This window comes from Bacillus sp. FSL W7-1354, from assembly GCF_038002405.1.
Classification (GTDB): domain Bacteria; phylum Bacillota; class Bacilli; order Bacillales; family Bacillaceae; genus Bacillus; species Bacillus paralicheniformis.
Genome location: NZ_JBBOCL010000001.1, coordinates 2,285,001 through 2,341,686 on the forward strand (window position 1 = coordinate 2,285,001; position 56,686 = coordinate 2,341,686).

Sequence of the window (56,686 nt, forward strand, 5' to 3'; positions counted from 1 at the left end):
GTTTGCTGCAGCACTAAAGGGCGGAAACCCTCTAACACTTAGCACTCATCGTTTACGGCGTGGACTACCAGGGTATCTAATCCTGTTCGCTCCCCACGCTTTCGCGCCTCAGCGTCAGTTACAGACCAGAGAGTCGCCTTCGCCACTGGTGTTCCTCCACATCTCTACGCATTTCACCGCTACACGTGGAATTCCACTCTCCTCTTCTGCACTCAAGTTCCCCAGTTTCCAATGACCCTCCCCGGTTGAGCCGGGGGCTTTCACATCAGACTTAAGAAACCGCCTGCGCGCGCTTTACGCCCAATAATTCCGGACAACGCTTGCCACCTACGTATTACCGCGGCTGCTGGCACGTAGTTAGCCGTGGCTTTCTGGTTAGGTACCGTCAAGGTACCGCCCTATTCGAACGGTACTTGTTCTTCCCTAACAACAGAGTTTTACGATCCGAAAACCTTCATCACTCACGCGGCGTTGCTCCGTCAGACTTTCGTCCATTGCGGAAGATTCCCTACTGCTGCCTCCCGTAGGAGTCTGGGCCGTGTCTCAGTCCCAGTGTGGCCGATCACCCTCTCAGGTCGGCTACGCATCGTTGCCTTGGTGAGCCGTTACCTCACCAACTAGCTAATGCGCCGCGGGTCCATCTGTAAGTGGTAGCTAAAAGCCACCTTTTATAATTGAACCATGCGGTTCAATCAAGCATCCGGTATTAGCCCCGGTTTCCCGGAGTTATCCCAGTCTTACAGGCAGGTTACCCACGTGTTACTCACCCGTCCGCCGCTAACATCAGGGAGCAAGCTCCCATCTGTCCGCTCGACTTGCATGTATTAGGCACGCCGCCAGCGTTCGTCCTGAGCCAGGATCAAACTCTCCATGAAATAATGGAGCGCAGATTAAGTTCGTCACATCCTGTGACAACATCTGCATGACCTGCATCGTGCAGGCCCCTGACTACGCACATTCGCATGTACGATTTATTTAATGAATTAACAGGTACGTTTTGTCTTGTTTAGTTTTCAAAGATCATTTCCGCCTCTCGAAGAAGCGACTTTACTAATATAACATTCTATCATCGTGAATGTCAACAACTTTTTTTAAAAGATTTTCGAAGTTGTTTTTATAAAGCCTCCTTTTTAGGGGCGGATACTAATATAACATCTATTTTCGTTTTGCACAATAGCTTTTTTAAAAAAATAATAATCAAATGATTTGGACTCAGATGATTCCTGATCATCTCGACCTCCGGCAGTTGACAGCATTTATTTCTTCTTACTGCTTTCTTCTATATAAAAGTATACAGCGGTCTTTAAAAATTGATTTGCTAAAGCTGCACATGGTCCAAAGCTTCGAGGATGACATTAAACTCTCCGTTATCAGCTTTTACTTGAATAAAAAGCTCCTCATTCCGGAGCTTTGTAACAGAATATATATTCTTCTCATTTTCATTCACGCTGGTTGGCGGATAAAGATTGTGCAGCCTACCTTTTCAGCTTGGCGGTCGAATGTCTGACAACCAGTTCAGGTTTGTAGACGGTGGAATGTTCAAGCTGATTCGTGTTGCGTCCCTCAACTTTGGCAATCATCCATTTTGCCGCCTCAATCCCCATCTGCATTTTCGGATGAGTGACTGACGTCAGCTTCACTTCAGATGCCTCGCTCAAATGTGAGTTGTCATATCCGACAATCGAAATGTCTTCCGGCACTTTCAAACCGAATTCCCTCACGACATCCAACACCAAAAGCGCTATCTCGTCATTATAGCAGAATATGGCAGTCGGACGGTCTGATGAAGAAAGCCGCTTCCTGGCTTCAGCTATCGTTTTTTGTTTTTTGTTCTCTGTTGTGTACGTCACGACCATTTCAGGGTAAAACGACAAGCCGTTTTCTCTGAAAGCACGGATAAATCCTTTCATCCGGTTGGCGCCCTGCATATCGTCCTGTTTAAAGAAACCGAACACTTTTTCATGGCCGAGTTTAATCAAATGCTCAGTGGCGATAAAGCCGCCGTGTTCATCATCCAAAATGAAATGGGGCGGATTTAGCTCCTGATAAAATTGGTTGATCATCAAGTACGGAATATGATGTTGTTCAAGCGTCAGATAGTAACTTAAATTCGGGTTAAAGCTTCCTGTTTTCGTCGGCTCCACGATCAACCCAGCAATTTTTTTATCGAGCATATTCACAAGGCATTGTTTTTCTTTTTCAATGTCATTATTGGTGCTCGCGACGACAAGGGTGTATCCTTCGCTGGACAGTGACGATTCGATTCCTCTTATAATAGAAGGAAAAATGTAATCCGAAAGGTAAGTCGTAATAACCCCGATCATCTTATTTCTTTCCCTTCCTTTTTCAGAAAGCTGAAGACGGTGAGAGCAATACGTCCCTGAGCCCTGCTCTCTGTATAAAAGCCCTTCATGAACAAGGTCGCCAATCGCTTGCCGGATCGTGTGCCTGCTTACATCAAATATTTTCATCAATTCGTTTTCCGAATGAATTTTTTCCCCCGGCTTCACTTTGCCTTCATATATCCACGATTTAATTTTATTTTTCACCATGCTGTATTTTGTAGGTTCACTCATCAGATCAACCCTTTACTGATCTTGTACGTACGAATACGTTCTATTATAAAGGAAAAGATGTTTGCATTGCTACATATTGGAGAAATTAAGCAAAATTTTTCGAAAAATCAGCTTGTCGTCCGTTTCTTTTTTTAGTATAGTAGAATATAACTAAATAACTTGATGACCACAAGGGGAGCCTCGAGGCTGAGAGTGAACGACCGTTCTGACCCTTTGAACCTGTTAGTTAACGCTGGCGTAGGGATGTGGCAAAGTCATTTCTAATTGCATCCAAAGCAGTGCGTGGAAAACTTTCCTACTCCTTCCCCGCATTGCTTTTTTTATTGGGAAAGAAGTCCAGTATCCCTTTGTTCATCAAAAGTGAGGGTTATGATGAATCAATCTAAACAACTTGTACAGCTGATTGAAATTGCGTTTATGACAGGAATAGCACTTATACTTGATATGGTGTCCGGAATGTTTTTAAAAATGCCTCAAGGCGGTTCAATCGCCGTCATGATGATTCCGATCTTCCTGATTTCCTTTAGATGGGGGCTGAAGGCAGGGCTGGCAACCGGGTTTTTAGCCGGATTGCTTCAGTTTGTCACTGGAGGATTTTACGTTTATCATCCTCTGCAGCTTCTTCTTGATTATTTTATCGCGCCTACGGCCGCGGGTATCGGCGGCTTTTTTGCCGGATCGATCAGAAACGCTTCAATCGAGAAACAAAAAGGAAAGATCATTTTCTATGTTACGCTGGCCGTCTTTCTCGGAAGCGGACTGAAATTTCTCGCTCATGTCATCAGCGGCGCTGTCTTTTTTGGAAACTATGCGCCTGAAGGCACTCCGGTATGGATTTATTCCTTGGTATATAATGGAACATATATGCTTCCGTCTTTCATTGTCTGCACAATTGTCCTTTGTTTACTGCTGCTAACCGCGCCAAAACTCTTGGAAAACAGATCAGACATGAGATAGCATAAAAAAACAGCGGACTCGCCTGAGATTCCGCTGTTTTTTATGATTTAATCAAATCCGCGACCAATATATACCGCTCCGGTGCTGAACCGATAAAGTCAAAAGGATAGCAGGTGGAAACCGTCAATGTTGCTCTCGGCTTTGGTACAATCACCGTCCGGTCATCCGCATCCACGATCCGCACCTTTTTCACTTTGTATGTAAAAGTTCCGTAGGAAGCTTCAACAATTAACTGATCGCCTTTCCCCACTCGGCCGAGTTTTCGGAAAACCGTATCCCGGTGGCCTGATAAAACCGAGTTGTCATCTTCTCCAGGCAGAACGGAACCAGCGAAATGGCCCACGCCTTTTTGCAGCTCGTCTTCATCTGTCCCGTGATATATAGGAATCCTTGCATTGATTTTCGGAATGACAAGATCACCGATTTTCTCCCCGGTTTTAAATGTTTGATCAATCACCGTTTTTTCTTTTTTCGCCGTCTGAATCGGAGGTTTTTCAGGCTTTTCTTCTTCTTTCATCTGCTGAAATGAAAAAAGAGCGTAGCCGTGCATTAACTTGAACACATTCGTTGTTGTAAAATAAGCGCCGCACACAACCATCACAATAGCTGCGAGCCAGATGATTTTTTTTCGATGTGCCTTAATTTCCTTTCACTCCTTATAAAAACTTCCCATTCTCTACATAATTAGAATGGGAAGTGACATGTTAAGCCGCTTTGCGAAGCCTTCTGATCATGAAGAATCCGCCAAACATCAGAACGGCGCCTAAGATCGACCATTCCGCGTAATGCCCGGCTGTCTTTGGAAGCTTTGCACCTTTAACCGTCTTTTTCACATGAGATGGCTTTGAATCATGTTTGACAGCCGTTTGGGTTTGCTTCACTTTTGACCCTGTATCATGAATTAAATCAGATCCGATCATGTCAGGCGTCAGCAATACATCCAAAATGAAGTTGCCTTGCAGATCGTATACTTCCACCAGAAGGCTTGCTCCCTTCAGATCTTCCGCGCTGACAAGCGTTGTCAAAGACACTTCTTTTTTCTTTCCGTCTTTAACAAGATAGTATTTTGTTTTCACTTCAAGCGTCTTCTGAAGATCGTTTAAAATGGATAGCATTTCAGCGATATCCTGAGCTGACAGCTCTGATACAGACTCGAAATCGGCTACCGCTTCAAGACGTTCTCCAAGAGCCATCAAATCATTTTCAAGGTTTGGATTTTTATCGCGCACCTTTCGGAGATGATTCACGAGCCTTTCCCACTCCTGATCATCCACACCTAATTCTTGAAACAGGTTCCCGATCTGAAAATCGTCTTCTTCATATGTCACAGTGAAAAGCGCATCGTCCAATTCGTATTCAAACATAAACACGTCGAGAATGTTTTGGCCGCTTTCCATATAGCCATTTTCAACAAAAAGGTCAGCCGCTTCTTTTTCGCTCAATCCGTATTCTTTTAAATAGGATGCCAAAAGTTGATTAGTCAGTCTTTCCCCTAAAAAATCTTTCAACTCTTCCACCGACTCAAAATCTTTTAAACTTTCATCATATGTATCCTGTAAATAAGCTTCCAATTCTTTTTCTGTCATTCCTATTTCTTCAAGATACTCTTGAAGCTCGGCCTGTTTCGGCGCGGCAAAAGCACCAGCTGCCGGCACTAAAACCAGGATGCAGACCAATAGTGACATCAGCCTTTTTTTCATTTCTTATGACCCCCTAAATTTATCTTTCATTTTGATTATAGTGGAAATATTTTTAAAAACATGTATTGTAATTGAAAATCTTTTCGTCTATAATATTTTGTTCTTTTTCCTGTTTAAACAGGCATAATCTTCGCCTCTATTGAATGTAATATAGTAAAGCGAATAGAGGAGGTATGCAAATGAACCCTTACTATATGATGTTCTTATGTTACGTCCTATCGATCATCCACTTTTTAATAGGCTACCGGGAAGCCCTGAAAATAAGCGGAGCTGACGGGCTGGTCAACGGAACCGCAATGATATCCTGTATTCCGCTTGGCGCGGTTTTCGCTTTTTTCGCGCACTTTTTTTGGAAAATGACGATTTAATTTCAGAAATGAACTTTTCACCGGCGAACTTGCATTTCAGCGTTATTCACAGACGGCAGCAGTTTATGCTATGATTAATAGAACTTCAATTTACAAAAAATTCACAAAGATTGGAGGGAAGAGAATGGCCAAAGCCGTGGCTTCACAAGAAGTCGCCAATATGCTCAACGACTGGTACATACTGATGAAAAAAAGAGACATTTCAGGCTCAATCGAAATGAAAGATGACATAGATAAAGCAATTGAAAAAATGGAAGAAGATCATGACGTTCTTCTCTATTATCAAATGCTCGATTTTCGCTTAAGGCTCCTTCTTGAAGATATCTCCCAATCTTCCACCGAAAAATTGGAGGCCATCAGTTTTCAAGACAAAGATCCAAAAAGTACGGACGACAAGCTGAATTATTATTTTTACCTGTTTAAAGGGATTTATGAGGACTACAAGCAAAACCATACAGAAGCGCTCAATTTTTTCAGAATAGCGGAAAAAAGACTGAGCGTCATTCAAAATGAAATTGAAAAAGCTGAATTTCATTATAAAATCGGTGTTTTGTATTACAACTTAAAAGCGACATGGCTGTCGATTCATCACATCAACATTGCCTCCGGCATCTTTCAAGGGTATGACGGGTATGCCAAGCGGGTCATCAACTGCAAAATGCTGATCGGGCTCAATTATATTGACCAATTTAAGTTCTCCGAAAGTGAAGTATTATTAAAAGAAGCGATCGAAAAAACCGAAAAAATCGGCGACCAATACCTTTTACCGTGTACCTACTATAATATGGGCTTTTTGAAGAGTAAGGAAGACAAGCAGGAGGAAGCGCTAAAGTATTACAATAAAGCTTTTGCAATCAAAGATTTTGAAACGAAAGCCAAGTATGCTTACCTTCTTTGCGTTTATGAAAACACAAGGTCTCTTTTCAAAACCAACGCACACAAACAAGCATTTAAATGGATCGAAGTAGGCTTTAAAAAATCCCGGGAAATGAACAGCGAAATTTTCGAATTGAAATTCAAAATTTTATATACATTATATTCTGATACACAGAATAAACTGGAAATAATCAAGGACTATGTTCACCAGTTAGAAAATGAAAAAGCCTGGGTAGATTTGGAGGAATTATTGATGGATGTAGCGAATTACTACAGGCGAGAAAAGTTATATGAAGAAGCCATATACTTTTACATTAAAACAGACAAGGCGAGCAAGCTCGCTGGAAGAGGAGGAGAATAAAATGAAAAAAGTATTATTAACAGCAGTTGTATTAGGCGCAGTTATCAGCTTTTCATTCGTAAACCATGCACCGGAAGCGGCTTCTCAAGGAGATCAGGTACTTCTGGCATCCCGGGGATCAGGAGCATAAAATATTTAAAAAAATACCCATTCAGACATCTTCTGAATGGGTATTTTGCACTTTATATTCATATTCAGGAGGGATCGATATGGGAAAGAAAGTACTGCTGACAGGTTTTGACCCCTTCGGGGGAGAAACGGTCAATCCGTCTTGGGAAGCTGTAAAACGGCTGAACGGAGAAAAAGTCGAAGGCGTCTCTATCGTGGCGGAGCAGATCCCGACCGTTTTTCATCATTCAGCGGCCGTTTTGGAAAAAGCGATCGAAAAGCACCATCCCGATATCGTCATTTGTGTAGGACAAGCAGGCGGCCGGGCTCACATTACTCCGGAACGCATCGCAATCAACATCGATGACGCCCGCATTCCGGATAATGAAAAACGGGAACCGATCGATGAACCGATCGCGGCAGACGGGCCTGCAGCTTACTGGTCCGCGCTTCCGATCAAACTCGTTGTGAAAGAGTTGAGAAAAAATGAAATCCCGGCCTCCGTCTCTAATTCAGCTGGAACATTCGTATGCAACCATCTTTTTTACCAGTTAATGCACCGTATAGACCGCACCTCGGCAAACATCCGCGGAGGGTTCATCCACATTCCGTATCTCCCCGAACAAACAGTCGATAAGCACGAGCCGAGCCTCAGCCTTGAAACGATCGTCGAAGGGCTGAGGATAGCCGCCGTCGTCTCTGCCCTTCACGAAAAAGACATTCGCGAAACCGGAGGCTCGCTCAGCTGAAACCGAAGCCGCCTCAAGGCGGCTCTCCGGATTCGCACACTTCCGGATTCTTGTACATCCCTGTGTGTTTTTCTTTTAAAAAAGTAAACACTATAAGAAAAACAGATAAAAGGGTGAACACGGATGCAGAAATCTTATGCCGTTTTCGGGCTCGGTCAGTTCGGCGGCAGTCTTGTCAAAGCCTTCCACGCAAAAGGGGCTGAAGTTTTAGGCATCGACAAATCCGAAGAAAAAGTAAACGAATATTCTGCTTATGCAACCTACACCATTTGCGCCAATGCCGTTGATGAAAATACATTGAAACAAATCGGAATACGCAACATCGATCACGCCTTTGTATCATTCGGCGATGACATTGAAGCAAGCATTCTGACTTCGCTTTTGCTGATTGAAATGGGCGTTCCCAAAGTATGGACGAAAGCGCAAAATGACTATCACCAAAAGGTTCTCCATAAAATCGGCGTCCATCGTATCATTCATCCTGAAAAAGATATGGCCAAGCGGATAGCCAGCCATATCACCTCGGAAAAGATGATCGATTTTGTTGAGCTGTCGCCAAATTACAGCATCGTCGAAATTGTGGCAACAAAAAAGCTGGACAAAAGAAGCCTGGGGGATATCGATGTACGCGCCAACTTCGGCTGCAACATCGTCGGCATAAAAAGAGACGGGCATTTCATCATCGCACCGAGCGCTGATGACTTGATATACGAAAACGATATTTTGATTGTGATCGGGCAAAACAAAGATATTGAGACCTTTGAAAAAAAGGGCGATTAACCGTGAAGTTTAAACAGATTCAATTAAGCCCGTCCCAACTGCTCGTGCTGGTGTTTTTATTTTTCATCATATTAGGAACTCTTTTATTGAAGACCCCGGCAGCGACGTCTAAACCCATAGGCTGGATTGATACGCTTTTTACATCGACATCGGCGATGACTGTTACCGGCCTAGCCGTCGTTGATACAGGCACGGATTATACGTTGTTCGGTCAGCTCATGATCCTCGTTCTCATCCAGATCGGGGGACTCGGCATCATGTCATTTGCAGTGCTCATTTTTATCATGCTCGGGAAAAAAATCGGCCTGAAAGAACGGCTGTTGATTCAACAGTCTCTCAATCAAACTTCTTTAGGCGGGATCATTAAGCTCATCAAGAGTTTGTTTATTTACTCCTTCGCAATTGAAATGCTGGCCATGGTCATACTGGCTGTCAAATGGGTTCCTGAATACGGTTTCGCACGCGGTGTCTACTACAGCCTGTTCCACGCGGTTTCCGCCTTTAACAATGCGGGATTTTCCATTTGGCCGGACAGTTTAATACGGTATAAAAGCGATCCGCTCGTCAACTTGGTGATCAGTTTTTTGTTTATCATCGGCGGGATAGGGTTTACCGTATTGTCTGATCTATGGCATAAGCGGAGCTTGAAAAAGTTAAGCCTTCATTCGAAATTGATGATATACGGTACGTTTATCATCAATTTGTCAGCCATGATCTTTATTTTTCTGCTTGAGTATCAAAATCAAAAAACGCTCGGCATGCTTCCGCCAGCTGAAAAACTTTGGGGCGCCTATTTTCAGGCCGTGACCCCGCGAACAGCCGGGTTTAACACGACAGATATCGGAAGCCTGCACGAAAGCACGATCACACTTTTGCTCCTTCTTATGTTTGTCGGAGCGGGGAGTGCATCCACCGGCGGAGGAATCAAGCTGACGACGTTTCTTGTCATTCTCCTGTCGGTTATCACTTTTTTAAAAGGCAAAAAACATATTTCGATAGCAAAAAAAACGCTGAAAGACCAATTGATCATTCGTTCGCTCGCTATTTCGACTATCAGTGTGCTGTTGATTTTAGCGGCTGTCTTTATTTTAAATATGACAGAACCTAAGCCGTTTTTGGCGATTTTGTTTGAAGTCGTATCAGCCTTCGGCACGGTCGGCCTGTCAATGGGGATTACGGCTGACCTGACCCCTGTCGGAAAGATACTGATTATTTTCATTATGTTTCTCGGAAAACTCGGACCGCTCACATTGGCGTTTTCCCTGGCCAGACCTGAACAGGAAAACATCCGCTATTCAAGCGAAGATATTTTGACCGGATAAGGTGCAAACTTTAAAGCGCCTTATGTGTTTTCCCTTTCACGGACGGGACGGTGTTTTTCCTCATGCTTTGCGAGGCCATGAACAAGATAATACCTGAAAAAATGACCGCTCCGCCGATCACCTGCGTCATCATGACGGATTCGTCTAAAATCCAATACGCCAGCGCAACCGCTCCGACAGGTTCAAATAAAATCGCCACAGAAATCATATTTGTGCTCAGCCATTTCAGCACCCAGTTAAACAGCGAGTGCCCGAGCAAAGTCGGAATGACGGCAAGCAGAAAGAAATACCCCCAATCTGACGCAGGATAAGAAAAAAAGGCGGCGCCCGAAAACAGACAGTACAGGCATAAAGTGATGGCGCTGATTCCATACACAATAAACGTGTAAACGGTCAAACTGTGGCGTTTTCTGACATGCTGGCCAAACAGCAAATATGCCGTCACAAGCGCACACGCCAATAGTGCAAGAATGTCGCCGTAGAGCGCCTGGCCGCTTACTTTGAAATCCCCCCAGCTGATGTACGCGCTTCCGCCGATCGCGAGAAGCGCACTGATGATTCCAGCGAACGACACTCTTTCTTTAAATAAAAAGTATGTACCGATAAAAGAAAAAATCGGCTGCAGCGTCACAAGAACAACCGAGCTCGCCACTGAGGTGTATTCAAGCGAACGAAACCATAAAATAAAATGAAATGCCAAAAAGAACCCCGCTGCCGCTGAAAACAGCCAGTCCTTTTTCGAAAAACTCAAGACTTCTTTTCTTTTTCCCCAGAAAAAAGGAAAGATCAGCAAAGCGGAAAAAAAGAGACGATAAAAAGCGATGATTCCAGCGTCAGCCGTTGACAGTCTGACAAAGATGGCGGAGGAAGACACAGCCAGCACCCCGACCACTAATGCGATATACGGGTACAATGTTGTTCTCAAATAAATCCTTCCTTCTATTCATTTTTCTTAAGCATATCCGATGGCGATGCGAAAATCGAGTGTTTTTTGGTTATTTTACCAGCCTGCGATATGGTACAGTAAAAACAGGAGGGGATATGATGAGCATTTTTAATGAAGCGAGAAAAGAACTTTGGAGCGAGATTCAAGGCCTGTCAGACGAAACGCTGAATAAAAGGCCCTCGGAGGACGAATGGAGCATTCAAGAAGTGATCGACCACCTGAAAAAAATCGACCTGATGGCACTTCAAATCCTAAAGGAACAAATCAAGCATGCACCGGTCAAAACAATCGAAGATAAACCGGTGCATCAGTCGGAAGACAGAAGCTCCAAACGAAAGGCGCCCCCATATGCAGAGCCTGAAAGAAAAACGGCGGATGCTTTAACCCTCAAAGCTGAGCTCGACAATGTCAGAACACAATTAACTTCAGTCATCGCCGCCTTTCATGATGAAGATTTTCAAAGGGTGCTGCCGCATCCGGTTTTCGAAGAGCTTACGGTCAGACAGTGGCTCGACTTCATCGGCCATCATGAAAGAAGACATATTAAACAGATCAAGGAAATCAAACAGAAACTATTATAATACACGGAAAGCCCCGGCTTTAGAGGCCCGGGGCTTTTCATCCGCTCAGGCAAACGACCTGGCGTCTTTCGTGGCAGCAGGCGAATACGCCCACACTTCTGCCTGGTCGCCTTGATGGATCAAGCCGGGGCGTTCGACGACGCAGACGATTCCCCTTCTTCCGATCGCATGGCGCACAAAGCGCGAAGCAAGCTTCGGTTTGTCGGGAAACTGCTCCTGAATGACTTCTCCGGGCTGAATGCACGGCTCGTTCTCACCCTCGCTCAACAGAGAGGCGCCGCTTGGAAAAACGATTCTGCTTCCTTCTCTTAATGAAGTTAAATCAGGCAGTCCGCTTAATGCGATATTAGCCCCGAGCCATTCCGGAAGGACCGCAGGAACGTTCAGCCGTCCGGCAATCTCAAGACACTCTTCGACCGAGACAATTGAAATCTGCCTCCTGTTGAAAATCTCCGTCCCTCTTTTATACATCGGCTCCCTTGCTCCCGCTTTTTTCGTCAGTCCAAAATGCAGATCACCCGGTATTCCCCCATAATCAATCACAATCTTTTCTTGTTTCTCTGTCACAAATGACGGTGTGTCCGCTATGTATACGTTCTCTGCAACAGCCGTGTGCTTTTTCCACATTCAACCCATCCCCTTTTTTCAAGATGTGATTTATTTTACAATGCATCCCTTTTTTTCTCAAATTGAGAAAGCCCGCTGTGCGTTCACACAGCGGGCTTCATGCATTTCTTTATACAGTTTTCGGGGTTAGATTAAAGCAGCGTTTGTAAATCCAATTGTACGCTTTTTCGTTCAGGTCTCTCGGGTTTCCGACCGTTTGCGGATCTTTCATCGCTTCTTTTGAAAGGCGGTCGATCATGTCAGGTGATACGCCTTGCTCTTCAAGACTAGGAATCTCCAAGTCTTCCACAAGCTGATACATCCAGTTCACTGCAGCTTTAGCCGCTTCCACTGTAGACATGCCGCTTGTGTCAATGCCGAACGCTTTTGCAATGCGGGCAAATTTTTCAGGGTAGCCTTTCCAGTTGTATTCCATTACAGGACCCATCATCGCCGCCACACATTGGCCGTGCGCGACAGGAATGATTCCTCCGAGCGTCTGGCTCATCGCGTGAGCAGCGCCTGCAGATTCGCTTCCGTAAGAAAGGCCTGCAAGCATAGCCGCCTGCGCCATGCCGTATCTCGCTTCAAGATCTTCCCCATCGGCAAACGCTCTGCGGATGTAATGTGCGCCGTATTCGATGGCAAGAAGGGCCACCGCGTCAGTTATCGGCTGAGCAAATTTCATCGTATAGCACTCGATGGCGTGAGCCAAAGCGTCAACGCCGGTCATCGCTGTGACGTGCGGAGGCATTGATACATGCAATTCAGGATCGATAACTGTCAAGTGAGCAGCAATCAGCGGGCCGCCCGTATTGAATTTAAATTCACGCTCTTCATCTGTGATAACCGCCCATTGTGTAACTTCTGAGCCGGTTCCGGCAGTCGTCGGGATCGTTGTAAGCGGAGGAATCCGGTTTTCAAGAGGCTTCTTTCCTTCTGCCGCTTCATAGTCAAGAACCGAGCCTTCATGAGTGGCTTCGACTCCGATCGCTTTCGCCGTATCCATTGAGCTTCCGCCGCCGACTGCTACAAGGCCGTCGCAGTTTTCTTCAGCATACAGTTTGGAACCTTCAGCGACAAGACGGACAGGCGGATTCGGCTCGACTTTATTAAAGACGACAACTTCAACGCCTGCTTCCTGAAGGGATTCAACGACCGGGTTTGTTACACCTGCTTTGTAGATGCCGGGGTCTGTGACAAGCAGCGCTTTTGAAACGCCAAGTTTTTTCACTTCTTCGCCCACATGTTTAACGGCTCCGATTCCGTGCTTAATGACGGTCGGGATTTCAAACGTGTGGAATTTGTTCATCGCTTCTACTTTCATATTTAAAGTCATGAATCATTTCCTCCTTCTTATGCTTTAAACCAATTGACAGCCGCCGGTTTCGTATTGCGGTAGACGTGCTTCACTTCCGTGTATTCTTCAAGGCCCATGCGGCCAAGCTCGCGGCCGATGCCTGACTGCTTGTAACCTCCCCAAGGCGCTTGTGCGAAATACGGGTGGAAATCATTGATCCAGACGGTTCCCATGCGCAGTTTGGAAGCGACGCGTTCCGCTTTTTCGATGTCTTTTGACCAAACGGCGCCGGCTAAGCCGTAAATCGTATCATTTGCAAGTGAGACCACTTCTTCTTCTGTTTTGAATGATTCAACTGTTAATACAGGACCGAATACTTCTTCCTGAACGATTCTCATATCTGATGTACAGCCCGAGAAGATCGTCGGCAGATAGAAGAATCCATTTGCAAGTTCAGGGTCCTCCGGACGCTTTCCGCCTGTTTCCAGCTTGGCGCCTTCTTGCAGGCCGATTTCCACATATTTTTCAACTTTGCTGCGGTGTTCAGCTGAAATGAGCGGACCGCTCTGTGTCTCCTCGTGGAATCCGTTGCCGAGCTTGATTTTTTTCGCACGTTTGACAAGCTCTGCGACAAACTCGTCATGAATGGATTTTTCAACGAGAAGACGAGCACCCGCGGAGCAAACCTGTCCTGCGTGGAAGAATACCGCATTCAGCGCCTGGTCAACCGCTACGTCAAAATCTGCGTCTTTAAACACAATATTCGGATTTTTCCCGCCAAGCTCAAGCGCAATTTTTTTCACATTCGTACTTGCAGCCTGCATGATTTTCTTTCCGGTTTCAATTCCGCCGGTGAAGGAAATTAAGTCGACGTCTGTATTTCTGGCAAGTTCATCGCCGACAGTGGCTCCGGGGCCGAGAACAAGGTTGGCAACCCCTTTAGGCACACCGGCTTCTTCCATCAGCTTGAAGATCTTAATGGTTGTCAGCGGTGTGATTTCACTTGGTTTGACAACGATCGTGTTGCCCGCTGCCAAAGCCGGAGCGATTTTCCAGCTAGCCTGCAGAAGCGGATAGTTCCATGGTGTGATCTGCCCGCAGACACCGACCGGCTCCCTGACAATTTCGCTTTTAGAATCGGGAATCGGTGAAGAAATGACTTCTCCGCCATCTTTATCCGCAAGCCCAGCATAATATTGAAATACGTTTGCAATATCATCCATATCGGCTCTGCTTTCTTCAAGCGTCTTGCCGGTATCAAGCGATTCAAGTTCTGCCAGCTCTTCGTGGTCGCGTCTGATCAATTCGGCGATCTTTAATACAATGTTGCCTCGTTCAAGACCCGGCGTATTCGCCCACTCGCCGTCATCAAATGCGCGGCGCGCTGCGGCAATCGCCCGAACAGCGTCTTCTCTGTCTCCTTCACTGACGGTTTCAATATGCTCTTGATTGTAAGGGTTGATAATTTGGCGGGTTTCGCCTTTTTTGGCGCCCACCCACTTTCCGTCAATGAAAAGTGTTTGACTCATAAAAGCAGCCTCCTCATTACGCAAAGTTTGTTAAATAAAAATTTAACGTTTTGAACACTTTGAATTTATCATGTGCCATTTTTTGTGTCAAAGGAAATCAGGCTGATTATTTTTTTTGAATTTTATAGGAACGCAGTACTCACACGGGCTGAGGCCATTTGAAAAAAAATTTTGATTTTGACATTTGAATTTCTTTCGTTAAGATAAAGAACATACAGAAATAACTTAACAAACTTAACGCGGATTTCAGATTAATCCCCGTTTTTCCGGGGCATTGAATCTGCAATGCTGATGTTCCGCTCCTGTGAAAGGAGGCAAGTAATGGACAATCCCCGTGATCTTTCAGCAAAAGAAGCGATCGCACAGGCAAAAGATCTTGTCATTGATTCAATCGCAGAAACGATGGATCTGTACGGCATTACCCGGAGTGCGGGTATTTTGTACGGAACCATGTACCTTTCGGATGAAATGACACTGGACGAAATGCGGGAAGAACTGCAAATGAGCAAGCCCAGCATGAGCACAAGCGTAAAAAAACTCCAAGACTTAAACGTCGTCAAAAAGACATTCCATAGAGGAAGAAGAAAACACAGCTTTGTTGCTGAAAAGGATTTCTTCAAATTTTTCACAAGCTTTTTCCCGCAAAAATGGGAAAGGGAAGTCAAAGTGAATCTCATGGCCATTCAAGACGCTCAAAAAGCATTGGAGGACATCGTCGAAAGCGATGGGCTTGACGAAAGTATAAAAGAAGAAGCGAGAACTCTTTATGACCAGTTGGAACAGTCAAAACCGTATTATGACTGGCTGCTGAGACTCGCGAAATCTGTCCAATCCGGAGAGATTTTTGAGTTTATACCGATTGATAACAAGGAATAAAAAGGTTTTATCCGCTCTGAAGTCAGCAAGTTTGCATACTTCCCAGAGTGGCGCAAAACCTTTTTTCACATTTTAATTTCAAGAAAATTCGAAAAATTATTACTGGAGGCGATGTGCATACATGAATTATGCTGAGAAGAAAAAAAACTGGATCAAATTAGGTATTTTTGTATTGTTTGCGGGAGGCTTACTCGCGTATATCGGCATTTCGAATGCAGACATTCATTGGGGCGGCTTTATCTCCATGATGATATTCTTTGCTTTCACCTATTATTTAGGCGCTTTTTACGCAGCAAAGAAATCAAATTCTTTTTCTGATATGATCGTGGCAAAAAGGAGCATGCCGTTTTTCGTCGGAATGGTGACGATGGCCGCAACATGGGTCGGCGGCGGATATATTAACGGAACGGCCGAATCGGCTTACAGCGACGGCCTCATCTGGGCACAGGCACCTTGGGGCTACGCATTGAGCCTGATTATCGGCGGTATTTTCTTCGCCAGAAAAATGCGCCGTCATCGATTTATGACCATTATCGATCCTCTCGAACAGCGCTTCGGTAAGCGGATGGCCGGTGTTTTATATATACCGGCGCTGTTAGGAGAATTGTTTTGGAGCGCCGCGATCTTAACGGCATTGGGCACGACTTTCGGAATGATTCTGAATATCGATTTCCAAACGTCGATTATTCTTTCGGCGATGATCGCCATCGCTTATACGGTGGCCGGAGGCATGTGGGCAGTCGCTTTCACAGATGTCTTCCAAATGATCATCATTTTGCTTGGGCTGTTTTTAGTCGTCCCATTTGTGTTGTCAAATGTCGGTTCATTCGATATCGTATGGGCAAATTACAGGCACGATTTCGGAAGCAGCGCCAATCTGTTTCCGCCGTTGGACGGCTGGAAAAATCCTGAATGGGGAAACCTGTTTTGGAACTGGTGGGATAATGCGCTCCTCTTAATTTTCGGTGGTATCGCATGGCAGGTGTACTTTCAGCGCGTTCTTTCGGCAAAATCGGAAAACGCCGCCATGTGGCAGTCGATTATTGCCGGAGTGATCTGTATCATTGCCGCCATTCCGTGCGTGATCATCGGAGCTGCCGGAAACAGTGCGGATTGGAGCCTGTTCGGAGCGAGCGCTCCGGATAACCCGGCGATGATTTTGCCGCAAACGCTTGCGTATTTAACGCCGGGAATTATCGCTGGCATCGGTTTGGGTGCAATTGCAGCTGCCGTTATGTCAAGCATGGACTCATCGATTCTATCGGCATCATCAATGGCCGCATGGAATATTTACCGTCCGCTGATCAAGCCGAAGGCCACCCAAAAACAGCTGCAAAAAGTCGTCAAACGCTCAATCATTTTGTTCGGCGCGGGAGCAGCAATCATCGCGCTGAATGTCAAAAGCGTTTATACTTTATGGTATTTGGCATCGGATTTAGTTTATTGCATTCTTTTTCCCCAGTTAACAATGGCCCTCTTTTATAAAAGAGCAAACCTGTACGGGTCAATTTCCGGATTTGCAGTTGCGGTCATTCTGAGGCTGGGCGGCGGTGAACCCGCATTCGGCATCCCGCCGCTTCTGCCGTATCCGATGATTGAAGACGGCACAGTCCTCTTTCCTTTCCGGACGCTGGCTGCGGTTACAGCATTTATGACGATCTTCGCTGTGTCCGAATTGACGCAGCGCAAATGCCCTCCTAAACAGCTTGTACTCCCCCAAGAAAAACAGAAAGGCGATCGCGCGGCTTAAAATAGGAAAAACGCCCGGCCCCGGGCGTTTTTCTTGATTCGTGTTTAATTTTTCACGGCATGAATGTAGTGAATCGTTTCAAAGGCTGACAGATCATCTTTTCGATTTTTAAAATAACGCTCTTGAATATCCGACGGTGACAAATGCTCATAAACGAGCAGTCCGGATTGCTCCAGCATATGCTGGATTTCCTGATACGAATAGCATGACTTCATCGGTTCTCCGCCTGCCGCTGCCATTTTCACCATATTTTCCACCCTGTTGGAGAAACCTTTTTCTTTGAACAGGTTTTCATCCGCATAATCAAAAACGATCGAACTTCCTGAAGGAAGATCAGCCATTAATTGTCTCAGCAATTTTTCGGTTTCTTCCTTTGTTAAGTAGTAGGAAACGCCCAAAAAGCTAAAGAACGTTTTTTTGTTAAAATGAAAACCCTTATCAGCCAATTCTTGATAAGAAAATGCCTTGGCAAAGTCCAAAGGAATAAAATGAAGGTGGGCCGGGATGTGAAAACCTGCTTTGTCCAGCCTTTCCTTTTTCCATTTTTGTGTCGCCGGATGGTCAATTTCAAAGATATCAATTTTGCCTTTTAACTCTAGGTTCCGAAAACAAAAAGTATCCAGCCCTGCCCCAAGAATCACGTATTGTTCTGCTCCAAATCGAATCTCATGGTGCAGCACGCTTTCGCAATATGCGGCACGCGCGAGCGGCGTCGGAGAGAGCTGAATTTGTGTGACCCATTTTAATATTTCTTCATCGTCTCCCTCGTATTTTTCCGCTATATCTTTGTTGAAGAACTGTATACCTTGAATGAAACTGTTTTTAATATCAGAAAATTCTTGTTGGGAAATGAGCGTTTTGGCTAGATTGTCATCAAAAATTTTGGGTTCATCATATTGGCTGTGATAAGCTCTGCCAAAAGCCGAAATAAGAGACGTTACACTCGATTCATCTTTTTTCATGTCGTACACTCCTTCATCAAACGCAAAAAAAATAGGATTCTCCCGGCCAGGAGAATCCTATTATACACACCAATATTCAATTAGTAAATTATAGCATAAATAAATTTTTTTGTCAAGAATTTGCACTTTTCCTATTTTATCAATGATCGAGAAAACAGCCTGTGAGTATGGGAAAACTACACGTATAACAGCGGGGTCGACTTTTTAAAAATCTTGCCGTCCCTTATATAAAAACGGGGGACGCGCCAGCTTATTGTAGATACCACTTCATAATTGATCGTATCAAGCATTTCCGCAACTTCATCAACGGAAATTTCAGCTCCCTTTTGCCGGCCGTAAATCACGACTTCCTCTCCTTGTTTACCTTCGCTCTCTCCCAGACTGACCATTATCATGTCCATTGTTACTCTTCCCGCCACCGGCACCCGTCTTCCGCGGTGTAGAATAAATCCGCGATTGGAAAGTTCACGGGAATAACCGTCAGCATAGCCGACCGGAATCGTGGCAATCACTTCCCCGCGCTCCGCAACATATGTAGCCCCATAACTAACGGTCCGCGGTTCTGTCAACATGGTTTTCACATAAGCGATGCGCGCCTTCAAGCTTAGTGCAGGCACAAGCTTAACGAGATTGAGCTGCCTGATGTAATCGGAAGGATATAATCCATACATTCCGATACCTAAGCGAATCATATCAGCGCTGAATTCCGGAAAAGCGATCGCCGCGGCCGTGTTGTTCATATGCACCGTAGGCAGCTTAAAGCCTTGTTCTTTCAGAAAGCGGAGAAAGCTGATAAACTTTTCGTGTTGAATCATGGTTAGCTCAGTATCCGGTTCGTCAGCTGTGGAAAAATGCGTGAAAATCCCTTCCCATCTGAGGTTTTCACTTGCCGCCAGCGCTTCCACAATTGCTAAAAGCCTTTCTTTTGTGCGTACACCTAAACGCCCCATGCCGGTATCCACATTGATATGAACAGACAGCCGGTCAGGGGTTGCTTCTGTTTCCAATATCTCGTTCGCTTCTTTAATCCAGTCAACTTGAAATGCTGATAACGATATATTCCAAGCTGCCGCTTCTTTCACACAGCTAAGCGGGGTGAAACCGAGCACAAGGATCGGTGCGTCAATCCCCGCTTTTCGCAAAACGACCGCTTCCTCCACCGAGGCAACGGCGAGCTCACTCGCGCCGTTTTCCAGTGCATGGCGTGCCACTTCCACCGAGCCGTGACCATAAGCGTTCGCTTTTACGACAGCCATAATCTTGCTCCTCTTCGGTATATGCCGCCGAAATGCGCGCAAATTTTTTTTAATCGCATCAAGGTTTACCTCTACCCAGACTTCCCGGCAAAGCTTTTTCATCAACGCTCCCTTCTTTCTTGTCACATAGTATTCATTCATGTAGCCGTTCGAAAATTGCCCGGATGCTTTCTATCTCATTCTTATTCAGCTTCGGGCGAAATCATTCAGTCAGTAATCGTTAGCGGTGGAAGGCAAACAGCAGGAGCCCGTGCCGTGCAGACTTTAAATCGAAGGTTTTCTTCTGCTGCCAAAGGAAATGCAAATCTGTCCATCTAGTTTTTTTAAAAGCGTCTTAATAAGGCTCCGATTTTTTTCGATTTGATATATTTTAAGCGTCCCTGTCATAAATTTCGGTATACACGACCTGTGAAGGGAGCTTTTTACATGAAAAGAACAGCCGGGACTCCAGCTTGGTACAATCGCGTGCCTCATCCAATAAGACACGATGGTGCGGGCGCGACCGATTTTGGGCCCCGCGACGTGATGCGGGATTTAGAGAATCCCGACATGTTCGTTCCTCCAAAAACAGATGCCGGAGCAATCCCCAATTTAAAGTTTTCTTTTTCAGACACACATATGCAGTTAAATCATGGCGGCTGGTCGCGCGAAATAACTGTCCGGGAACTGCCGGTATCAACGACGATTGCCGGCGTCAACATGCGACTGACGCCAGGCGGGGTGCGCGAGCTGCATTGGCATAAGCAATCGGAATGGGCTTACATGATTTTGGGCCATGCGCGCATTACCGCCGTCGATCAGGACGGCCGAAACTTTATCGCCGATGTCGGCCCCGGGGATTTGTGGTTCTTTCCCGCCGGAATACCGCACTCGATTCAAGGGCTTGAGGATGGCTGCGAATTTCTCCTCGTTTTTGACGACGGGAACTTCTCCGAGTTCGATACCTTCACGATTACAGATTGGTTCGCACACACACCGAAAGATATTCTGGCCGCGAATTTCGGTGTACACGAAAGCGCCTTCGCCCGCATCCCCGACAAACAGCGATACATCTTCCAAGCAAAAGTGCCGGGACCGCTCGAAAACCAAAAAGTGCCCGACCCGTATGGAACCGTACCAAAAAGCTTCGCTTACAGGCTGTTTGCACAAAAACCTATCGTAACACCCGGCGGAACGGTGCGAATTGTTGATTCTTCAAACTTTCCAATTTCGACAACGATCGCCGCCGCGCTCGTCGAAGTCAAGCCCGGCGGAATGAGGGAAATGCATTGGCACCCGAACAACGATGAATGGCAGTACTATATCACAGGAACCGGGCGAATGACAGTATTTGCGGCAAACGGGACTGCCCGCACCTTTAATTACCGGGCGGGGGATGTCGGATATGTCCCGTTTGCCATGGGACATTACATTCAAAATACAGGCAGCGAAAGCCTGTGGTTTTTAGAAATATTCAAAAGCAGCCGCTTTGCAGACATTTCATTAAATCAGTGGATGGCGCTGACTCCAAGAGAGCTGATTGAAGAGCATTTGCATGTAGGACCGGAGCTGATGAACGCTCTGCGAAAAGAAAAATGGCCAGTCGTCAAATACCGTACAGACAGATAGGCCATCACCCCGCAAAAATGGATCGCGTAAAAAAGGCAACAAAAAAACCCTTGAATGATCAAGGGTTTTAAAGATGGAGCATAGCGGGCTCGAACCGCTGACCTCTACACTGCCAGTGTAGCGCTCTCCCAGCTGAGCTAATGCCCCGTATATTTAAGACATGATTTATTATAGATGGATTTTTGGAGAAAAGCAAGTGGTTTTTGATGTAAAAAAGAAAATGCTCTGTCAGCCGGCATTTTCTTTTTCACCTAGACAAGCGCTATTGCTTTGATTTTTCAAAACAGAACTGAGTAAACCTTTCAGACAAATCCAGAATGTCATCTATCCTAGGCAAGGCAGTGATCCATTCTTCCGGGATGCTTTCCATTTGATCATACATTCCAGCCATTGTACCTGTAATAAAGGCAATTGTATCTGTGTCTTCCCCCAGGTTCACTGCTTCCAATACAGCATCAGAATAACGGTCTGAATTGAGGAAACACCACAATGCCGCTTCTAAAGAGTGCACAACATAGCCGTCTGACATGATGTCTTCTCTTTTAACACTCGCAATGTCATCATTAAGTATCCTCTTATACGAAGAAAACTCATTTTCATACTCGGTTCCTCTCAAATTCTCCACACAAGAATGGACTGCTTGTTTATACGCCTCTTTAGGAGAATGATCAAACAAGTTTATTAAGAATTCTATATAAATAATACATCCCAGCGTAGATCGGGGATGACGATGTGTAATAAATGCCCACCTTTCGATCTCAGCTTGTCTTTTTGAAAAATTTGATTCGTTCCATAGCATAAAAGCCAACGGAGATATTCTCATCAATGCTCCGTTTCCATTATCAAACTCAGACGCTCCGCCGCATTGTTCAATTGGAACGCCCCTTTTGAAGCGCTCGATTGCATCATCAGTCGCTCTGCCAATATCAAACATGCTGCCGTATGGAGTCCAGTACCCTTCCCGATACGCAGCAAACTTTTTCATCAATTCGGTCTCATCTTTTTCTTCGATCAGATTCTCCATTAAACACAAAGTGAGTGATGTATCATCTGACCATGTCCCAGGCGGTTGATTATAAGTCCCGTACCCTATCATTCCAGTGATATTTAAGTTTCTAGCTTTAAATTCCACAGGGACGCCCAGCGCATCACCGATAACCCGGCCAAGGATAGTGGAGTACAGTCTTTTTTTAAATTGTGAGATATGGTTATCATCGTTCCACTGAAACGATATTATTCTTCTTTTCATTTGGCACACCCGCTTTGTTGATTCATCTTGAAAACGCATGGAGATCGATTTCCATGCGTTTTAGTTTTAAATCATATTCATTTAAAAATAATTATACATCAAATATTATTTTCCTAAAATCAATCTTCTTATCTTCTCTTCAAACTGCATATTTATATTGAAATCGTTTTTCCATAGATTTAAAAGAGAGATAACTTCTTTTAATTTCAAGGAAAAGTTATACAATACAAGAAATGCACTTGGAGCTTCTCTATCTTTAATTAAATAAACTTTTTTGAAGTCAGGAGTCATATAAAAAATATTATATAATCCATTTTTTGTTTGTTCTAAGTTAACAGAAATCTTTTTTTCTTTAAAAATTGAAAAAAAATTCTCACCAATTTTCAAATCTAATAAGTTATTTAAAGATTTTATTTCATTATCTTCTAACTCTAATATTTTATCTTGTGTTTCAATATCTCGAATACGATCACCTAAAATTGAAACCGCATAAATACCGAGTGCACAAATTCCCTCTTCTTTATTATCAAATTGCTCTTTAATAAATTCATTCCCTCTTTGATTTAATATTAAATAATATATATTGTTTTCCGTGTTTTCTTGAAGTTCAACAAATGTTTCTTGATAAATATGATCTTTAGCTTTTTGATGAACCCTTATTTTATTATCTTTAAATTTACTTATAACTGCATAATTCTCACCAAGCTTTTCTTTTAGCAAATCATTCATTTTTCAAACCACCTTTTCTAACTGAAACTTCTCTTATATAACCTTCATCTATTAATTCATTTATAGAATATGCTTCTCCATTTTCGTGGTATTTAATATATTGAGTTCCGCCACCTGGCCTGTCAAACCATGGAGCTATTTTCCCTCCATCTACTTCCAAAGGCCTTATTACCTCGTAAACATAGTAATCTACCTCGTCACTATGTAACGCCAGAGCTCTTTGTTCATAAGGAATTCCTTCTGGAGAAAAGAAGCTCCCTCCTGGTCCTCCAAATCTGTCAATCAGCATGCCTTTCTGCAATTTCATTTTCACAGGTTCACCATCAAATCCGTTATTTGGCGGCCAATTGATGTCTCCAGTCTCTTGATTATAGTATTTGGGATTATCGTAAACTTCTTTGTATTTTAAATATTTCTCTTCACTTGGAGGATAAGACCAGCCTTCCAGTTTTGCCTTATCTGCTTTACTTATTTCTTTAACGGCTTTTCCGGTCCCAGCCTCAATCTCCTTCTCAACCCGCTGAATCGAATCCTGCATCTTCGCTTTCGACGCTTTATGGGCGTCGTTGACGTGGGCGGAGTAATTGGACCCTTTTCGGACGAGGGTGCCGCCGGCTCCTGCTTCTGCACCGCGGGCAATATCGCTCAAAGCGTCGGCGCTTTTGGCGAATTGTTTTTTGATGGCGAAGCCTGCGTCGTTGAGTCGGTCTTGAGCTTTCAGCCCATTCACCTTCATGCGGTTCGCCCAGATGTTTTTGCTGTCTTTAAAAGATTGTACCATATGTTCTGTTTTGCTTGAAATTTGGCCGATTGTGGCTGCGCTTTTAAATGTACCTTTTGCCGCGGCTGCCCCCGGGATGATGTCAAGGGCGCCGAACACGCCTCTTTCAACCCTTTCGTCTGTGTTTAACTCCCGTTGTGTCATCCAGTCTTTTCCGGTTGCGGCGCTCGAAATATTGGCTCCTCCGTAGGCGACGGCCACCGTGAGACCTGCCGGTGCACAAAAGATGGTGAGCACGATGATGCCTGCACCGGCCAGAAGATCCCGCCACAATTCCTGATTCTTTTGGACATCTCCGATTGATTCGTATTCAAATCCGCGGGAAGAGGCAATCGCTTTCATGTATTCTTCATACGATAATTCGATGTCGGGGTGGTTGATCTGGAATTCTTCAAATTCTTTGCTCAGTACGTGATCAAACGATTCCGAGTCTTTGAAGATATCATTTACGCTCACTTTCGCTTTGTCGGTTTCGACCGCTTGTTTGGACATGCCGTATCCGACGTAAGTGGTTTCCTTGGAGCCGATCCGGTTCGCGGTCGTGTAATTATGTATCGTCAGTCCGCGCATTTTTTCGGCGAACGCGTCTATTTTTTTATAAAAAGGGCTGTCAATGTGATCTTCCACCAAACTGCCGGCTTTCAGGCAAAAGTCAGCCAGCTTTTGATAATCCTTAAACAGTTCCTCGATCTTGCTTTTTTTGCTTGTGTGGGTAAAGCTGATCGACCTGTCGCTGTCCTTGTCTTTGATTTTGGATTCGATATCTTCCAAGAGATCGTTGAGTTTGATAAGGCCGGCTTTCATACCGCCGCCATATGGTCCGCCCGTCAGCGCATCGAGCCCGTCTTTCATGCCCTGCCATTCTTCCGGTACGTATTTCACATCCATTTAGATGATCGCCTCATTTCTATTTCTGAATCTTGTAGAGTTTTTGAAGCTCTTTATCTGTTTCATACATTTTCTCCATCGCATAACTGACAATGTGGGAAGCTATACAGTAATTATCAAACAGCTCCATCGTCTTCCCGAGAATATCCGCGTAGCTTTCAATCGCTTTTGATGCCTGTCCGGCTTTATAAAAATCGGATTCTGAAAGGTTTTTGATTTCTTTCTGAACCCCTTCTGTATAAATATCGCAGATGCTTTTCAGCTTATTGGAAATGGTGATCATTTCTTCAAACTCGAGATGGATGTTTGTACCGCCGCCTCCTGCTCCGCCTTCTGCATTCATAGCATCGCCCTCCCTGCTCTGAAATTGATGTGCAGTGCGTCATAGATCCGGTTGTTCATAATATAAAGGCTGATCCATTCATATCGATCATTTAAAGGATCAACCGAGATGAAATCTTCGCCTTTTGTAAAGTAAAGTGTTGTCGTCTGGAAACCGGTGTCTGCCGGTTTTTGCTGCGAGGCAAGCTTGAACGTTTCCACAGCAAGAACTTCTTTTTGATCAAGTTCCATTGCCCTGACTTCGGCTTTTTCAGCGGCGCTCATCGGTTTTGTCAAAAAAGCGCGGTCTTGATCACGCGGCTCTCTTACTAAAAATGACACGTTGGAAATAAGCGATAAATAAACTTCGCGCTTTTCCAAATAATCTAATGTGTAGCCTTTGCCCTGGCTTCTTTCAGTCAGAGCGACAACGCGCTCCTCATCGTCCGGCAAAAATGCGCACATGACGTTATTAAAGCGCACGAATTCTTCGCTTTCTTGATATTGCTTCAGCAGCTTAATCAGAAAAAAAGCGGTCTTGGTCAGCTTGCCTTCCTTTAAAAGGATGCCTTTTTCAATCAGGCTCTCTTTTGCTTTTACTGCACAATCCGTCTCAGCCAAGGCCAGCTGTTCGCGTTCCGGAAGACCGAATATGTAGGTAACTCCGGCTGCTCCTGCTAAAACATAAAGTTCTGCCGCCGACAGCGTATCTGCTTTCACCTGCATGTCATTCTCCTTCCCTGTTATAAGTTTTTGATTTCCTGCACTTCACTGAGCTTTGAAAAATCGTCGATGTGCATTTGCAGTGCATCTAATGCAGCCGTATGTTCTTTCAAGGCGTCTTTCATATCGGCATTCAATTCGATAATCAGCTCAAGGTAGCTTAAAAATGCGTCGCGGGTTTTTCCGCTCCATTTTCCGCTTTCAACATACGCTTTCAATTCCTTTGCTTTTTTCAGCGAGTCGCCAACATGTTTTTCGATCGCTTTCGCATGGGAATGCGCTTTTATTGTTCCATTATGTGAAATTTTCACAGTCTCTCCGCTTACTTTCGGATTGGCCGCTTGATAGTTGTAGTATCCATATCCGTCCATGACTCGGCTGTTCCTCCTCTACGCCTTTTTCTCTTCAGCTTCAGCTTTTGCTTTATAATACTCCCACTTGCTTTTCGCCTTCGACTTGGCGCTTTGAATGTCATCGACCATATCTTTAAAATGCTTGACCAATTCCTTCAGCTTGGCATCCTTTTCATGGCGTGTATCCTCAAATTCGTGGGAAGGGATTTTCAAGTCCGGGAGATTGCTGTTGTATGCTTTCAAACTTGCATCAACTTCTGCTAATTTCGTCTTAACATCGCTTTCTTTATCAGATAAAAAGTCGTATAAATTTTTATACTCGTCGCGTTTTCGTTCATTTTCCGTGTAGGATATGTGCAAAAAGTTGCCTACTGAATCCCAAAAACCTTCGCTCAAAGCAGCTGCCCCTTTCATTTATCCTAGTCAATAAAAACTATTTTCCTGTAGTGGATTATATTGTAATAGGTTTATCTTACAGGATGGTCCTAGGCGAATGAATAGGTTAAAAGGATTGTTTTTTTCGACGAAAAAATAAAATAACCGGTCTTCTAGAGATTTTTATAAGTAAAAAGGATCAGTCTTTTTCCCCTCTTTTCCGACCGGCCATTTCCTGAGAAATATTTTCTTTTGAAGAACATTCCATTATAATGAAGTTGGTTGGATTTTACATCATGAAAGGAGAAGCGCTATGCGTGAACATAAAGGATGTATCAAGTGCGGAAGTACAGATGCGGGGCAAAAAGAAATCGCGACGACCGGCACCGGCCTGTCAAAATTGTTCGATGTGCAGCATAACCGTTTTCTCGTCGTTTATTGCAAAAACTGCGGGTATTCGGAACTGTACAACAAACAATCTTCAACCGCCGGAAACATTCTCGACCTGTTCTTTGGAGGATGACGGCCCGAAAGGAGAAACGGTTATGAGAGAAAAATACGGATTATTGATTGCCATATTTATTTTGGCTTTATGTGTGCACTCCAATATCGTCGTAGAACATGCACTCTTACAGGCGATCATAAAAACAGTCTCACTATTCGTGATGATCGCTTCGGCGCTTGCAGCATTTGTCAAAGGCATCAGACAGCCGTCATAATCACTGGGAGAGGGGGTTAGTCATTGCCCCGTTCCCAGTGATTTGACTAAATCGAGAATCCATTCTTTCACGTCGACAAGGCGATTGTATGCCGGCTTTGTATCGGTTCCGGTGATGATCATGGATACGAGGGAGTCCTGCTTGTGCAATGCACCGTGGCTGGCTCCTCCGACGTGCGTCGGCGACCCTTCGCCGATAAATTCGTATCCAGGCTTTGCATTGGCGATTAAAAAGTCGCCTTCATGCGAAAAAAATGAAGTGTACAGTCTGGCCAGCGCATCGGGAAACTTTCCGTATGTCATGCTGCTTTGCTCGACCGTCAAATCGAGAATGTTTACATCCCCTTCCAGCGTCCACGTTTGTCCAAATTCATCCGTGTATTTGCCTCCCGGCCGAAATGTGAGCTTCCCGTGCTGCTCCCCCGAAACGACCTGAATTGAATCCGTTTCATTTTTCCAGCCGATGATGTCGATCCTCTCGTCCTGTTGCAGAATATCCGCGATCCTCGCGAGCGGAAGCTTCGCTTTATCGAGCGAATAGATGAACGCCATTCTTTCGTTAACGGCAAGAACGATGTCGTCATCGTCCGCCACGCCTTTCTTTAATTTCACAATGCGAAAGGCGTCTAGAAGACTTCTCAAATCAATCAATGCTTCTTTTTTATTGCCGCTGATCCAGGCCTGTCCGTTATCCCCCATCACTATCCAAATGTGATCTTTTAAAGCGGCTTCCCATGACGGAAAGCTGTCTAAAATCTTTTGGACATGCCGGTCTGCTTTCGCGACCCCTGCTGCGTCGTTTCTCCCGTGTTTATGTACGTGCTGGTCGAGATCGGGAAAATAGACGAGTGTAAGAGGCGGCACTTTGTTTGTTTTGATCAGATGAACCAATTCATTCGCAGAAAACCGGTCATTAAAGCCGAATTTTTTGAAAAGCGAGCGGTTTGCCGGATTCACTTTGGAAAAACCGCCGTACGAGAACAGCTGGGACGTGTTGATTTTGACTGATTGGTTTAACCCGGAAATCATTGAAAAAAGAAAAGGAACCTGTAAATAGCCGTCCCGGCTCCCCCTGTGCAAAAGTGCATTGATCGAGCACGTTTCAATTCCTTTTTCATCAAGCTCTTCGTGAAGCGTCTTCACCTGTTGGCTTAAATGAACCTGATTCAAATTGTAAAAGACGTCTCTGGAGGATTGTTTGATGCCTAATTTCAGAAGCTCTCGAATATGGCTGCCATAATTGATGATCCGTTTTTCCTTCGCGTTGTACCATACAAGACCCGGAACTTTATGGCGGTTGCTGCTCGCCCCTGTAAGCAATGTGCTGTCAACATTGACGGACATCGTCGGAAAAGGGCTGATCATATCAGGGACATAGCGCCCGTTTTCCAGAAAATATCGCAGACCAGGAGCCTGTCCGGTTTTCACGGCTTCTTGAAGCGGTTCATCCATTAATGAATCAATCAGCAACATGACGACTGATTTCTTGCGGCTCTCAGACATCGTTCTTCCTCCTTCCTTATACGTGAGCATTCCCTAAACCGCTCCGGTTATGAATGATCCCGTCTAAAATGTCGCTGATATCCCGGTCCGATTTTTCACGCAAATATTGACCAACGCTCATTTGATAGCGTCTGATGTCTTCTTCCGAACGGAAAAAGGAGAGCAGCTGCTGTTCAATCGGCTCCTGTTTTTGCTGATTCAGTTCAATGACAAGGTTTTTCTTTTTCAGAATATCGAGATTCATCTCTTCCTGTCCGGGCAGCGCATGGTAGATAAATACCGGAAGCTGTTTTTCAATGCACTCGCTGATCGTGACGCCGCCGGGCTTCGTTATGATGCCCGACGCCTCCTCGTATAAACGGTTCATTTCTGCTTTGCTTTCGATATAAGGCAGCGCTGTAATGTATGGATTGTTTAAATCATGAACATACCGGTAGAGCTTTCGGTTTTTTCCGCATAGTATTTGGTATGCGACATCCCCATTCGGCGACAGCTCCTGCACAAGCTTAAAAATGCCGCCCACCCCCATGCTTCCGCCGGTTATGAGGATGTTGCACACCGCTTTTTTGTCCACGTTCTGCCCAGGCTTTCTCTCCATTTTATAGGAACGATGCACGGGTATTCCGGTCAAAAAAATCTTCTCTTCATCAACGCCTTCTGCGATCAGCTGTTCTTTGATGTCTTTGATCGGCGCAAAATGATAATCAATCTTTTCTCTTCCCCAAATTCGGTTGACGAAAAAATCGGTATAGACATTGACCACTTTCATGTCGGGAAATCGGCCTTTTAAGCGGTTCAGCAAATAGGAGGGCAATGCATGCGTACAGAACACGATATCAGGCTTTTTTTCCGCAATGATCTGCTGCATATCCTTCAAAAAGATCAGCTCGTACAAGAGGTGGCGCTTTGCGGTTTGATGGCGCCCGCACGCCAGGAGATGATAGACCGAGCTGTAGACTTTCGGAAAATACTGAATCCATGACAAATACGCCGCAGAAGAGGCTTTTTCAAGCCGCCGATAAGCATGTGAAAAAATGTCGATTTTTTCACATTGATGGGATTTGAGAAGCAGTTCTGCCTGCAGTGAATCGGCAACGTGATGATGACCGGTGGAAATGCTTAAAAAAGGGAAAATCAGAATCTTTGTCATCTCCATCCTCCATTTCAGAAGAAAAATGTTTTCCATTTATATTTTTCAAATATCCAGCCAAAATATAAGTGTATTTTTTCAGGAAAGGAAAGTGGCGACTTGAGAAACTGTTTTTTGTCGATTTGGAGTGTAATTGACCCGTTTTATTATTTTTTTTCAAGACTGACACTCATTGATCAAACGAAATCGAGCATTTTTCGCGTCCGTCTCACAAGGTACAAAGGGATCGATGTGGTGTTAAACGATGGGACGGTTATTAAGAAGAACGATGTTCTGATCAAAATTCATCTGCATAATATTAAGCTGATCAAAGAGCTTCAAAATATTGAGAGCACTGTCAGAAGAGGCATCCTCATTTATCAAAAGACGTACTTTTCAATGCCGATCCTGGCCGAATATGTTAAAAACCATCACCGGACAGACCAAATCAAAGGCATCATCGGCATTACGACGCTGCATAAAGGCGTTGAAAGGCTCGGTTTTGAAGCCGTTGAGCCCGCAAACCAGTTTTACAGAGTCTTTAAAAAACTGACGCAGATTCCGATTTTATATTTAACAACAAAGCAATTTTCTCTTCGTAAAATTCCTCCTTCCCAATATTTGTTTATCTCGAAAGAAAAATTGTTCAAGTCCTATCTGCAGAAATAACAAAAAAAGAGACTGATCCCTCAAAACAGGAACAGCCTCTTCTTTTTATGAAATGTGATGGAACGTCATTTCCGGACGGCTTCCAATGCGGATATTCGCTCCCGTCTGGCCCAATCCCTCGCTGATATAAAACGGTTTGTCATGATGATAGTGAAGACCTTTAATCATATTCATTCGCACAAGCTTTCCCATCTTCAGAAGATGATAAGGCTTCGGCCAATGAATCTGACCGCCGTGAAAGTGCCCTGACAGAAGATAGTCAAAGTGAAATTCCTGCATATCAAGCACAACGTTCGGATCATGCGTCAATACAAGGTTGTACCCTTCCTTCAGCTCTTTATATGAAGCGGCAATATCGCTTCGCTTCGTGCTGTAATCATCAATCCCGATAATGTTGAGTGCCTCACCTTCCACTTCAATCGAGACATGCTGATTTCGAAGGGTGATGCATCCGTTATCTTCCAGCACACGTTTCAGCTTCCGAAAGTGTTCACCTTTCAATACGTAGTCATGGTTGCCGAATACAGCGTACATCCCGTATGCCGGCTTTAGTTTTTGCAAAGCTTTTAAGTAGTTTGCAAGCTTTGGTATATTTCGTTTCCTATCAAGAAAATCTCCTGTCAAAGCAATGAGATCCACTCGTTTTTTATTGGCAAGTTCAAGAATCTGTTCAGGTGAAATCGAAATGTTTTCTAAATGAAGATCAGACAGATGAAGAATGTTCAGCTTTTTCTTTAAAGCGGGAGCCTGGACGCGCTCGACCGAAATCGTGTTGACTTTCACATCTTTTGTATTGTGGTTCGCTTTATAAAAAATAGGCATTAAACCTAAGATAATCAATAGACATGCGATAATAAACATTTCAATATCTCCTCCCTCTTACTAGTATAGTAAGTTGGCAGGCAGTTTTATAGTGGGAAATAATAGGATATCATTCTTTTTACCTATAATAAAAACCGATTTCCAGCTGGAAATCGGTTCGTAATTTTACAGAAACAAAATGAACAGAAGAAGCCCTAAAATGATGCGATAGATGGCAAACGGGACAAGCTTGATCTTATTGATCAGCCTGAGGAAAAAGCGGACGACAAAAAGAGCGACAATAAAAGCGCTGATAAACCCTGTAATAAAGAAAGGAAACAGATCTGCACTTAAATATGCCCAGTTTTTAATTAAAGAGAGCAGGCTGGCTCCCATCATGATCGGAATCGCCATAATGAAGGTGAAATCGGCGGCCGCTCTGTGGTTCAAGCCGAGAATAACACCGCCCGAAATCGTCGAACCCGAGCGCGAGAAGCCCGGCCAGAGCGCCAGACATTGAAACAGCCCCATACCGAGCGCCTGCTTATACGTCATCCGGTCAACCGAATCTGTCGTCTCCGTGCGCCGGTTAATCCAGTCGGCCGCGAGCATCAGCACCGCGCCGGCGATGAGACCGACCGCAACGGTGTGTACGGAAAACAGGTACTGATCGATATAGTCTTCGAATAAAAAGCCGAGCACAGCGGCGGGAACAAGTCCTACAGCGATTTGGGCAATGGAAAGGCGGTTTCCCGATTTTTGCTCTTCCGTCATGTTTTTCTTCACACCTAAGAGGTTGAGAATCCGGTCTTTAAATACGATGGCGACAGCGAGGATGGAGCCGAGCTGAATCACGACTTTAAAGGTATTCGCCGCCTCAGGCGTGAGCAGTTCTTTCGATTTCAGCCAGACGTCGTCAACAATGATCATATGCCCTGTTGACGAAACAGGGGCATATTCTGTTAATCCTTCAACAATTCCGAGTATGATGGCGACAAAAATATCCCAAATGTTCATATGTCATTCCTTTCGCTTCATAAAACTTGTCCTCTAATAAACTATTTATATCGCCTTTAAAAGCCGATTATGCAAGCGGGATTCAGACTTCTTCGTTTTTTTCATAAAGGTGTGAACGCTGTTTAAACCATTCAAACAAATGCGTGACCACCACTTTGATGACCGCGTATCCGGGGATGGCGAGAATGACGCCGATCACGCCGAACAGCTTGGCTGCCGTCAGCAGCACAAAGATGATCGTTACCGGATGGATGTGCAGGTTTTTTCCCATAATTTGCGGCGAAATAAATTTTCCTTCAAACAGCTGCACCACAGTCCATACGATGATCAGCTTCACAAGCATAAACGGGGAAGTAACCAGGGCAATAATGATTGCCGGCGTGATCGCAATCGTCGGTCCGAGATACGGAACGATGCTCGTACACGCCGCCACAAGGGCCAATAAGGAAGCGTAATCAAGACCGATGATCATATATCCGATAAACAATAGGCAGCCGATACAGAAGCTGACGATGATCTGCCCCCTGATATACGAACTGAGCCGGTGATTCATCTCGGACATCATCACATACGTCTGTTCCCGCAAGCGGACCGGTACGAGCTTCAAAATAAAGAGCGGCAGTTTTTTACCATCTTTCAATAAGTAAAACAGGATAAACGGCACGGTCACAATTGAAATCACGACTTCTGTAACAGCGCCTATGAACGTTCCCACTCCGGTAAATGTGCTGTTTAAAATTGTGGTGGCCTGATCGGATAATTTGCTTGCCAAATCGGTCAGATTGATGTTCAGCGTCTGCTGGACCTGATTAAAAAACTGGCTTCCGATCAGCTGTTTAATTTGGTCTTCCACAATGTGGACATACCTTGGGAAATTATCGACAAGGCTTGTGATCTGTTCCCTTAACAGCGGGATAACGGAGACGATCAAAATCGTGATCAGACCGATGATCACGATATAGAGAAGAAGAATCGAATAAATCCTTTTCACATTTTTCCGCTCTAGAAAATCAACGATCGGATTTAACAAATAATAAACGACACCTGTCAGTACGACAGGCAGAGCGATGGTTTCCACAAGGACGATGAAAGGCGTGAAAATAAACGATGCTTTTGTAAATACAAGGATGTTCAATCCGATCAAGAGCAGAACGAGCAGAAACAAAACGAATTTATTGTCTAAAAAAAACTTCTTAAATCTGCCGCCCCACATATTCAAAGAGTCCATGGCGATCCTCCATTAACATTGGTTTTATACATTAAATTGTACACTATTACTCCTCATACTAAAAATAAAACCATTGCTATTGGTCTTTTTTTCCGCTTGCAAACGTTTATTGATGATATACATATACGCCGGTGTTTCCGGCTTTTTGTCTTTCGCCGGCAAAAGAAAACACTGTATAATAAACATATCCTACAGCGAAAGGGGAAAATAGCATGATACGGTTCGGGGTAGTCGGAACAAATTGGATCACCGACCGGTTTCTTGAAGCGGCCCGTTTGGTCGGCGATTTTCAATTAACCGCGGTATATTCAAGGAGCGGGGAGCGCGGACGTGAATTCGCGCAAAAATACGGGGCAGAGGCGGTTTTTACCGATATCAGCGAAATGGCTGAGAGCGATGTTATTGATGCGGTATATATCGCAAGTCCCAACTCTTTACATAAAGAACAGGCCGTCACATTCATGAAAAGCGGAAAGCACGTCCTGTGCGAAAAACCGCTTGCGTCCCATGTCAAAGAAGCGGAAGAAATGGTAAAAACAGCGCAGGAACACCGCGTGACATTTATGGAAGCGATGAAAACGACATTTCTTCCGAATTTTAAAAACATCGAACGCAACCTGCACAAAATCGGCAAAGTCCGCCGTTTTACAGCAAGCTACTGTCAATACTCTTCCCGCTATGACGCCTATAGAAACGGAACCGTCTTAAACGCATTTAATCCGGCTTTATCGAACGGTTCCCTGATGGATATCGGCGTCTATTGCGTCCATCCCGCGATCGTCCTGTTCGGCAAGCCCCTCGAAGTAAAAGCAAACGGGCTGATCCTTGAGTCGGGGGCGGACGGTGAAGGAACAGTGCTGTTAAAATACAAGGAGCATGAAGCTGTTTTGATGCACTCGAAAATCTCCAATTCCTTCACGCCTGCTGAAATTCAAGGGGAGGAAGGCTCTATCGTCATTGATAAAATCCACCGACCTGAAAAAGTCGACATCCGCTATCGGGACGGACGGGTTGAACATCTTACGCTGCCGGATGACAAACCGGCCATGTTTTATGAAACAGAGGAATTCATTCATTTAATTAAACAAGGGCGGATCGAGTCTTCGCTTAACACATTTGAACGCTCTATCAACACCTTGGCGGTCATGGATGAAGCCCGCAAACAGATCGGTCTCGTTTTCCCCGCTGATCAAAAATAACAAATGAGCCGCCTCGATTCGAATGAACGGGCGGCTCATTTGTTTTAGGATTGCGCCAAAAGATCGGCAAAGGCTTTGACATAGATCGGCAGGTCCGGCGGGCGGCGGCTTGACACGATATGACCGTCGACGACCGCTGCTTCATTTACCCATACTGCTCCGGCATTTTCCATATCGTCTTTGATCCCAGGTGTGCTTGTGACCTTCCTGCCTTCCAATATTCCTGCGGAAATCAGCACCCAGCCGGCATGGCAGATTTGCCCGATAGGCTTCTTCCTTTCGTTGAACCACCGAATCATCTCCAGTACCTCGGGATATCTTCTGAGCTTGTCAGGCGCCCAGCCTCCCGGAACCAGAACTGCGTCGTATTCCTCAATATTCACACTTTTCAGCTCATAATCAGAGACAGCAGGTACGCCGTATTTGCCCTTATATTCATGATCCGCTTTTTCACCAATGAGGTGTACGATCGCGCCTTCTTCTCTCAGCCTTAAAACTGGATACCACAGTTCTAAATCTTCGAAGTCATCGCTGACAAGCGCGATCACTTTCTTGCCTTCCAGTCGCATGATTTATCCCTCCTGTACAACCAGTGTACGATAGATGACAGTCTGTTTAAACCTATTTATCCCCTTCCCCGTCCCTTTTTAAAAATGCTTTTCCCGCGTAAAAGGCTGCCGGATCGCCGGCAGCCTGATGTTTAGTCAATCTTAAATTTTTTCGTCAAATCGCGCAGTTCTTCAGCCATTTGTTCAAGCGTAGCCGCAGAAGAACTGATTTCTTCCATTGAAGCAAGCTGTTCTTCAGCCGAAGCGGCGATGTCTTGAATGCTTCCTGAGCTTTCACGCGATACGTCTGCAATTTCTTCAACCGCTCCCGCGACATGCTGTGACCCTTCTGACAGCTCTTCAACTGCCGCATTCATCGTCTGCAGCTTGCCCGCGATTTCGTTTGTCATGTCATAAATCTGCTTAAAGCTTGTATCTGTTTCATCTGTGATGGTAAGTCCCGACTGTACTTCACGGTTGACGTCCTGGAACATGTCCAGCGACTTTCCGATCTCATTGACGATTTCCTGAATGAGCGCTTCGATTTCTTTTGCCGATGAGGCGGATTGCTCAGCCAGTTTGCGCACCTCTTCAGCCACTACTGAAAACCCTCTCCCGGCTTCACCGGCTCTTGCGGCTTCAATTGCAGCGTTCAACGCGAGCAAATTCGTCTGATCTGCGATGCCGTTGATCACCCGCAGGATTGCCGTAATGTCTTTTGACTTGCTTTCAAGTCCTTTCACGACGGATTCTGCCTGTTTAACGGAATGATCGATGGAATTCATTTGTCCGACCGTTTTTTGAACAAGCTCTCCGCCTGTACCGGCAATGTCCGTCGATTGAATGGATGATTCTGTAATCGATGCTGAAACTTTGGACATTTCATGCAATTGGCTGTTCATGTCAGCCAGCTGCTGTGCACTGACTTCCACTTTCTCGTTTTGGCTTTCGTTTCCGTTTGAAAATTGTTCGATCGCAGATGTAATATGTTCTGTCGCCTTGCTTGTCTGATCCGCGCTCGCGGTCAGCTGCTCTGACGAAGAAGCGACGTTTTCAACTGATGTCTGAATGACGCTGATTAAAGAGCTCAGCGATTCGGCCATTTCGTTGAAGCTTGATCCGAGCTGTCCGATTTCATCTTTTGAACGGACAGTGATTTTTTGCGTCAAGTCGCCTCCGCTGATGCTTTTCGCAGAGGAAACGAGTTCGCGGAGCGGACCTGTGATCGATCTGATGATGAAAATCATCAGAAGCACACCGATGATGATGCTGACGCCCAACGTAATCAAAGCTGCATTCAACACAGGCTGTGACGCTTCTTTTAGTTCAGTGATATACATGGTTCCGCCGATTTTCCAGCCGGTCAGTTTATTGGTCGCGAATGCCATCTGCTTTTCGCCGTCAGACGTATATTTGATTGTTCCTTTGTCATTGGCGTATACTTTTTCAACCCAGCTGCCTTCGATGTCTGAGCCCGCATCATGTTTCGGGTGGGCGACAAACTTTTTATCGGCGCTGGTGATAAAGGCAAAGCCTTTTTTCCCGATGGTCACGCGTTCTGTCGCTTTAATGAGCTCTTCGATTTTCATATTGACGGCGACCACGCCGGATCCGTCTTCATGCATCTTGGCGATGGTGATAACCATCGTTCCGGTTGACGCCGTTTTGTAAGGGTCTGTAATAATGACTTCGCCCTTGTGTTCGGCGGCTTTTTTATACCAGTCCCGCTCTACCGGATTATATCCGCTCGGCATTTCCTGATCCGGGTAGCGGATGAACTTTCCGTCCTTTGATCCGGTAAAGATCCCTTCCACATCGGGATGGAGCTTGGCGAACTGTTCGAATTTCACTTTTAAAGCGTCGCTTTCTTTTCCTTTAAAAGAGTTTTCTTTAATGAACCCGCTGAAATAGGACATGGCATTTGTTTTCTGGCTGATATTCTGATTGATGATTTCGTTCAGCTGATTAACGTTTTCGCGCGCATTGTCCATGATTTCTCCGTCAAGCGTACTGCTTGCCGTTTGATACGCGCTATAGGAGAGGACGATGATTGGAACGGTTAAAATAAGCAAGAATGAAAGAATTAATTTCTTTGCAATGGAGGGACGTTTCACCCAATTTATAATATTTTCCATAGAATTGTTGACTCCTCTTTTCTGTTATATTTCTAATATCGGATTCTTTTAAAAGTTTTTATACGCGTTTTATAACTTTTTATAGTCTAAAATAACTAAAAAAACATCCGGAGGAAAACCGGATGTTTTAAAGCTATTCAATCTTAAATTTCCGTGTCAAATCACGCAGTTCTTCAGCCAGCTCCGCCAATGTGGTGGAAGATGCGCTGATCTCTTCCATAGAAGCGAGCTGTTCCTCGGCTGAAGCGGCGATGTCCTGAATGCTTGCCGAACTTTCTTTCGATACATCAGCGATTTCTTCGACCGCGCCCGCGACTTGGCGGGAACCTTGCGTCAATTGTTCGACAGCGGCATTCATCGTCTGCAGCTTGCCTGCAATATCATTGGTCATATCGTAAATCGTTTTGAAGCTTGTCTCTGTTTCATCTGTGATTCGAAGTCCTGACTGTACTTCATGATTGACCGATTTGAACATGTTCAGGGAGTTGTCGATTTCCTTGACGATTTCCTGAATTAAATGTTCAATTTCCTTCGCCGAACCGGCGGATTGTGCGGCGAGCTTCCTGACTTCTTCAGCCACTACCGAGAAGCCGCGGCCCGATTCCCCGGCCCTTGCCGCTTCGATCGCTGCATTGAGCGCGAGCAGATTCGTTTGATCGGCGATTCCGTTAATCACACGCAAAATGCTTGTGATGTCTTTTGATTTGGCTTCGAGCCCTTTGACGACCGCTTCCGCTTGCTTGACAGACCGATCGATCGAGTTCATTTGGCCGACCGTCTTTTGAACAAGCTCTTCCCCTTTGCCTGCAATCTCAGTCGATTTCAGCGATGCATCAGTAATCGCGGCTGAAGTTTTTGACATGTCATATAACCCGTCGTTCATTTCATTCAGCTGATGCGAGCTTGCTTCGACTTTTTCTTTCTGGCTTTCATTACCGTCAGAAAATTGTTCAATGGCCATTGTAATATGCTCAGTCGCTTTGCTTGTCTGCTCTGCGCTGGCATGAAGCTCTTCAGATGAAGAAGCTACATTGTCAACTGATGATTGAATGACGCTGATTAAAGAGCGCAGCGATTCGGCCATTTCATTAAAGCTTGTACCGAGCTGACCGAATTCGTCTTTTGAACGGACTGCGATTTTTTGTGTCAAGTCGCCGCCGCTGATGCTCTTTGCGGATGACACGAGCTCGCTTAACGGCTTGCTGATTCCGCGGATAATGAAGTAGATGAGAATCCCGCCGAGCACGATCGCGGCTGCCAAAATGATGATCGCCATGTGGAAGACAGGCTGAGCAGCCTCTGATATCTCATCCGTGAACATCGTTCCGCCGATTTTCCAGCCGGTCAGCTTGTTCGTCGTAAAGGCCATTCTCTTTTCTTTTCCTTCAAATGTATATTGAAAATCACCTTTTTCACTGCCGTACATTTGTGCAACCCAGTCGCCTTTGCCTTCGGTTCCGGCTTCGATCTTCGGATGAGCGACATATTTTTTATCATTGCTTGAGATAAACGCAAAGCCGCTTTTTCCGATGTTGACGCGTTCTGTCGCTTTGATAAGTTCATCGATTTTCATGTTAACGGCAACAACCCCTGAGCCGTCCTCCGTCTGCTTTGCAATCGTAACGACCATCGTTCCGGTCGACGCTGTTTTATAAGGGTTTGTGATAATCGCTTTTCCTTTATTTTCAACGGCTTGCTTATACCAGTCCCTATCCGCCGGGTTATAATCTTTCGCCATTTTTTCAGCGGGATAGCGGATGAACTTGCCGTCTTTTGAACCTGTGTAGATCGCTTCCACATCCTGGTTCAGCTTGGCGTACTGCTCGAATCTCTCTACAAGTGATGCGTTCCCTTTTTCTTGATAAAGCTTTTCATTCACCCAGCCGCTGAAAAAGGAAACAGCCTGCTCTTTCTTTCCGATATTCTGGTCTATGATCTCATTCAGCTGTTCGACATTATCGCGCGCGCTTCTCATGATTTCCGTTTCAAGAGAGCTTCCCGCCGTTTGGTACGCACTATAGGATAAGGCCAAAATCGGCAAAGTTAAAACCAATATAAAGCTGAAAAACAGCCTTTTTGAGATAGACGGACGTTTAAGCCAGTCCAATACCTTTTTCATTTGATATAACTCCTTTAGCTTCTAGATTATGAAACTAATATCGGAGCTTTCATTTACTTTTGCATATTAAAAAACTTTAAAAAGTATTTCTGAAGATTCTTAAAAAGAGCTTAAAAAAGAGGCTGACCAGCAGCCTCTTTTCATCAAATTTTAAACTTTTTCGTTAAGTCGCGCAGTTCTTCAGCCATTTGTTCGAGCGTCGCAGCGGATGAGCTGATTTCTTCCATTGAAGCCAGCTGTTCTTCCGCTGAAGCAGCGATGTCTTGAATGCCGGCAGAGCTTTCACGCGATACGTCGGCGATCTCTTCGACCGCGTCGGATATTTCGTGAGAACCTGTTGACAAATGCTCTACGGCGGCGTTCATCGTCTGCAGCTTGCCTGCGATTTCGTTCGTCATGTCGTAAATATGTTTAAAACTCGTTTCCGTTTCTTCCGTAATTTCGAGCCCTGACTGTACTTCTTGGTTGACCGATTTGAACATGTTGAGCGAATGTTCGATTTCCTTGACGATATCCTGAATCAACTCTTCGATTTCTTTTGCCGATCTTGCTGATTGGGCCGCAAGCTTTCTGACTTCTTCAGCGACAACCGAGAATCCTCTGCCTGATTCGCCGGCCCGCGCTGCCTCGATGGCGGCGTTCAGCGCCAGTAAATTCGTTTGATCAGCGATTCCGTTTATGACGCGCAGGATCGCGGTGATATCTTTCGATTTCGCTTCTAGCCCTTTGACAACCTGTTCGGCCTGTCTGACGGACTTGTTGATCGAATTCATCTGCCCGACGGTTTGTTGGACGAGCTCTCCGCCTGTTTCGGCAATTTCCGTCGATTTACCCGAGGATTCTGTAATCGATTCCGATACGCCTGCGATTTCATTCAGCTTGTCATTCATTTGGCTGAGCCGCTGGGAGCTCGCTTCGACTTTTTCATTTTGACTTTCAGCGCCGCTTGAGAACCGCTCGATGGCTAATGTAATGTGCTCCGTCGCTTTACTTGTCTGGTCGGCGCTTGCCGTCAGCTGCTCTGATGAAGATGCCACATTGTCGACCGATTCCTGAATTGTGCTGATCAGCGAACGCAATGAGTCAGCCATTTCGTTGAAGCTTGCGCCCAGCTGTCCGAATTCGTCTCTGGAGCGGACATCGATTTTTTGTGTCAGATCTCCTTCACTGATGCTTTTTGCAGAAGAGACGAGTTGATTTAAAGGCTTGCTGATCGCGCGGACGATAAAGTAAACAAGAATGCCGCCCAGAATAATCGCGCCTGCCAATGTCATGACTGCCATGTGAAGCACAGGCTGTGCAGCGTCTTTAATCTCTGCTGTATTCATCTCTCCGCCGATTTTCCAGCCTGTTAGTTTATTGGTCGTGAAGACCGTTTTCTTTTCTTTGCCTTTTTCATTAAATGTGAACAAGCCGCTCTCTTTGCTGAACATCTGCTCTGTCAGATCGGCTTCTGCTTCTGTGCCGGCTTTCATTTTCGGATGGGCGACATACGTTTTCCCTTCGCCGATGATGAATGCATAGCCGGTTTTTCCGATGCTGATGCTGTTTGCCGATTTGATCAGCTTGTCAATGTTTAAGTCAAGGGCGACTACGCCTGATCCGTCTTTGTTCTGCTTGGCGATCGTGACGACCATATGGCCTGTTGATGCAGACTCATAAGGTTCAGTTACAATCGTTTTCCCTTTTTCCTGGACAGCCTGTTTGTACCAGTCGCGTTCTACCGGGTCATACCCGTCAGGCAATGGAGCATTCGGATATTGTGCGTAAACGCTATCCTCCGAACCGGTGAATACGAGTTCGACGTCGGGATTTTGTTTTGCAAATTGCTCAAACCGCTGTTTAATGGCGGTCTGCCCTTTCTCTTTGTACGCTTTTTGATCAATCCATTCGCTGAAATACGCAATAGAAGTCTCCTTGCTGCCGATATCTTGCTGAATGATGTCGTTCAGTTCATCGATATTGTCTTTCGCACTTCTCAAAATCTCATCCTCAAGCGTGCTGCTGGCCGTAAAATATGAAGTAGCCGAAAGAACCAAGATCGGAATTGTTAAAATGAATATAAATGAAAAAATTAATTTTTTAGAAATAGAAGGCCGTTTCATCCAATTTAAAAGCTTTTTCATGTGTGATTCCCCTTTCTCTACTTTTATCGGAGACGGGGTCTATTTTTTAAGTAAAAAAAGCGGAAAATTAGACCGTTTTCCTGCCCAAGCATCAGGCATACGCTAATAAAAAAGGGAAAAGGGTGTATCCTATGATAAGTGTTTCGGGCTACTGGCTCCGTCCTGAGGATATCGAAAAACTGAATGTCAGTCAGACGCAGAGAGACATTGCCAACCGGATGCTGGCCATGCCGTCCAGATATAGATACGGTTCAATCTCAGAACTGTTATTTGAGCTGAGATTCAGAGTGCATACCGTCGAATCAGCCAGAGAGCTGATCAACAGCGGAGCAAAGTTTGCCACCTTTTCAAAGACATACGGGAATGAAGAGTTTTGGAGGGTGACGCCTGAGGGGGCTTTGGAGTTGAAGTACAGAGCGCCGGCTTCAAAGGCGATTCGAAATATTTTCGAAAGCGGCTCTCTTTATGCTTTTGAGTGCGCAACTGCGATTGTCATCATTTTTTATATGGCGCTCCTCAAAACGATCGGCGATCAGACATTTGACCGGAATTATCAAAGAATCATTTTATACGATTGGCATTATGAGCGGCTGCCGATCTATACAGATAAGGGGAACGACTACCTTCCGGGAGACTGCCTGTATTTCAAGAACCCTGAATTCGATCCCGAAAGACCGCAGTGGCGCGGAGAAAACGCTATTTTACTTGAAAATAATCTCTATGCGGCACACGGTCTGGGGATCTTAAGCGGCGAAACGATCATTGAAAAACTGAACGGGCTGAGAAAGCCTCATGCACAGACGTCCGCCTATCTGCTTTCTCAAGTGACACGGGTTGATATTCCTGCATTAATACAAATGATCAGATAGCACATCGGCAGGCGCAAGCTGATCCATCAGCTCCTTCACCGTCGTTAGCCGGACGGAGGCCCGCACGCCCTGCCCGGACCACAATGACATGCCGTCCGGATTCCCTTCAAGCTTCGCCTGTTTTCTCATCGGCTGCGTCAGCGTATTTTGCAGAGGATAAGGCAGCGCTTCAGCTTCGTCCGGGCGCCTGTCTTCCATCCATTGATTGACGATGCCTCTTGCCGGCTTCCCTGAGAACAAACGGGTCAGCCTTGTGTCTGTTTCAACCGCTTCGAGCAATTTTTGTTTGTATGCAGGGTGTGTTCCGCTTTCTTCGCACGTCAAAAAAGCGGTGCCGATTTGAACGCCCTGTGCGCCGAGGGCAAAAGCTGCCGCAACACCTCTTTTGTCAAAAATGCCGCCCGCTGCAATAATCGGAACCGACACATGATCTGCCGCTTGGGGAATTAAAGCCATCGAGCCGACAGCGGGTTCTCCCTTCGTTTTCAAAAAGGCACCCCTGTGGCCGCCAGCTTCACTTCCTTGAACAACGATGACATCCATCCCCAATTCTTCAAGCATCAAGGCTTCTTCAACCGAAACGGCGGTGCCCATTAAACAGCAGTTTCGGTCTTTCAGTTCTTTGACGGCATCGGCCGGCGGCGGGCCAAACGTAAATGAAACGGCGCTGACCCCTTCCCTTAAAATGATTTCGATTTTCTCGTAAAAATCGTCCCAATCGTGTTTCTCTTCTGGCACAGGTGAAGCCGAACGTGCATAAGGTATCTTCTCTTTCCACCCTTCATATTCTTCCCGTCTGACGTTTTCCCGTTTTTCCGGAATGAAGAGGTTGACTTGAAATCCGGCTGATGTCAGCTTTTTAGTCTCCAGAATCTGTTGTTGAAGAACTTCCGGCGTCAAATAGCCGGATGCAAGGCTGCCTAAGCCGCCGCAATCTGATACGGCGGCGGCGAGCCTTGGTGTTGTCGGTCCACCCGCCATCGGCGCCTGGATCACAGGCTTTGATAAAGAGAGACGTTCCATGAACTGATTCATTTTATTTTCTCCTTTCAATCGGCTGTGATTTTAAAATAGCATGTCCGATGCCTCGGGCCGTCGAACTCGCAAAAATATATGCCCTGCCAAGTCCCGAGGACAAGCCTGCCCCCTTCAATGATCATATGTTGCGATGTCCCGACCGTGCTCGCTTTCAAATGCGCCGCAGTATTCCCTTCCATATGGCGGTCAAGCTCATGTTCCCACGGATACACTTCATCGAACCTTCTCAGCATATCGCGTTTGACATCGGGGTCGGCATTTTCATTAATCGTAATGCCTGCCGTTGTATGCGGACAGTAGACAATAACAGTGCCGCTGGAAACGCCATTTTCTGAAATGAATCTTTGGACGTCATTTGTAATATCAAGCATTTCATCGCGCCGGTTTGTTTGAATCTGTATTTTTTTCAACATACGAATCCGCTCCTTTCCTGGCACCCTTTCTCTATTCGTTATAAATCGCCGATTTCCTGTCTGATCATGTAAACGCGCGCCTCATAAGGCTTCATCACAAAAGATGTAAGGTGCTTGTGCGCGTTGATATCAGCATTTGACAGCAGCAGTCCGTCCGTACATAACGGGTATGCGGGATGATGGTAAAACGCCTGGCGCGCGCTAAGGTTGACGATCACGATGGCCGTTTCTTCCCGAAGCTTTCGCAAGTATGCGAAAATCTGCCGGTCCTCAGGCAAGAGCAGTTCATATGATCCGTCGATGAAGACGTCATACCGCTTTCTGATCGCGATCAACCGTTTATAAAAATGATAGACTGACCGGGGGTCATGCTGCTGATGAACTGTATTGATCAGCTTGTAATTTTCGTTCATGCAGAGCCACGGTTCTCCTTTAGTAAAGCCGGCATTTGGCCGATCCGTCCATTGCATCGGCGTGCGGGCGTGATCCCTGCTCTTTTTCCAAACCGCCTTCATGATGTCTTCGTGTGAGCGGCCCTTTTCTTTTTGAATCCGGTAATCATTTTTAATCGATACGTCATCATAATCATCTATATCGAAGAAAATCGCGTTTGTCATTCCGATTTCCTGCCCTTGATAAATAAACGGGGTGCCTTTCATCAAAAAATACATCGCAGCTAAGGCCTTGGCGCTGTCTACTCTGTATTTCCCGTCATCTCCCCAGACTGAAACGGCCCGGGGTTGATCATGATTTTCGATAAAAAGCGCGTTCCACCCTTTCCCCTCAAGAACCGATTGCCAGTTTGACAATATCCGCTTGAGTTCGGGGAGATCGAGTTCTCCGCCTTCAATCCCCCAAAGACCGAGGTGTTCAAATTGGAAAATCATGCTGAATATCCCGTTTGATTCTCCAACCCAGTCCTCCGCTTCTTCAGCGCTGACACCGTTTGCTTCGCCGACTGTCATGATATGGGGATACCCGGCGAACGTATTTTCTTTTAGTTCCTGCAATAACGCTATAATCCCGTCGACATTCATATGATAAGCAAATGAAGGCACAAAAGAGAGCCCTTCGGGATTCGGCAGATCCGGAAGTCCTTCTTTTTTCTTAATGTGTGAAATCGCGTCAACCCTGAACCCGTCGATTCCTTTTTGAAGCAACCAGTTGATCATGTCATAAAGAGCGCTTCGCATGTCACTGTTTTCCCAATTCAGATCCGGTTGCTTTTCGTGAAACAGGTGCAGATAATATTGCTCTGTTTTTTCGTCATAGGTCCAGGCTGAGCCGCCGAATATGCTTTCCCAGTTGTTCGGTTCGCTTCCGTCCTTTCCGTCTTGCCAAATATACCAGTCCCGCTTCCCGGAATTCCGCTCTGCCCTTGATTCGATAAACCATGGATGTTCATCGCTCGTATGATTGATGACGAGATCGATGATCAGTTTCATTCCGAGCTGATGCGCTTCAGTCAGCAGAGTGTCAAAGTCGTCCATCGTGCCAAATTCCGGCATAATGCTTTGATAATCCCTGATGTCATAACCGTTATCGGCATTGGGAGAATCAAAGACCGGACAAATCCAAATGGCATCTGCCCCGAGCTCCCTGATATACGGAAGCTTCTCTCTGATCCCGTTGATATCTCCGATGCCATCCCCGTTCGAATCCATAAAACTGCGCGGATACACTTGATATATGACAGCCTCTTTCCACCATGCCCTTGTCATTCAAACACCCCTTGTTGTGAAGACATTATGATATATGAATAAAATATTTTTAGACTCCGAACATAAACATCCTATAAACTTTGATATACCAACGATTATACGTTTCTCAATACTAAATATGCTTTGCGGCTTATAAATCCTTTGAAGGCAGCAAGGGTGATGGCAAGAGTAGGTGAAAGAAGCTTTAATCCTTTTGAAACGGAGCATCTGTTAATACAGAATATGTAAAGCATAAATTACAGTTGCTTTTTTACCTATCGGTAAGTAAAATAAATATACAGATTATGCTAAGGATGATTTCAATGAAAAAGAAAATGAACACCCAAGATGCGATTGTTGAAGCAGCATTTACTCTTATTGCCCAACACGGCCTAAAAGGCACGAGCCTTTCAATGATTGCATCGGAAGTCGGCATTTCTAAACCGGCTATTTACTATTATTTCCCTTCTAAAGAAGAGCTGGTGGATTATCTATTTCACATTGTATTTGATGATCACAATTTCTCTGAATTTTTTTCAATCAATGAGTACACGAAGGAGAACTTTAAAAAACGATTAATAACAGACGGCATACGCTATTTTGAAGAGTATAAACATAACTCTCCTGCTTTAAAAGTGGTACACGAATTTGTTTTAAGTGCAGCACAAAAACCAAGATATGAGAAAAAGCTTAAATCTATCATGGAACAATTCTTAGAAGGTTTTGAAGCATTGCTTTCTTACGGTGTCGAACTCGGTGTCATCTCTTCTAAAAACACCAAAGTGAATGCACACTCCCTTGCCCTGATCATTGATAATTTGGGTAACTTTATGATTTTAGGAATCGAGATGGATTATAAAAAAATATGGGAAATAGCAGTCAGTCATGTGATGAAAGGCAGTGAAAGATTTTGAATCAGGAAACGATTATTGGATTATCTAAAATAGAGAAAACCTTATATTGGATCATTCCACCGGTTTTAGGAGCTGTTCTTGGATGGTTTTTGCCTGTTATAGCCGATTGGGTATTGACCATTCCAATCGTTCCTTTTAAAGGGCCTTTGGAATTTATCACATCACTAAACAATTTCTGGGTTTCAATTATCGCTGCAGTTATCGGAATCGTTGCCGGCCTATTTTTTTCACAATATATTTTCACTGAAATTCTTCAGGTGTTCATCTCTGATCAAAATGTGAAGCTGTTGTTTAAAGAGAAAGAAGAAGTGATTGAGAAAAAAGACATTTCTGCAGTTTATCTTGAGAATAAGGATCTTGTTGTTCTTGATCATAAGGGTACTGAATTGTACCGTGAACAACTTGAATCAAAGAGAGCCCTTGCAGAAAGTGCTTTTAAACATCACGGCTATAAATGGGCAGACGAAGATCCTTTTAAGAATGAGTATCAACGCTGGGTTGCGGATCACCCCGATTTTCCCTCGCATATCAATACGCTACTTTTAGCCAGAGAACGAGCTTTACTGGATAATAAACATGAAGAAGCAAAAATTCTGCGCAAAGACCTGGCAAAGCTTGGAGTGGTTATACAGGATGAAGATAAACGGCAATACGTAAGGATGGTATCGTAATATTTCAGTTGCGAACGCCTAAAAAAGAACATTTGGAATAAATTAAACACCGCTCTTTTTGTGAAAGAGCGGTGTGAATCCATCAGCGGACTGTTACGTCCCAATTGGAAATATTAATTTGTCCTGTGCCTCCGAAAACTTCCGTCCCGAATTCCACACTGCTGACATACTTTGTTTTGGAAAGCCAATGTTTGGAGTCGGCAAGATAATTCGTGAAATCCCGAACATTCAGGTTCGCACGTTGGGTGTTTGCCGTTCTGACAAATGAAAACACGTTCCATCCTTTGCCGCTTCCAGCATCAATATAGCCTTTATATACTTTCCAATTGTGCCCGCCGATCGAAACAGTTTCGACATAAGAACCGGCAGGTCCGGCATTTGTGTTATTGAGCCAGATCATAATCTCATCGGTTGGAGCCGAACCCCAGCTTGCCTTGTTTGTATTGTGGAGCCAAATGTCATATGCGGCATTGTACGTGCCGTTCGCACTGATCGAATAGCTGACTTTCGTGTTGATGTTTTTTTGATCTGACAATCGGGTCGGGAAGCCGCTGCCCGCAGTATAGCCTTCAGTCCAATGCCAGCCGCTGACGATCGACGGATAAGCTTTTACTGTGCTTGTATTGCTCGGCCAATTCCATACCCAGCCCATGTCTGAATCATTGTTATGATAAATGGTCTGCCACCAGCCGCTGACCTGGTCGGCTCCCCAAACATTGTTGAATATGTAGTATTTTTTGTTTTTAAAATACAATTTATCCGACGGGTTTGATGACGAAGCAGCAAGCGCTGAGAGCGGCCCCGTCAGCAGCATGATACATACAGCTCCCCATAGCAGGATAGCTTTTAGCAAATGGTTGTTTCTCACGTATTGAAAACCTCCTCATATTTATACACCCTATTATAAAAAAGAACGAAACGGAGTACATTCGTAAAAAGTCATGAATTTCCATAGATATATCCTCTTATCTTTGAAAAGATATCCATTTTATTGAAATAAAGAACGGCCATCGAACTAAAAAACAGCCGCGGTCGCCCGCAGCTGTCTTTTTAAAATTCCGTTTTTTTCACTTCAATGAAACGGATATGATGATCTTCAGCATCAAGAATTTTAAATTCGCATCCCTCAGTTTTGAAGATGTCACCGTTTTTCAGCTCCATCTTTTGCGTCAGAAGCCAGCCGGCAATCGTATCGACTTCTTCGTTTTCAATCGCGATATGAAGGAGGTCATTCACTTCGTCGATTAAAGCCTTTCCGTCCATAATATAATGGTGTTCGCCTTTTTTTATAATGTGCGGCATTTCGTCCTGATCAAACTCATCCCGGATTTCCCCGACGATTTCCTCCAATATGTCTTCAACCGTAACCAGTCCTGCCGTTCCGCCGTACTCATCAACAAGAATGGCCATATGAATCCGTTCCTTCTGCATGCGAATCAAGAGCTCCTGGATCGGTATGTTCTCAATCACCCTGATGACAGGCCTCATTAAGTCCGTTAAAGGAATCGTCTCGTCGAGAAAATACGATTTAAACAAATCCTTGCTGTTGACAATTCCGATAATATGATCTTTATCATCCTTAATGACCGGATATCTCGTATAGCGTTCATTAATGACGGTTTCAATCGCTTCTTTTATGGATTGATCGGCCAACAAGGTAGCCATCTCCGTTCTCGGCACCATGATTTCCCGGGCCAGTCTGTTGTCAAATTCAAAAATTTTGTTGACGTATTTATACTCAGACTGGTTGATTTCTCCTTTTTTATAGCTTTCAGACAGCATAAGCCGCAGCTCTTCCTCACTGATTGCCACTTCATGCTCTTTAACCGAATGGAACCCGAACAGCTTCGTTAACAGCCGGGCCGAGCCATTCAGCAGTTTGATAAACGGGAACATGATTTTATAAAACAAAATGAGCGGCTTCGCCGTCCATAAGCTGACGGCTTCCGCTTTTTGAATCGCAATCGTTTTTGGCGCAAGCTCGCCGACCACAACGTGCAAAAATGTAATAATGACAAAGGCGGTAACAATCGAAGCCACTCTTAAAACGGATTCAGGCAGGCCAAATAGTTCAAAAAGCGGATGGATGATCCTTTCGAATGTCGATTCTCCGAGCCAGCCGAGCCCTAATGCGGTGATGGTAATGCCGAGCTGGCAGGCAGACAAATATTCATCAAGATTTGTCACCACTCTTTTGGCCGCAATCGCCCGCTTATCCCCGCTTTCAACAAGCTGATCGATTTTTGTGCCGCGGATTTTGACGATCGCAAATTCGGCGACAACGAAAAAAGCCGTAGCTGCAATTAAAAGTATGACGAGTATGAGATTCAGGATATTCAAAAAAAGCCCTTACCAAATATGGTAAGGGGCCACCTCCTTAAGACGAATGGTTAGTCATTACGACCGGACAGGAAAATTGCGACGAAGCGCAGCAGCTCAAACAGCGAAACAAGCGCTGCAGCAACATATGTCAGAGCCGCGGCATCCAGCACCTTGCTGACGCCTCTTTCTTCCGTGTTGCGGATCATTCCTTCTGAAACGATGATCCTTTTTGCCCGGGAGCTTGCGTTAAATTCAACAGGCAGTGTCACAAGCTGAAAGAATACGGCCGCCGAAAACAAAATGATGCCGAGTCCGATCAGATTCAGGCTTCCGAGCAGCATTCCGCCGATAAACAAAAACGGCGCCACTCCCGAAGAAAAGTTCACGATCGGAAACATCTTATGCCTCAAAACAAGTGCGCCGTATGATTCCTGATGCTGCAGGGCATGTCCGCATTCATGGGAAGCAACGGAAACCGCTGCAATTGAACGGCCGTAATATACGGGTTCGGACAGGCGCACAACGCGTGCTGTCGGGTCATAATGGTCTGTCAAGGTTCCTCTTACCGGTTCAACCGGGATATCGTAAAGGCCGTTTTGGTCGAGAATCTGTCTGGCCACTTCGGCTCCAGTTCTCCCGCTTGACGCCTCTACTTTTGAATATTTTTCAAAGTTGCTCTTTACTTTAAATTGTGCCCAAATCGATAAACCTAATGCAGCAAATGTTAACAAGTAAAAAATCATGCTCATGCAATCATCTTCCCTCTTGTGATAAGTCGTTTAAAATTTTAATTGTAAATATATTTTATCCCGAGGGATTTCCTTTTGTACAGAAAAGTGCACTACCTTTTTCTTCGCGGTAAACAAACCCCGATAAAGATCAGCACCATTCCTGACACCATGATATAGAAAGGCGGCCTTGTGGACAGCTCCTTGAAAAACTCCCTCCAGAATACCTCATCAGAGGAATGATAAACGGCGTTTAAATCAAAAATGAATTGAATGGATGCCGCCGCCATCAGCTGGACTCCGACCAGTATGAAAAAGAGCCTCATTAAACAGGACATTCCGCTCCCATCCCTCATCCGTTTATAAAAAGTGTATGGAAGGACGGGAACCGATATGACACCCAGTAAAAATCTTCAGCTCTACCGGTTATTGTCGGTTAACAAAGGTTTATTTTTACCTGAAAAATTTTTGTAAAAGAGGGATATACTGAGTAAAAAGGCGAACTCGGGTGGTGACACGGTGAAAGTAACGGATCAGGAAAAAGAACAGCTAAGCACGGCGATTGATAAAATGAATGAAGGGCTTGATGCGTTCATTCTTCTCTATAACGAATCGGAAAAAGACGAGCAGCTGATCGAATTTGAAGAAGAAACGGCTGAGATGATCAGACAAGCGATTGAACAGCACGGGAAAGTAAGCACCAATCAAAAGTTAAATGCAATCATCAAAGAGATTTTATCATTTTCCCTGCGGAAAGACGGTGAAGAAACATGAAATCAAACCGTGTATTTATCGCATGGCTGAGGTGGCCGATATATGTCCGCATCGCAATCATTATCCTTTTATTGATCATCCTTTTCGGCCAGCTGATCACATTCGTCGAGCCGCAGCAGTTTTCAAACGTTTTTGAAGGCGTATGGTGGGCGCTGATCACCGTGTCCTCAGTCGGATATGGCGATTTTGTCCCTAAAACCGCACTCGGCAAAACCGTCGGCATGCTCCTTATTTTAATAGGGGCAGCGTTTGTCACGGCCTATTTTGCAACGATGGCGACGGCCGCTTTTAGCAAGCAGCAGCGCTACGCCGAAGGCAAGGTCAACTACAGAGGCAAGGGACATATGATCCTGATCGGCTGGAACGAGAAATCCAACAAGCTGATGAGGACGCTCCAGGCCGCCGATTCAAACAAAACGATCGTGCTCATTGATGAAACACTAAAGGAAGGCCCTCTGATGGAAAACATTCATTTCATCAGAGGACCCGCTGCGGATGATGCCACACTGCAAAAAGCCAATATTGAAGAAGCTGAAATCGTCTTTATTACCGCCGATCAGCATAAAAGCGAAATATCTGCAGATATGCAGTCGGTCTTAACATTGCTGGCTGTTAAAGGCTTGAACCCGTCGGTGTATTGCGTTGTAGAAATCTTGACGGAAAAGCAGAAAAAAAATGCCGAGCGCGCCGGAGCGAACCAAATCATCAGTACGGCGGACCTTTTAAAAACAGCGATGCTGCAGCATTTTCTCATTAAAAATCAGCTTCCTGATCCGCTATTTAAGGAAGCCGATATTCATTTCAAAGTCCATCGGGTTCCGCTTCCGAAGACGATGGAAGGTGCGTCTTTTCAAGAAGTGATTCACCATTTCATGAAGGAAGACATTTTCGTCATCGGTATTCACCAAAAAGACGGGCCTGTGCTGTCTCCTTCATTTTCGTACAAGCTTCAGCCGACAGACCAGCTGCTGTCACTTTAGGAAAGAAGCGCCTTTTCGAGTTCTTTTACATACGATTGGCCAAGCTTTTCATAGACGCCGGGAATATCGGCGTCTTTTTCTTTCGGTTCAGCAAACTGGTCAAAAGATGCGCGAAAATTCCCCTGAACGACGTAGTCGTCCAGCGCTTCCTGATAGACGTGGCGAAGCAAAAATGGTGTACCGAGCTTGACCGTCGCATTTTGCGAATCAAGCTGTCCGTCCTCCGCTTCAAACGGAATCCGCAAAAATAAGTATCCTTCCTCATCATCAATTTTATAGTCAAAAAAGCCGCGGTCATATTCCCAGCCGCCGCTGATTACATAACCGAGAGGCTTGAGCGTCTGTTCGAGATGATAAAGAGAAAACGACCGGTTTTCCAGTTCAGAAGGTAAGCTTATCATAAAAAAACTCCTTTTTTCGTTTTTATACTTCAGGGCCCTAGCGCAATTGTTTATCAGGTTCGTGCAGGTGCCCTTCATTGATTTCCTTAAACAGATTGTCCTCCGGCTGCTGCAGGTTGTTTTGCATGCGGAGGAATTTTTTATACTCTCCCATAGTAAAAGGCTTTGCATCATCCGATAACTCGTAGCCGATCTGGCCGTTTGATTCGAGCGTTACGTTTTTCACGTCCGATAATTTTGAAATCCCCTGTGTCCTGAGCCTCATTTCCAGCTGGTCGACAGTCAGGCGGTGCCTTTTTAGGTTCTGCTTCTGAAGCTCGCCGTTTTCGATTAATACAACGGCTTTCCCCGCAATCAGGCTTTCAAAAAAATCAAATTTCATTTTCAAATACTCGATCAACAGAAGGACGATGATAAAGATCGATGCAGCTGCCACCGTTTTAAAAATGCTGTCTTCAATGATCGGCTGAACAATGATCGTTCCGATGGAAATCATGACGACGGTGGTGGCTATTGTCATTTGCGAAATTGATTTCCTCCCCGAAATTCTCAGCAGAACAATACCCGTTAAGATGAGAAACAACGTTTCCAATACAAATAACATGATGTCACTTCACCCGTTTTATTTTTTAGTATGGATCAGAAGCTTGTGCGGTATGAGTATATTTAAACGAATAGGGAAAGACAAAGGTATCAAGCTTACTATGGGGAGGGACTTTTATTGAAGAAGGAAAAAATAGCAACGGCTGTCATCGTGTTTCTCGTTACATATGCACTGTTTTCACTGGCGAGCGTTTTATTTCCCGTAGATCGTGAATGGTATGAGTCATTGAACAAACCGGATTGGACACCGTCAGGCCGTTTGATCGGAACCATCTGGAGCGTGCTGTTCGCCTTCATTTCATTAGCGGCGGCGCTTGTGTATGCCACATATGATCTGAGAAAAGCAGCGGCGCCATTTTGGATCATGCTGATCATTAACTATTTGTTTAACCAGGCATTCAGCTATTTTCAATTCACGGAAAAAAACGTACTTGCTGCCGCGGCCGACTCCTTTTTCGTAGCCTTGACCGCTCTTAAGCTCGCCTTGATTACACTTCGCATTCATAAAAGAGCAGCACTTCTCCTTGTCCCTTATGTGTTGTGGAGTTTTTTCGCGACTTATCTCGCGTTTACGATTTACGGGATGAATCATTAGGTTAACGAGCCCCGCCGGCTATTGCCGTGTTAAAATAAGGTGAACAGCTGCCTTACAAGGGGGACCGGAATGGAATGAAGCACTGCTTTCTGCAAACAACACGCATCGGCTTTTCTTTATGGGCTAAAGAGAATTTGAATTTGGCAAAGACATTGTGGGGAAATCGAGATGTGGCCAAATATCTGACAGCAGACGGAATTATGACCGATAGCGAAATAAGAAATCGTTTGCTGCTTGAGATCGAACAATACAAAACACACGGTGTGCAATACTTCCCGATATTTAAAACAGGAAACAACGAATTCATCGGATGTTGCGGACTTCGCCCCTATGACCCGGAAAATGATGTGTACGAGCTTGGTTTTCATCTCGTCCGTTCGGCTTGGGGGAAAGGTTATGCATCTGAAGCGGCTGAGGCCATGATTGAATACGCATTTAACAAAATCCGGGCAAAAAAGCTGTTTGCGGGACATCACCCTGAAAATACAGCTTCACAAAAACGACTGGAAAAATTGGGATTCGTCTACACTCATGACGAATTTTATCCGTCTACTGGACTTCAGCATCCGTCATATGAATTAAAACAGCCTCCTGGACAATAAGTCCGGAGGCTGTTTTTTCGTTTATTGATCCAAACGTTTCTCAAGCTCTGCTTTTTTCTCTTCGAAGCCAGGCTTGCCGAGGAGAGCGAACATATTGACTTTGTACGCTTCCACTCCAGGCTGGTCAAACGGGTTGACGCCGAGCAGGTATCCGCTCATTGCGCAGGCTTTTTCAAAGAAGTATACGAGGTAGCCGAACGTGTAAGCGTTCATTTCAGGTACGTTCACGATCAGGTTCGGCACATTACCGTCTGTGTGCGCGAGCATTGTGCCTTGGAACGCTTTTTTATTGACGAAGTCGACCGTTTTGCCGGCAAGGTAGTTTAAGCCGTCAAGATCATTGTCCGCTTCTTCGATTGTCAGCTCATGTCTCGGCTTTTCAACGTTCAGCACCGTTTCGAACATGTCTCTTCTTCCTTCTTGTACGTATTGTCCAAGAGAGTGAAGATCCGTCGAGAAGTTGGCTGAAGATGGATAAATGCCTTTTTCGTCTTTTCCTTCACTTTCGCCAAAGAGCTGCTTCCACCATTCTGCAAAGTACTGAAGGCCCGGCTCGTAGTTGATCAGCATTTCAATCGTTTTGCCTTTGTTATAAAGGACATTTCTGACGACCGCGTATTGGTAAGCCGGATTGTCTTCAAGCTCTGATGTGGAGAAGTCTTTGCTCGCATCGCGGGCGCCCTTCATCATTTCATCGATATCGGCTCCGCTGACTGCGATTGGAAGCAAGCCGACCGCTGTGAGCACAGAAAAGCGGCCACCGACATCGTCAGGAATGATAAATGATTCAAAGCCTTCCTCATTAGCAAGCGTTTTTAATGCGCCCCGCTCTTTATCAGTTGTTGCATAAATGCGGCGTTTCGCTTCTTCTTTTCCATACTTTTCTTCAAGAAGCTTGCGGAAGATCCGGAAAGCAATCGCCGGTTCTGTCGTTGTGCCTGATTTAGAAATCACGTTGATTGAAAAATCAGCGTCTTCAAGAAGATCCATCACGTCTCTCATGTAAGAAGAGCTGATGTTGTTGCCGATGAAAATCACTTGCGGCGTTTTACGCTTTTCTTTCGGCAGCACATTGTAAAATGAATGATTCAGCATTTCGATCGCCGCTCTTGCGCCGAGGTATGAACCGCCAATTCCGACAACCAGCAAAACATCGGAATCATTTTGAATTTTTTCAGCGCATTTTTTAATGCGGGCGAATTCTTCTTTGTCGTAGTCAGTCGGAAGATCCACCCATCCTAAAAAGTCGCTGCCTGCACCTGTTTTTTCGTGAATGGTATGGTGGGCGACTTTCACGAAGTCACGCAGATATGTAAGTTCATGTTCTTTAAAGAATGGCAATGCTCTTGAGTAGTCAAAACGGACATGCGTCATATTATTAAACCTCCAGTACTAGCTGTTTTCTTCCATATACCCGCCAGCGCTTTCATTTTCATGAGAGTGCGGGCCAAAGGGTTTTAAAACATGTCGATTTTCGGCGACAGCCTCTTCCCTTTTCACTTTATATGAACTCCTTCGTTAAATCAAGTGACGAAAAAAAGGAGGATGGAGGCAGGCGCGCAAAAATGCATGTTTTTCAGCCGCCACGCGCAGTTTTGTCAAAAAGATAACAAATGAACAACGGCTCAAGGTATGGCGGTCCTCCTTGAGCCGTCAAGAAATCTTATAAAGAAGCCTTCAAAATAGACAGAACATCGTCTTTATTCAGCGTTTTAAAGCGGCCGAATTCGCCGTTTGCCATCGCTTTGTCGGCAATCAGATCCAGCTTCTCATCTGTGATGTCATAATCAGCAAGACGATTTGGCGCGCCAAGGCTGGTCCAGAATTCAGACAGCTTCTCGATTCCAACAAGCGCCACTTCACGATCGGTTTTTCCTGTTTCATCTACGTCAAAAACGCGTACGGCAAGCTGTTTAAAGCGGCCGACATTTTCGGAAAGCGTGTGCTTCATCCAATTCGGGAACAGGATCGCAAGCCCTCCCGCATGCGGAATATCGTAGACGGCCGAAACAGCGTGCTCGATATTGTGCGTCGCCCAGTCTCCGCGTGCGCCCATTGATAGCATACCGTTCAGCGCAATGGTGCCTGTATAGAGAATCGTTTCGCGCAGCTCATAGTTTTCAAGGTCTTCAATGAGCTTAGGAGCTGTTTCAATCACCGTTTTGAGCAGGGATTCGCACATCCGGTCCTGATAAGGAGTATTTTCGGTATGGTGAAAATATTGCTCAAACACGTGGGACATCATGTCGACAAT

At 45.1% G+C, this 56,686-nt stretch carries 58 protein-coding genes, 1 tRNA gene, 1 rRNA gene and 1 riboswitch (2 of these 61 only partly in view); of the genes, 22 read left to right on the forward strand and 38 right to left on the reverse strand.

Going from position 1 to position 56,686, the window contains the following annotated elements:
- Together MKZ04_RS11655 and MKZ04_RS11660 are read right to left on the reverse strand one after the other, a co-directional pair.
- Window positions 1-875 (reverse strand): 16S ribosomal RNA (locus MKZ04_RS11655); it reaches 675 nt to the left of the window's first position.
- Window positions 876-1,475: 600 nt separating this feature from the next.
- Window positions 1,476-2,576 (reverse strand): GntR family transcriptional regulator, encoded by a 1,101-nt coding sequence (locus MKZ04_RS11660; RefSeq protein ID WP_023856004.1) that lies wholly within the window; start codon window positions 2,574-2,576, stop codon window positions 1,476-1,478.
- 161 nt (window positions 2,577-2,737) lie between these two features.
- A riboswitch (TPP riboswitch) is annotated at window positions 2,738-2,837 on the forward strand.
- Window positions 2,838-2,948: 111 nt separating this feature from the next.
- Between MKZ04_RS11660 and thiT the strand changes: the two genes are divergently transcribed.
- Window positions 2,949-3,533, forward strand: coding sequence for an energy-coupled thiamine transporter ThiT (gene thiT, locus MKZ04_RS11665; protein ID WP_101561540.1), 585 nt, complete (start codon window positions 2,949-2,951; stop codon window positions 3,531-3,533).
- A 40-nt stretch (window positions 3,534-3,573) separates the two neighbouring features.
- Here thiT and MKZ04_RS11670 read toward each other — a convergent pair whose 3' ends face one another.
- Window positions 3,574-4,131, reverse strand: a complete 558-nt coding sequence (locus MKZ04_RS11670; RefSeq protein WP_023856005.1) for a class D sortase — start codon at window positions 4,129-4,131, stop codon at window positions 3,574-3,576.
- Between the two features lie 106 nt (window positions 4,132-4,237).
- Entirely contained in the window at window positions 4,238-5,233 is a 996-nt protein-coding gene (locus MKZ04_RS11675; protein ID WP_020452707.1) for a processed acidic surface protein, read from the reverse strand.
- Window positions 5,234-5,412: 179 nt separating this feature from the next.
- Between MKZ04_RS11675 and MKZ04_RS11680 the strand changes: the two genes are divergently transcribed.
- From MKZ04_RS11680 to MKZ04_RS11705, 6 genes are all read left to right on the forward strand, one after another.
- Window positions 5,413-5,601 (forward strand): hypothetical protein, encoded by a 189-nt coding sequence (locus tag MKZ04_RS11680; RefSeq protein ID WP_079289415.1) that lies wholly within the window; start codon window positions 5,413-5,415, stop codon window positions 5,599-5,601.
- Between the two features lie 124 nt (window positions 5,602-5,725).
- Complete coding sequence (locus tag MKZ04_RS11685; protein WP_065643909.1) at window positions 5,726-6,838, forward strand: response regulator aspartate phosphatase; 1,113 nt, start codon at window positions 5,726-5,728, stop codon at window positions 6,836-6,838.
- Between the two features lies 1 nt (window position 6,839).
- The gene (locus MKZ04_RS11690) at window positions 6,840-6,968 is read left to right on the forward strand and encodes a hypothetical protein (protein WP_023856006.1); all 129 of its coding nucleotides are present in this window, start codon (window positions 6,840-6,842) and stop codon (window positions 6,966-6,968) included.
- Between the two features lie 79 nt (window positions 6,969-7,047).
- Complete coding sequence (pcp, locus tag MKZ04_RS11695; RefSeq protein ID WP_105979983.1) at window positions 7,048-7,695, forward strand: pyroglutamyl-peptidase I; 648 nt, start codon at window positions 7,048-7,050, stop codon at window positions 7,693-7,695.
- Between the two features lie 123 nt (window positions 7,696-7,818).
- On the forward strand, window positions 7,819-8,475 hold the full coding sequence (locus MKZ04_RS11700) for a potassium channel family protein (protein ID WP_020452710.1): 657 nt from the start codon (window positions 7,819-7,821) through the stop codon (window positions 8,473-8,475).
- 2 nt (window positions 8,476-8,477) lie between these two features.
- On the forward strand, window positions 8,478-9,797 hold the full coding sequence (locus MKZ04_RS11705) for a TrkH family potassium uptake protein (protein WP_026580030.1): 1,320 nt from the start codon (window positions 8,478-8,480) through the stop codon (window positions 9,795-9,797).
- 10 nt (window positions 9,798-9,807) lie between these two features.
- Here the strand turns inward: MKZ04_RS11705 and MKZ04_RS11710 are convergent, their stop codons facing one another.
- On the reverse strand, window positions 9,808-10,722 hold the full coding sequence (locus tag MKZ04_RS11710; RefSeq protein WP_020452711.1) for a DMT family transporter: 915 nt from the start codon (window positions 10,720-10,722) through the stop codon (window positions 9,808-9,810).
- Window positions 10,723-10,838: 116 nt separating this feature from the next.
- Here MKZ04_RS11710 and MKZ04_RS11715 point away from each other — a divergent pair, with 116 nt between their 5' ends.
- Window positions 10,839-11,324 carry a DinB family protein gene (locus MKZ04_RS11715; protein ID WP_033155020.1) on the forward strand — a complete coding sequence of 162 codons (486 nt, stop codon included), beginning with the start codon at window positions 10,839-10,841 and terminating at the stop codon, window positions 11,322-11,324.
- Window positions 11,325-11,369: 45 nt separating this feature from the next.
- Here the strand turns inward: MKZ04_RS11715 and MKZ04_RS11720 are convergent, their stop codons facing one another.
- From MKZ04_RS11720 to betB, 3 genes are all read right to left on the reverse strand, one after another.
- Complete coding sequence (locus tag MKZ04_RS11720) at window positions 11,370-11,951, reverse strand: MOSC domain-containing protein (protein WP_020452713.1); 582 nt, start codon at window positions 11,949-11,951, stop codon at window positions 11,370-11,372.
- Between the two features lie 109 nt (window positions 11,952-12,060).
- Window positions 12,061-13,269 carry an iron-containing alcohol dehydrogenase gene (locus tag MKZ04_RS11725; protein WP_020452714.1) on the reverse strand — a complete coding sequence of 403 codons (1,209 nt, stop codon included), beginning with the start codon at window positions 13,267-13,269 and terminating at the stop codon, window positions 12,061-12,063.
- A 17-nt stretch (window positions 13,270-13,286) separates the two neighbouring features.
- Window positions 13,287-14,759: a betaine-aldehyde dehydrogenase gene (gene betB / locus MKZ04_RS11730; RefSeq protein WP_020452715.1), complete on the reverse strand. Its 1,473-nt coding sequence runs from the start codon at window positions 14,757-14,759 to the stop codon at window positions 13,287-13,289.
- Between the two features lie 321 nt (window positions 14,760-15,080).
- Here betB and cudC point away from each other — a divergent pair, with 321 nt between their 5' ends.
- Window positions 15,081-15,635: a choline uptake/conversion transcriptional regulator CudC gene (gene cudC, locus MKZ04_RS11735; protein WP_023856013.1), complete on the forward strand. Its 555-nt coding sequence runs from the start codon at window positions 15,081-15,083 to the stop codon at window positions 15,633-15,635.
- A gap of 121 nt (window positions 15,636-15,756) precedes the next feature.
- Window positions 15,757-17,385, forward strand: coding sequence for a sodium:solute symporter family protein (locus MKZ04_RS11740; protein ID WP_195536932.1), 1,629 nt, complete (start codon window positions 15,757-15,759; stop codon window positions 17,383-17,385).
- 44 nt (window positions 17,386-17,429) lie between these two features.
- On the opposite strand, the gene MKZ04_RS11745 is transcribed toward MKZ04_RS11740, so the two are convergent.
- Together MKZ04_RS11745 and alr are read right to left on the reverse strand one after the other, a co-directional pair.
- Window positions 17,430-18,347, reverse strand: coding sequence for a class I SAM-dependent methyltransferase (locus MKZ04_RS11745; protein ID WP_023856015.1), 918 nt, complete (start codon window positions 18,345-18,347; stop codon window positions 17,430-17,432).
- A 176-nt stretch (window positions 18,348-18,523) separates the two neighbouring features.
- On the reverse strand, window positions 18,524-19,705 hold the full coding sequence (gene alr / locus MKZ04_RS11750) for an alanine racemase (RefSeq protein WP_020452719.1): 1,182 nt from the start codon (window positions 19,703-19,705) through the stop codon (window positions 18,524-18,526).
- Between the two features lie 324 nt (window positions 19,706-20,029).
- On the opposite strand from alr, the gene MKZ04_RS11755 reads away from it, so the two are divergent.
- Entirely contained in the window at window positions 20,030-21,211 is a 1,182-nt protein-coding gene (locus MKZ04_RS11755; RefSeq protein WP_328067043.1) for an oxalate decarboxylase family bicupin, read from the forward strand.
- Window positions 21,212-21,285: 74 nt separating this feature from the next.
- Here the strand turns inward: MKZ04_RS11755 and MKZ04_RS11760 are convergent.
- From MKZ04_RS11760 to MKZ04_RS11795, 8 genes are all read right to left on the reverse strand, one after another.
- Window positions 21,286-21,358, reverse strand: a tRNA-Ala gene (locus tag MKZ04_RS11760).
- A 115-nt stretch (window positions 21,359-21,473) separates the two neighbouring features.
- Window positions 21,474-22,460: an ADP-ribosylglycohydrolase family protein gene (locus MKZ04_RS11765; RefSeq protein WP_341045951.1), complete on the reverse strand. Its 987-nt coding sequence runs from the start codon at window positions 22,458-22,460 to the stop codon at window positions 21,474-21,476.
- A gap of 105 nt (window positions 22,461-22,565) precedes the next feature.
- The gene (locus MKZ04_RS11770; protein ID WP_341045952.1) at window positions 22,566-23,189 is read right to left on the reverse strand and encodes a hypothetical protein; all 624 of its coding nucleotides are present in this window, start codon (window positions 23,187-23,189) and stop codon (window positions 22,566-22,568) included.
- Window positions 23,182-24,858: a glycohydrolase toxin TNT-related protein gene (locus MKZ04_RS11775; protein WP_146874799.1), complete on the reverse strand. Its 1,677-nt coding sequence runs from the start codon at window positions 24,856-24,858 to the stop codon at window positions 23,182-23,184. Before MKZ04_RS11775 ends, MKZ04_RS11770 begins: the two co-directional genes overlap by 8 nt.
- Window positions 24,859-24,877: 19 nt before the next feature.
- A complete protein-coding gene (locus MKZ04_RS11780) occupies window positions 24,878-25,201 on the reverse strand; it encodes a hypothetical protein (protein WP_003184717.1) in 324 nt (107 codons plus the stop codon).
- The gene (locus tag MKZ04_RS11785; protein WP_035337547.1) at window positions 25,198-25,905 is read right to left on the reverse strand and encodes a DUF5081 family protein; all 708 of its coding nucleotides are present in this window, start codon (window positions 25,903-25,905) and stop codon (window positions 25,198-25,200) included. Before MKZ04_RS11785 ends, MKZ04_RS11780 begins: the two co-directional genes overlap by 4 nt.
- A 17-nt stretch (window positions 25,906-25,922) precedes the next feature.
- Window positions 25,923-26,273: a WXG100 family type VII secretion target gene (locus tag MKZ04_RS11790; RefSeq protein WP_039072947.1), complete on the reverse strand. Its 351-nt coding sequence runs from the start codon at window positions 26,271-26,273 to the stop codon at window positions 25,923-25,925.
- 18 nt (window positions 26,274-26,291) lie between these two features.
- The gene (locus MKZ04_RS11795; protein ID WP_023856112.1) at window positions 26,292-26,651 is read right to left on the reverse strand and encodes a hypothetical protein; all 360 of its coding nucleotides are present in this window, start codon (window positions 26,649-26,651) and stop codon (window positions 26,292-26,294) included.
- 292 nt (window positions 26,652-26,943) lie between these two features.
- On the opposite strand from MKZ04_RS11795, the gene MKZ04_RS11800 reads away from it, so the two are divergent.
- On the forward strand, window positions 26,944-27,153 hold the full coding sequence (locus MKZ04_RS11800; RefSeq protein WP_003184724.1) for a zinc ribbon domain-containing protein: 210 nt from the start codon (window positions 26,944-26,946) through the stop codon (window positions 27,151-27,153).
- 22 nt (window positions 27,154-27,175) lie between these two features.
- Entirely contained in the window at window positions 27,176-27,349 is a 174-nt protein-coding gene (locus tag MKZ04_RS11805) for a hypothetical protein (RefSeq protein WP_020452736.1), read from the forward strand.
- Between the two features lie 20 nt (window positions 27,350-27,369).
- On the opposite strand, the gene MKZ04_RS11810 is transcribed toward MKZ04_RS11805, so the two are convergent.
- A complete protein-coding gene (locus MKZ04_RS11810) occupies window positions 27,370-28,851 on the reverse strand; it encodes an alkaline phosphatase family protein (RefSeq protein WP_105979959.1) in 1,482 nt (493 codons plus the stop codon).
- Between the two features lie 16 nt (window positions 28,852-28,867).
- Entirely contained in the window at window positions 28,868-30,001 is a 1,134-nt protein-coding gene (locus tag MKZ04_RS11815) for an MGDG synthase family glycosyltransferase (RefSeq protein WP_105981173.1), read from the reverse strand.
- A 99-nt stretch (window positions 30,002-30,100) separates the two neighbouring features.
- Here MKZ04_RS11815 and MKZ04_RS11820 point away from each other — a divergent pair, with 99 nt between their 5' ends.
- Window positions 30,101-30,649: a YkoP family protein gene (locus MKZ04_RS11820; protein ID WP_341045957.1), complete on the forward strand. Its 549-nt coding sequence runs from the start codon at window positions 30,101-30,103 to the stop codon at window positions 30,647-30,649.
- Window positions 30,650-30,694: 45 nt separating this feature from the next.
- Here the strand turns inward: MKZ04_RS11820 and MKZ04_RS11825 are convergent, their stop codons facing one another.
- From MKZ04_RS11825 to MKZ04_RS11835, 3 genes are all read right to left on the reverse strand, one after another.
- The gene (locus tag MKZ04_RS11825) at window positions 30,695-31,510 is read right to left on the reverse strand and encodes a metallophosphoesterase (protein WP_020452740.1); all 816 of its coding nucleotides are present in this window, start codon (window positions 31,508-31,510) and stop codon (window positions 30,695-30,697) included.
- Between the two features lie 126 nt (window positions 31,511-31,636).
- Window positions 31,637-32,467: an undecaprenyl-diphosphate phosphatase gene (locus tag MKZ04_RS11830; RefSeq protein ID WP_020452741.1), complete on the reverse strand. Its 831-nt coding sequence runs from the start codon at window positions 32,465-32,467 to the stop codon at window positions 31,637-31,639.
- An 82-nt stretch (window positions 32,468-32,549) separates the two neighbouring features.
- On the reverse strand, window positions 32,550-33,695 hold the full coding sequence (locus MKZ04_RS11835; protein ID WP_020452742.1) for an AI-2E family transporter: 1,146 nt from the start codon (window positions 33,693-33,695) through the stop codon (window positions 32,550-32,552).
- 212 nt (window positions 33,696-33,907) lie between these two features.
- On the opposite strand from MKZ04_RS11835, the gene MKZ04_RS11840 reads away from it, so the two are divergent.
- Window positions 33,908-34,894, forward strand: a complete 987-nt coding sequence (locus MKZ04_RS11840; protein ID WP_161517418.1) for a Gfo/Idh/MocA family protein — start codon at window positions 33,908-33,910, stop codon at window positions 34,892-34,894.
- Between the two features lie 44 nt (window positions 34,895-34,938).
- Here MKZ04_RS11840 and MKZ04_RS11845 read toward each other — a convergent pair whose 3' ends face one another.
- From MKZ04_RS11845 to tlpB (MKZ04_RS11860), 4 genes are all read right to left on the reverse strand, one after another.
- Window positions 34,939-35,463, reverse strand: a complete 525-nt coding sequence (locus tag MKZ04_RS11845; protein ID WP_025809689.1) for a type 1 glutamine amidotransferase domain-containing protein — start codon at window positions 35,461-35,463, stop codon at window positions 34,939-34,941.
- Between the two features lie 131 nt (window positions 35,464-35,594).
- The gene (gene tlpB, locus MKZ04_RS11850) at window positions 35,595-37,577 is read right to left on the reverse strand and encodes a methyl-accepting chemotaxis protein TlpB (protein ID WP_020452745.1); all 1,983 of its coding nucleotides are present in this window, start codon (window positions 37,575-37,577) and stop codon (window positions 35,595-35,597) included.
- Between the two features lie 133 nt (window positions 37,578-37,710).
- Window positions 37,711-39,696 (reverse strand): methyl-accepting chemotaxis protein TlpB, encoded by a 1,986-nt coding sequence (gene tlpB / locus MKZ04_RS11855; RefSeq protein ID WP_341045959.1) that lies wholly within the window; start codon window positions 39,694-39,696, stop codon window positions 37,711-37,713.
- A 143-nt stretch (window positions 39,697-39,839) separates the two neighbouring features.
- Window positions 39,840-41,822, reverse strand: a complete 1,983-nt coding sequence (tlpB, locus tag MKZ04_RS11860; RefSeq protein ID WP_341045961.1) for a methyl-accepting chemotaxis protein TlpB — start codon at window positions 41,820-41,822, stop codon at window positions 39,840-39,842.
- 131 nt (window positions 41,823-41,953) lie between these two features.
- Between tlpB (MKZ04_RS11860) and MKZ04_RS11865 the strand changes: the two genes are divergently transcribed.
- Window positions 41,954-42,691, forward strand: coding sequence for a protein-glutamine gamma-glutamyltransferase (locus MKZ04_RS11865; protein ID WP_020452748.1), 738 nt, complete (start codon window positions 41,954-41,956; stop codon window positions 42,689-42,691).
- On the opposite strand, the gene MKZ04_RS11870 is transcribed toward MKZ04_RS11865, so the two are convergent.
- The 3 genes from MKZ04_RS11870 to MKZ04_RS11880 are packed head-to-tail and all read right to left on the reverse strand — an operon-like array spanning window position 42,671 to window position 45,863.
- A complete protein-coding gene (locus tag MKZ04_RS11870; protein WP_023856121.1) occupies window positions 42,671-43,726 on the reverse strand; it encodes a nitronate monooxygenase in 1,056 nt (351 codons plus the stop codon). The genes MKZ04_RS11865 and MKZ04_RS11870 overlap by 21 nt on opposite strands.
- 14 nt (window positions 43,727-43,740) lie before the next feature.
- Window positions 43,741-44,142: a secondary thiamine-phosphate synthase enzyme YjbQ gene (locus tag MKZ04_RS11875; protein ID WP_096748284.1), complete on the reverse strand. Its 402-nt coding sequence runs from the start codon at window positions 44,140-44,142 to the stop codon at window positions 43,741-43,743.
- Window positions 44,143-44,180: 38 nt separating this feature from the next.
- Window positions 44,181-45,863: a glycoside hydrolase family 13 protein gene (locus MKZ04_RS11880; RefSeq protein ID WP_341045964.1), complete on the reverse strand. Its 1,683-nt coding sequence runs from the start codon at window positions 45,861-45,863 to the stop codon at window positions 44,181-44,183.
- A gap of 302 nt (window positions 45,864-46,165) precedes the next feature.
- On the opposite strand from MKZ04_RS11880, the gene MKZ04_RS11885 reads away from it, so the two are divergent.
- Window positions 46,166-46,756: a TetR/AcrR family transcriptional regulator gene (locus tag MKZ04_RS11885; RefSeq protein ID WP_145654514.1), complete on the forward strand. Its 591-nt coding sequence runs from the start codon at window positions 46,166-46,168 to the stop codon at window positions 46,754-46,756.
- Window positions 46,753-47,427: a YqeB family protein gene (locus MKZ04_RS11890; protein WP_023856124.1), complete on the forward strand. Its 675-nt coding sequence runs from the start codon at window positions 46,753-46,755 to the stop codon at window positions 47,425-47,427. The genes MKZ04_RS11885 and MKZ04_RS11890 overlap by 4 nt, the downstream gene beginning before the upstream one ends.
- An 82-nt stretch (window positions 47,428-47,509) precedes the next feature.
- On the opposite strand, the gene MKZ04_RS11895 is transcribed toward MKZ04_RS11890, so the two are convergent.
- From MKZ04_RS11895 to MKZ04_RS11910, 4 genes are all read right to left on the reverse strand, one after another.
- Window positions 47,510-48,295 carry a GH12 family glycosyl hydrolase domain-containing protein gene (locus tag MKZ04_RS11895; RefSeq protein ID WP_020452753.1) on the reverse strand — a complete coding sequence of 262 codons (786 nt, stop codon included), beginning with the start codon at window positions 48,293-48,295 and terminating at the stop codon, window positions 47,510-47,512.
- Between the two features lie 182 nt (window positions 48,296-48,477).
- A complete protein-coding gene (locus MKZ04_RS11900) occupies window positions 48,478-49,767 on the reverse strand; it encodes a hemolysin family protein (protein WP_026580038.1) in 1,290 nt (429 codons plus the stop codon).
- Between the two features lie 50 nt (window positions 49,768-49,817).
- Window positions 49,818-50,492 carry a zinc metallopeptidase gene (locus MKZ04_RS11905; protein ID WP_023856125.1) on the reverse strand — a complete coding sequence of 225 codons (675 nt, stop codon included), beginning with the start codon at window positions 50,490-50,492 and terminating at the stop codon, window positions 49,818-49,820.
- A 98-nt stretch (window positions 50,493-50,590) separates the two neighbouring features.
- Window positions 50,591-50,815, reverse strand: coding sequence for a hypothetical protein (locus tag MKZ04_RS11910; protein ID WP_023856126.1), 225 nt, complete (start codon window positions 50,813-50,815; stop codon window positions 50,591-50,593).
- A gap of 181 nt (window positions 50,816-50,996) precedes the next feature.
- On the opposite strand from MKZ04_RS11910, the gene MKZ04_RS11915 reads away from it, so the two are divergent.
- Both MKZ04_RS11915 and MKZ04_RS11920 read left to right on the forward strand, forming a co-directional pair.
- On the forward strand, window positions 50,997-51,251 hold the full coding sequence (locus MKZ04_RS11915; protein ID WP_020452756.1) for a membrane-integrating protein MstX: 255 nt from the start codon (window positions 50,997-50,999) through the stop codon (window positions 51,249-51,251).
- Window positions 51,248-52,231 (forward strand): potassium channel family protein, encoded by a 984-nt coding sequence (locus MKZ04_RS11920; RefSeq protein ID WP_020452757.1) that lies wholly within the window; start codon window positions 51,248-51,250, stop codon window positions 52,229-52,231. The genes MKZ04_RS11915 and MKZ04_RS11920 overlap by 4 nt, the downstream gene beginning before the upstream one ends.
- Here the strand turns inward: MKZ04_RS11920 and MKZ04_RS11925 are convergent.
- Window positions 52,228-52,632, reverse strand: coding sequence for a YugN-like family protein (locus MKZ04_RS11925; RefSeq protein WP_020452758.1), 405 nt, complete (start codon window positions 52,630-52,632; stop codon window positions 52,228-52,230). The two genes, MKZ04_RS11920 and MKZ04_RS11925, sit on opposite strands and share 4 nt — an antisense overlap.
- Window positions 52,633-52,669: 37 nt before the next feature.
- Window positions 52,670-53,236: a DUF421 domain-containing protein gene (locus MKZ04_RS11930; RefSeq protein WP_023856128.1), complete on the reverse strand. Its 567-nt coding sequence runs from the start codon at window positions 53,234-53,236 to the stop codon at window positions 52,670-52,672.
- A 117-nt stretch (window positions 53,237-53,353) separates the two neighbouring features.
- On the opposite strand from MKZ04_RS11930, the gene MKZ04_RS11935 reads away from it, so the two are divergent.
- Window positions 53,354-53,830 carry a TspO/MBR family protein gene (locus MKZ04_RS11935; protein ID WP_039072951.1) on the forward strand — a complete coding sequence of 159 codons (477 nt, stop codon included), beginning with the start codon at window positions 53,354-53,356 and terminating at the stop codon, window positions 53,828-53,830.
- Window positions 53,831-53,904: 74 nt separating this feature from the next.
- The gene (locus MKZ04_RS11940; protein WP_020452761.1) at window positions 53,905-54,432 is read left to right on the forward strand and encodes a GNAT family N-acetyltransferase; all 528 of its coding nucleotides are present in this window, start codon (window positions 53,905-53,907) and stop codon (window positions 54,430-54,432) included.
- 21 nt (window positions 54,433-54,453) lie between these two features.
- Here the strand turns inward: MKZ04_RS11940 and MKZ04_RS11945 are convergent, their stop codons facing one another.
- Both MKZ04_RS11945 and MKZ04_RS11950 read right to left on the reverse strand, forming a co-directional pair.
- The gene (locus MKZ04_RS11945; RefSeq protein WP_020452762.1) at window positions 54,454-55,806 is read right to left on the reverse strand and encodes a glucose-6-phosphate isomerase; all 1,353 of its coding nucleotides are present in this window, start codon (window positions 55,804-55,806) and stop codon (window positions 54,454-54,456) included.
- Between the two features lie 289 nt (window positions 55,807-56,095).
- Window positions 56,096-56,686: the 3' portion of an iron-containing alcohol dehydrogenase gene (locus tag MKZ04_RS11950; protein ID WP_023856133.1), read on the reverse strand. It continues 573 nt past the right edge of the window; the window shows 591 of its 1,164 coding nt (coding positions 574-1,164); its start codon lies beyond the right edge, outside the window; the stop codon is at window positions 56,096-56,098.

Coding starts and splice junctions, on each gene's coding strand:
- MKZ04_RS11660 (WP_023856004.1), bottom strand. CDS start 2,576: ATGAGTGAACCTACAAAATACAGCATGGTGAAAAATAAAATTAAATCG.
- thiT (WP_101561540.1), top strand. CDS start 2,949: ATGAATCAATCTAAACAACTTGTACAGCTGATTGAAATTGCGTTTATG.
- MKZ04_RS11670 (WP_023856005.1), bottom strand. CDS start 4,131: ATGGTTGTGTGCGGCGCTTATTTTACAACAACGAATGTGTTCAAGTTA.
- MKZ04_RS11675 (WP_020452707.1), bottom strand. CDS start 5,233: ATGAAAAAAAGGCTGATGTCACTATTGGTCTGCATCCTGGTTTTAGTG.
- MKZ04_RS11680 (WP_079289415.1), top strand. CDS start 5,413: ATGAACCCTTACTATATGATGTTCTTATGTTACGTCCTATCGATCATC.
- MKZ04_RS11685 (WP_065643909.1), top strand. CDS start 5,726: ATGGCCAAAGCCGTGGCTTCACAAGAAGTCGCCAATATGCTCAACGAC.
- MKZ04_RS11690 (WP_023856006.1), top strand. CDS start 6,840: ATGAAAAAAGTATTATTAACAGCAGTTGTATTAGGCGCAGTTATCAGC.
- pcp (WP_105979983.1), top strand. CDS start 7,048: ATGGGAAAGAAAGTACTGCTGACAGGTTTTGACCCCTTCGGGGGAGAA.
- MKZ04_RS11700 (WP_020452710.1), top strand. CDS start 7,819: ATGCAGAAATCTTATGCCGTTTTCGGGCTCGGTCAGTTCGGCGGCAGT.
- MKZ04_RS11715 (WP_033155020.1), top strand. CDS start 10,839: ATGATGAGCATTTTTAATGAAGCGAGAAAAGAACTTTGGAGCGAGATT.
- MKZ04_RS11720 (WP_020452713.1), bottom strand. CDS start 11,951: ATGTGGAAAAAGCACACGGCTGTTGCAGAGAACGTATACATAGCGGAC.
- MKZ04_RS11725 (WP_020452714.1), bottom strand. CDS start 13,269: ATGACTTTAAATATGAAAGTAGAAGCGATGAACAAATTCCACACGTTT.
- betB (WP_020452715.1), bottom strand. CDS start 14,759: ATGAGTCAAACACTTTTCATTGACGGAAAGTGGGTGGGCGCCAAAAAA.
- cudC (WP_023856013.1), top strand. CDS start 15,081: ATGGACAATCCCCGTGATCTTTCAGCAAAAGAAGCGATCGCACAGGCA.
- MKZ04_RS11740 (WP_195536932.1), top strand. CDS start 15,757: ATGAATTATGCTGAGAAGAAAAAAAACTGGATCAAATTAGGTATTTTT.
- MKZ04_RS11745 (WP_023856015.1), bottom strand. CDS start 18,347: ATGAAAAAAGATGAATCGAGTGTAACGTCTCTTATTTCGGCTTTTGGC.
- alr (WP_020452719.1), bottom strand. CDS start 19,705: ATGAAAAAGCTTTGCCGGGAAGTCTGGGTAGAGGTAAACCTTGATGCG.
- MKZ04_RS11755 (WP_328067043.1), top strand. CDS start 20,030: ATGAAAAGAACAGCCGGGACTCCAGCTTGGTACAATCGCGTGCCTCAT.
- MKZ04_RS11765 (WP_341045951.1), bottom strand. CDS start 22,460: ATGAAAAGAAGAATAATATCGTTTCAGTGGAACGATGATAACCATATC.
- MKZ04_RS11770 (WP_341045952.1), bottom strand. CDS start 23,189: ATGAATGATTTGCTAAAAGAAAAGCTTGGTGAGAATTATGCAGTTATA.
- MKZ04_RS11775 (WP_146874799.1), bottom strand. CDS start 24,858: ATGGATGTGAAATACGTACCGGAAGAATGGCAGGGCATGAAAGACGGG.
- MKZ04_RS11780 (WP_003184717.1), bottom strand. CDS start 25,201: ATGAATGCAGAAGGCGGAGCAGGAGGCGGCGGTACAAACATCCATCTC.
- MKZ04_RS11785 (WP_035337547.1), bottom strand. CDS start 25,905: ATGCAGGTGAAAGCAGATACGCTGTCGGCGGCAGAACTTTATGTTTTA.
- MKZ04_RS11790 (WP_039072947.1), bottom strand. CDS start 26,273: ATGGACGGATATGGATACTACAACTATCAAGCGGCCAATCCGAAAGTA.
- MKZ04_RS11800 (WP_003184724.1), top strand. CDS start 26,944: ATGCGTGAACATAAAGGATGTATCAAGTGCGGAAGTACAGATGCGGGG.
- MKZ04_RS11805 (WP_020452736.1), top strand. CDS start 27,176: ATGAGAGAAAAATACGGATTATTGATTGCCATATTTATTTTGGCTTTA.
- MKZ04_RS11810 (WP_105979959.1), bottom strand. CDS start 28,851: ATGTCTGAGAGCCGCAAGAAATCAGTCGTCATGTTGCTGATTGATTCA.
- MKZ04_RS11815 (WP_105981173.1), bottom strand. CDS start 30,001: ATGACAAAGATTCTGATTTTCCCTTTTTTAAGCATTTCCACCGGTCAT.
- MKZ04_RS11825 (WP_020452740.1), bottom strand. CDS start 31,510: ATGTTTATTATCGCATGTCTATTGATTATCTTAGGTTTAATGCCTATT.
- MKZ04_RS11830 (WP_020452741.1), bottom strand. CDS start 32,467: ATGAACATTTGGGATATTTTTGTCGCCATCATACTCGGAATTGTTGAA.
- MKZ04_RS11835 (WP_020452742.1), bottom strand. CDS start 33,695: ATGGACTCTTTGAATATGTGGGGCGGCAGATTTAAGAAGTTTTTTTTA.
- MKZ04_RS11840 (WP_161517418.1), top strand. CDS start 33,908: ATGATACGGTTCGGGGTAGTCGGAACAAATTGGATCACCGACCGGTTT.
- MKZ04_RS11845 (WP_025809689.1), bottom strand. CDS start 35,463: ATGCGACTGGAAGGCAAGAAAGTGATCGCGCTTGTCAGCGATGACTTC.
- tlpB (WP_020452745.1), bottom strand. CDS start 37,577: ATGGAAAATATTATAAATTGGGTGAAACGTCCCTCCATTGCAAAGAAA.
- tlpB (WP_341045959.1), bottom strand. CDS start 39,696: ATGAAAAAGGTATTGGACTGGCTTAAACGTCCGTCTATCTCAAAAAGG.
- tlpB (WP_341045961.1), bottom strand. CDS start 41,822: ATGAAAAAGCTTTTAAATTGGATGAAACGGCCTTCTATTTCTAAAAAA.
- MKZ04_RS11865 (WP_020452748.1), top strand. CDS start 41,954: ATGATAAGTGTTTCGGGCTACTGGCTCCGTCCTGAGGATATCGAAAAA.
- MKZ04_RS11870 (WP_023856121.1), bottom strand. CDS start 43,726: ATGAATCAGTTCATGGAACGTCTCTCTTTATCAAAGCCTGTGATCCAG.
- MKZ04_RS11875 (WP_096748284.1), bottom strand. CDS start 44,142: ATGTTGAAAAAAATACAGATTCAAACAAACCGGCGCGATGAAATGCTT.
- MKZ04_RS11880 (WP_341045964.1), bottom strand. CDS start 45,863: ATGACAAGGGCATGGTGGAAAGAGGCTGTCATATATCAAGTGTATCCG.
- MKZ04_RS11885 (WP_145654514.1), top strand. CDS start 46,166: ATGAAAAAGAAAATGAACACCCAAGATGCGATTGTTGAAGCAGCATTT.
- MKZ04_RS11905 (WP_023856125.1), bottom strand. CDS start 50,492: ATGATTTTTTACTTGTTAACATTTGCTGCATTAGGTTTATCGATTTGG.
- MKZ04_RS11910 (WP_023856126.1), bottom strand. CDS start 50,815: ATGTCCTGTTTAATGAGGCTCTTTTTCATACTGGTCGGAGTCCAGCTG.
- MKZ04_RS11920 (WP_020452757.1), top strand. CDS start 51,248: ATGAAATCAAACCGTGTATTTATCGCATGGCTGAGGTGGCCGATATAT.
- MKZ04_RS11925 (WP_020452758.1), bottom strand. CDS start 52,632: ATGATAAGCTTACCTTCTGAACTGGAAAACCGGTCGTTTTCTCTTTAT.
- MKZ04_RS11930 (WP_023856128.1), bottom strand. CDS start 53,236: ATGTTATTTGTATTGGAAACGTTGTTTCTCATCTTAACGGGTATTGTT.
- MKZ04_RS11940 (WP_020452761.1), top strand. CDS start 53,905: ATGAAGCACTGCTTTCTGCAAACAACACGCATCGGCTTTTCTTTATGG.
- MKZ04_RS11945 (WP_020452762.1), bottom strand. CDS start 55,806: ATGACGCATGTCCGTTTTGACTACTCAAGAGCATTGCCATTCTTTAAA.